The sequence below is a fragment of the Bacillus sp. RCC_6_1 genome, from assembly GCF_041360755.1.
Classification (GTDB): Bacteria; Bacillota; Bacilli; order Bacillales; family Bacillaceae_G; genus Bacillus_A; species Bacillus_A cereus.
Genome location: NZ_JBFUPV010000001.1, coordinates 499135 through 556805, shown reverse-complemented (window position 1 = coordinate 556805; position 57671 = coordinate 499135). Strand labels below are relative to the sequence as shown.

Sequence of the window (57671 nt, the reverse complement as noted above, 5' to 3'; positions counted from 1 at the left end):
GCTTATTTACATCTTCCTATATTTTTATGGGTCTTAGTAGGGCTTGCATTTACAGGAAATGAATATTCAAAAGGCAGTACAAGATTAGCCTATATTAAATTTAATTTAGAATATTGTCTTCTCTACGGGAGCATGGCAGTGAGCGGAATGATACTAGCAATATTCACCATGCGTTTATTTAGCTTTGTTGACTTAGATATAGGAGAATTCTATTTTAGTAATGTTGTTTTATTTGGAGCAGCGGCTCTCGCTATTGTGGCTGCATACTTAGTATCAATGAATCTTAAGCTTGCTAAAAATATTACACCATACATATCTAAAATTTTTAGTCCTCTCGTCCTGATCACGTTGCTTATCTATCTTATAACGATAATTTTGGTCGGGAAAAATCCGTTCTTGGATCGCAATTTCCTAATGGCTTTCAACGGAATACTCCTTGGTGTATTGGCTGTTACTATATTTTCTATCGTTGAAAGTGACTCGGACGAGAAAAAGAACATTTCAGATTATATAAATTTTTCCTTAATTTTTCTGGCACTTATTATTGACACTGTCGCATTGTCAGCCATAGTATTCAGACTTTCTTCTTACGGGATTACGCCTAATAGACTTGCTGTTTTAGGAGTAAATGTACTGATTTGGGCAAATCTCATTTGGATTATGTTTTCCTATATGCGTTTCTTGCAAAACAAATCAGGACCAAAAGCTATCCAAGATGCCGTTACGAAGTATTTGCCAATATACGGACTTTGGGCAGCTTTCGTTATATTTACGTTTCCTATCATTTTTAATTAGAAAGGATCTGTTAATGTAACGAAAGGTTAATTCTCTATAACATATAAAATTTTTAGAGCCCATCGATTTATAATTGGTAGTATTATGTTTGTAGTTTCGGTAATTTCATTTGTAATGATAAATAAGAAATAAGTGTTGTATGTAATCTTTCCATAATAAAAAACGTCCCAAAATGGGACGTTTTTTATTATGCGTATTGCCGTTTTTTCTTAATAAGCAACAAAACTTGTGACACACAAGCTAGTACTGGTAACTCAATCAATGGTCCAATAACGAGTGCAAGTGCGATAAGAGGCTCATCTGGAAAAGCGGTCACAGCGATAGCGAGTGCAACAGGTGAGTTTCTTGCTAACGTTGTTAAGCTTAGACTTACTGTATCTTTGTAAGATAAATGCATCATGCGCCCGATAAATTGTCCTAGTAAAAAATTAATGATGAAGAACAATAGAACAGGAACGAGTAATAATAAAACAACATTCATATTTTGTAGTAAATATTTACCTTGTGATGCAAACATCGCTACTATTGCTAAACTTAAAAATACAATTTGAGCAGAGCTAAAAAACGGAATGAGTTTATTCTCGAGAGTTTCAGCTTTTTTTATTTTATTCATAATGAATTTTGTAGCGTGTGCAAGTATAAATGGTAAGACGATTACGATAACAATACTTTCTACTAAAACAGAAACCGCTACAGTTTTCATGACACCAGCAAATAAAAATAAATAAATGGGAAGGAGTAGAACTTGCAAAATTAAATTTACAGGTAAAATTGCAGTAGAAAGTGCTACATTACCTTTCGCTATTTCAGTAAAGATTAAGTACCAATCTGTACATGGAGTAACCATTAACATTATAAATCCAATCCAAAGTGCTGGATGATCGGAAAGAAATAGTGCCCCTAACCCCCAAGCGAGTAAAGGTGTCCATAAGAAGTTAATAGTAAGACTTGTTCCAGCAAATTTTAAATTGCGAAATCCTTTTTTTATTTCTTTTAATGGGATGCTGAGGAATAATCCATATAGCATGAAAAATAAGAAGGGGACAATAAATTTGTCTGAATACGTATGTATCATATTAAATTGTCCGAGTACGATGCCGCATGTAACAGCAAAAAGAATAATAAAAGTTTGAATCTTTTCTATAGTGCTCATGAATAAATCCTTTCTATATATGAATTTTCCTCTCTAAGTTTATTATACAAGTAATAAAGATGTATTTGGTGTTCAATTGTATCTCGCTTAATATTTTTAAGTCGAGATTTTATTTTTTATTAAAAGTTACTTGACTAAAGTAAGTGACTATATTACAATCACTTACATAAGGTAATTAAATAACAAAAAGTTGCAACGGCGTAACTTAAGGTATCTATTGGAACTTTTTCTTAGAATAAGAATTTTTATGATGATGAATAATGAATATGAAAAGAAAGATTAGGTGAAGAAAATGGGACTATTTAGCTCATTATTTGGTAAAAAAGAAGAAAATACGAATGTAGAGGGGAATAAAAAAATGTCAAAAGTATTATTTGTAAAAGCAAACGATCGTCCAGCGGAGCAAGCAGTTAGTTCAAAAATGTATGAAACATTTGTAAGTACTTATAAAGAAGCAAATCCAAATACAGAAATTACGGAATTAGATTTATTTGCATTAGATCTTCCTTATTACGGAAATATCGCGATTTCAGGTGGATATAAACGTAGCCAAGGCATGGAGTTAACAGCTGAAGAAGAGAAGGCAGTTGCTACAGTAGATCAATATTTAAATCAGTTTTTAGAAGCTGATAAGGTTGTATTTGCATTCCCATTATGGAACTTTACAGTACCAGCACCATTAATCACATATATTTCATACTTATCTCAAGCTGGAAAAACGTTTAAATATACAGAAAATGGCCCAGAAGGTTTAGTTGGTGGTAAAAAAGTAGTTGTGTTAGGTGCTCGTGGTTCAGATTACTCTTCAGAGCAAATGGCTCCTATGGAAATGGCAGTTAATTACGTAACAACTGTACTTGGATTCTGGGGAATTACAAATCCAGAGACAGTTGTAATTGAAGGGCACAATCAATATCCAGATCGTTCACAACAAATTGTTGAAGAAGGTCTAGAAAACGTTAAAAAAGTAGCAGCGAAATTTTAATTTATGATAGTAAATGGAAAAACCAACATGGATGACCGTGTTGGTTTTTTAGTCTATTTTTCATGTTAAAAAATGTATATTTATAAAATAAAAGAAAAGTTCGAAAATAGTATTGCAAAATATTATATAGCAAACTATAATGAGTTCAAGAATAGTTGATACTTAAATTAAATATTCAGAAAATTCAATTAGTTAAAATTGGAAAATGAGATAAGGAAATTTGAATGGGGGTTATATTATGGCGAATAAAGTACCGTTTTCGTTCATAGTAGTTATTGGATTAATGTTATTTGCACTATTTTTTGGAGCAGGAAATTTAATTTTCCCAGCGATGCTTGGTCAATCAGCAGGAGAGAATGTATGGATTGCTAACGCTGGATTTTTAGTAACTGGTGTTGGATTACCATTACTAGGTGTACTAGCATTTGGTTTTTCAGGTAAAGATGATTTACAGTCATTAGCAAGTCGTGCTCACCCAGTGTTTGGGATTGTGTTTACAACAGTTTTATACTTAGCGATTGGTCCGTTATTTGCAATACCAAGAACAGGAAATGTTTCTTATGAAATTGGTCTTAAGCCGTTTATGCCAGAAGGAGTAGGTTCTACACCTTTAATTCTTTTCACAATTATATTCTTTAGTATCACTTGTTTTTTTTCGCTAAATCCCGCGAAAATTGTCGATATTGTTGGAAAAATCTTAACGCCAATTAAGTTGACTTTCATCGGTATTTTAGTAATCGTTGCTTTTATACATCCGATTGGAGATATGCAAGCACCAGTGGAAGCTTATACATCACATGCATTCTTTAAAGGATTCCAAGAAGGATACTTAACGATGGATACGCTAGCATCATTTGTATTCGGGATTATCATTATCAATGCTATTAAAGAAAAAGGTGCGAAAACGAAAACACAAATTATGGTCGTTTGTGCAAAAGCGACAATAATTGCAGCATCTATTTTAGCAATTATCTATACAGCTCTTTCTTATATGGGTGCTTCAAGTGTTGCAAAGCTTGGACATTTAGAAAACGGCGGAGAAGTATTAGCGAAAGTTTCTAACTACTATTTCGGATCATATGGCGGAGTATTATTAGGATTAATGATTACAGTAGCTTGTTTAACAACTAGTGTGGGACTTGTATCAGCATGTTCTTCATTCTTCCATAAGTTATTCCCAAATGTTCCTTACAAAGCAATTGCAATCACGCTATGTGTATTTAGTGCAATTGTTGCAAACGTAGGATTAACACAGTTAATCGCAGTTTCTGTTCCAGTATTAACAGCAATTTATCCACTAGCAATCGTATTGATTTTCTTAACATTCTTCCATTCATTATTCAAAGGAAGAGCTGAAGTTTATCAAGTGAGCTTAATCGTAACATTTATCATCAGCTTATTCGATGGATTAAGTGCAGCTGGAGTTAACATTGAAGTAGTAAGCCAAGTGTTCACTAAATTCCTTCCGATGCAGGAAGTAGGATTAGGCTGGATCTTCCCAGCGATTATCGGTGGATTTATCGGATATGGCATTAGCGTTGTAAAAGCAAAAAATCAAGTTCAACCAGCAACTAGAGCGGATAAGAAAATAGGTTAAATAAAAAAGTTATAGAACTTGTTTCTATAACTTTTTTTGTTACTATTAATAATGAGAAAAAATAAAGTAGTAGGGGAAATAAAATGAAAAAAACAATTGATCATATCGGAATCGCAGTTCGTGATATAGATAGTACCATACGTTTTTATGAACAGGTTCTATCAGGAGAATTAATAGATCGTTACGTAAGTGAGGCACCAGGTGTAGAAAGCGAAGTAGCCATTCTTGAAGTGGATGGAGATAGAATTGAATTACTTGCGCCGACAAATAACACCACTTCACCAATTGCCCGATTTATAAAACAAAAAGGTAAAGGTGTACATCATGTTGCGTATCGAGTAGATGATTTAGATGTAGCTTTAGAGGAATTGAAAGAACAAGGAATTCGAACGTTAGAGCATACACTTCGGATTAATAAGCACGGTAGAAGATTAATATATCTTAACCCAGCGGATACAGAAGGAACGATTATTGAGTATTGTGATTATCCCGAAGAGAAATAGAAGAGGGATATTTTTTTAAAGGTGTTACGTAATAACGTAATACCTTTTTATTTATGTATTTCACATTTTCTTCACAAATGATTCACGATAACTTTTCTTCTTTGATAACTTACATAAATATATTTTATGATATAATAACAATCAGCTTTAAAAATGTAAGTTGTATCTATCGTGATAGTTACTATTATATTAGAAGTTTAGAGGTGGAAGAGAAATAAGAGTTATACTTTATAGAAGTTTATATTTAATCAGGTTAATATTTCGCCCGAGAATCAAACTTCGGAAGTTAAAGTAATGAAAATAGAGCAATGAGGAAGAAAGAAGTGAAATGAGTGTGAAAGTAATGAGAAGATTAGGGACATGGCTATTACTTGTGTGTGTGCTTATCATATTGATACCGCAAAGTGCATCTGCTCATGCGTACGTTGTGAAATCAAACCCTACTGAAAATGAAACATTGAAGAAAGCACCATCTGTTGTAAAAATCGAATTCGATGAGGACATACAAGTTTCAAGTTTTAATACATTGTACGTGAGAGATACATCAGGTAAAAGGGTCGATTTAAAAGATGCTCATATTGATAAAAAAAATAAAAAGCTATTAGAAGCTGGATTAAAAGACAATCTCAAAAATGGTCTTTACTCTATTCAGTGGAAAGCTATTTCAGCTGATGGACATCCAATTCAAGGGGTTATTCCATTCCGTATTGGATTAGCAGAAGCGGGAACAGACGATGTACAAGTGGAAGAGATGGGGTATGTCCCGCAAATCGATATGATTATGGAACGTGGAATTTTATATGCGAGTTTCTCGCTATTTTTAGGAGTTCTCTTCTTTAATCTTATTATGTATAAAGGGAATGCAACCTCGGTTCGATCAAGGAGTAAGAACATAATATGGATCTCCTTATTTGGGATATTTATTAGCTTGTTATTCAACCTACCATTGCAAGCGAAAATAAATGCTGATGTTTCATGGCTAGAAGCATTCAATCCTTTACTATTAAAAGAAACATTACAGCTTTCTGTTTTTGGTTATGTATGGATTACTCAAATGGTTCTCATTAGTACGCTTATAATTGTTACGTATTTTGCGGTGAAGCATGAGAAGTTTTCGTCGTTTAAAGTATGGAGTATTCCAATACTATTGTTTATAGGGTTACTTGTTATGAAAGCCTTTAATAGTCACGCATACGGTTTAAAGTTTAAAGACATTGCTGTCGTTATGGATTTTCTACATTTATTCGCAGCTTCATTATGGGTTGGTGGTTTATCATCTATTATTCTTCTTTTACGTAAAGAGGATAACAAGTGGCATATGTATTGGGATATGATTAAGCGTTTTTCACCGTGGGCAACAGGTGCTGTCATCGTGATTTTAATAACAGGCCTTTTTAATAGTACATTTCTTATTCCAACAATCCACTCGTTATTTGATACGAAGTATGGATTGGCTTTATTAGCAAAGATACTATTATTTATTTTCATGGGGATATTGGGAATTATTCATTATGTGAAAGGGAGAATAAGAGCGCAGCAAGGATTAGGAGCTACGGTGAAAGTAGAGTTTGTCATTGGAATTATCATTTTCGTAATCGTAGCTTTTATGACAAACGTACAAACACCACCGATGCCTCCTACTGGACCATTTACAGAGAGTAAGCAATTAGATAATGGATATGAACTTACGCTAAATGTAAGTCCGAATAAGGTAGGACAAAATAAATTCCATATTACACTAAAGGACGAAAAGGGACAGCCTGTTACTGATATGGAACAAATGATATTGACGACTCAATCATTAGATATGAACATGGGAAAAGGTTCATTTAAAGTTTCAGTAGTTTCACCAGGAGAATATGAAGCAGAAGGTATGTATATTAATATGACAGGAAACTGGAATATACATGTTCATGGATTAACAAAATCTCTTGATAGTTTCGATACAGATTTTAAATTTATTGTCGGTGGCAGATAAAAAGAAGCTATGTATGAAAAGGAGCTAATAGAAAATGAAACGTATAAAAAAATTAGGAACAACAATGATCGCAACAATTATTGCAATGGGAATGTTTTCGTTACCTGTTAGTGCGCACGTCACTGTAAAACCAGCAACTTCTGACGTTGGTTCTTGGGAGACATATACGATAAAAGTACCAGTTGAAAAAAATGTAGCAACAACAAAAGTTACACTGAAAATACCGTCTGGAGTAGAGTTCCAGCAGTATGAACCAGTGCCAGGATGGAAAGTTGAGGAGCAAAAAGATACAGCTGGAAAAGTTAAAACTGTAGTATGGGAAGCAACAGGAGAAGGGATTTTACCCGGTCAGTTCCAGCGATTTACTTTCGTCGCTAAAAATCCGGATAAAGAGCAAAAAATAGCTTGGGACGCATATCAACAATATAAAGATGAAGAAATTGTTGAATGGACAGGCGATGAAAAAGCTGAAAAACCGCATTCACTTACTACAATTGCAAAAGGTACGTCATTAACAGGAGAACATGGTGAAGTTTCTAGTGTAGAAAAGAATGAAGGTACTAGTAATATGCAATTGATAGCAATTGTCTTATCTATTTTTGCGATAGTATCGTCGGTAAGTGCGTGTGTTTTTGTAGTACGTCGTAAAAAGTAAGACGTAAGAAAGAGCCTACAAACAGTAGGCTCTTTCTTACGTTTATTTCAATTCAACTTGCTGCCTTACAGCAAGTGTTTTCGGTTTTATATTTACAAAACAAATACTCACAACAATAAATAATAGTCCGATGAATAAGCTAATGGTAATAGCCTCATGTAAGAAAATTGAACTTACAATAATAGCTATTAGTGGAATGAGGAATGTATAAGCCCCAACTTTACTTGCTTCACCAGCTCCAACAAGTGTGAAGTATGCAAGCCACCCCATTGCAATAACAAAGAATGAAATAAAGAGAAGTACGCTAACAAATGGCATACTCCAAGCGATACTAGACCAGCTTTCAAACTCTGTACCAAATCCAATTAAGCAAAGACCACCAATAATAAGCTGAAGTGTTACCATCCAAATGGCATTAACACGGTGACCAGTCTTCTTAATGAATACTGTGCCAAGTGCCCAGCCAATAGCGCATCCTAACGCGAGAAGGATTCCAATAACAGAAATATGTCCTGTTAAACTGCTTGAGCTAATAACGCCTACACCAATAAATCCGAGAACAAGCCCGAAAATTTTCAAGCCGTACATTGATTCTTCAAGCCATATCCACGAGAAAATACCGAGTAAAACTGGTTGTAGAAATACAATGGCGGAAAATAACCCAGCAGGCATATATTGAAGGCCGACAGTTTGTAATCCGTAAAATATAATGATGTTAAGTAAGGAAGAAATAACGTATAAATGCCACGTTTCTTTTAAATGTAACTCTTTGTATTTCGGTAATGCGAACAGAAGTAAAATGAATCCTCCAATTAAAGTTCGAACGCCTGCAAATAAAACAGGTGGTGTATAATGCAGGGCAAACTTTGATAAAGGCCAATTGATTCCCCACATGAAAACGAGAAAGGTAAGGATGATGGCCGTCTTAGTTCGAGAAAGCTGTGTCACTGAAAGACCTCCTTGTTGTTATTCATTTCACTATGATATGATATCGACTGTAATAAATAAAATGAATCTTTTTTATGAGGAGTATAAGTGATTAGTTATGACCATTACACAACTGCAAGTATTAATAAAAACTGTTGATTTAGGTAGTTTTACGAAGGCTGCCAGGGTGTTAAATATGACGCAGCCAGCTGTTAGTCATGCGATTTCAAGTATTGAGTCAGAGTTAGGAGTTACTATTCTTATACGTGATAAACGAAAAGGGCTACTCGTTACGGATGTAGGAAATAGGATTCTTGTACATATTAGAGAGATTTTGAACGGTGTAGCGAAGATTGAACAAGAAGTTGCGATGGAGAAAGGACACGAAGTTGGGACGATTCGAATTGGGAGTTTTCCGAGCGCTTCTGCACATTTCTTACCCAAAATGATAAACCTTTTTAAGGAAAAGTATCCGAACTTAGAAGTAGTTCTTTGTGAAGGGACGATTAAAGAAGTTGAAGATTGGTTAGTATCGAGGGTTATTGATATAGGGATTGTTATTTTGCCTAATAAAGATATGGAGATTGTTCCATTAACGAAGGGGAAAATGGTTGCTATCTTAAGAGAGGATCATCCTCTCTGTAAGAAGGACGCTCTTACAATTTGTGATTTAGAGAATGAACCGATCATATTATGTAAGGGTGGATACGAACCACCCATTATTGATATGTTTAAACAAGCAAACGTACCACTTCGGGCTGAATATGTAATTTCGACAGTTACTACAGCTTTAAATATGATTCAAGAAGGATTGGGCATTGCAATATTAGCTGAATTATCTTTAACGAATTTACCAAAAAATGTGCAAACGAGAGAATTGGAACCACAAGTATGGAGAGAAATTGCTTTAGCTGTTCCTTCATTAAAGGATTCTTCAATCGCTGTGCAGCTATTTATTGAAGAATTTCAATCGCTATTTGCAGAATAAAAAGAGGTGTCTCATATATCATAATGGGACACTTTTTAATTTACTTATAAAAAATCTATGAAAAGGATTGACTTATTTTTTAGTTGTAACTATAATGATTACATCGAGGTGGTGATTACGATGAAAATTAGTAGCCGCTTTTCCATAGCTGTTCATATTTTATCTATTTTGAAAAACAATCCATCTTCACATTGTACTTCAGACTATATGGCTGAGAGTGTTAATACAAATCCAGTAGTCATTCGTAAAATCATGTCGTACTTGAAACAAGCTGGCTTTGTTTACGTAAATCGTGGACCGGGTGGCGCGGGATTACTAAAGGATTTATATGAAATCACATTGTTAGATGTGTATCATGCAGTGAACGTAGTCGAAGAAGACAAGCTATTTCATATTCACGAGAAACCGAATCCAGATTGTCCAATTGGGGCGAATATTCAAGCGGTGTTAGAAATCATTTTAATTCAAGCACAATCCGCGATGGAAGAAGTTTTGAGAAATATTACAATGGGGCAGTTGTTTGAAACTTTGCAAGAAAAAATGAATGCTTAAATCATATTTATATTTTTTTGTCATTAATGTAACTGATTTGATTACAACGATAAAGGTAAGGTGTAAAAGTTATGACTGTAAAAATGAAAGTATACTCAGATTTTATATGTCCGTTTTGTTTTTTAGCAAAAGGTCCATTAGATGAGGTAGCGAAAGAGAAAGATGTAGAGATTGAATGGATGCCATTTGAATTACGTCCAAGTCCATATTCAAAAATAGATCCATGGAATGAACCAGAAAAATTAGGTTCATGGGATGCTTTCATTCTTCCGACAGCGAAGAAGTTAGGAATTGATATGCGCTTGCCACGTGTTTCACCACATCCATATACACATTTAGCTTTCGAAGGATGTCAATTTGCGAAAGAACGTGGACTAGGTAATGAGTATCATCACCGCGTATTCACAGCATTTTTCCAAGAAGAGCAAAACATTGAAGATATTGATGTGTTAACAAAATTAGCGGTAGAAGTAGGACTTCCTGAGGCGGAATTTAAAGATGCTTTAGTAACTCGTAAATATAAAGAAAAGCATCAAGAAGCAATTCAACACGCATATGATGAAGCGAATATTATGGCTGTTCCAACTGTCATGATTGGAGATGAAGTCATTCAAGGGCTTGCTAGTAAAGAAACACTAGAAAGGGTCATTGATAAAGAAATTGAAAAGGATAAAACAAATTCATTTGAAGGTATGCAATGTAATACGGATGGATATTGCTAATTCGCTTGTTATGAAATAACAAAATAAATTATAAAACAAACATTTGGAGGAATTAAAATGTCAGCAACTACAACAAACTTAAAAGAAGCAATCGTGAACCGCCGTTCAATTCGTAAAGTAGCAAAAAACGATGCAATTACGAAAGAAAGAATTGAAGAAGTGTTAAAAACAGCTTTACACGCACCAACATCTTTCAATATGCAAAGTGGTCGTATGGTTGTATTAATGGATGGAGAGCATGAAAAGTTTTGGGATATCGTTAAAGAAACACTAAGAGCCCGCGTACCAGCAGAAAACTTTGAAGCGACTGTAGAAAGACTAAAAGGCTTCCATGCAGGTGTAGGAACAGTTCTATTCTTTGAAGATCAAGCAACTGTAGAAAAAATGCAAGAAAATGCGCCATTATATAAAGATCAGTTCCCATTCTGGTCTCATCAAGGAAATGCGATGTTACAACATACTGTGTGGATGCTATTATCTGCTGAAGGAATTGGAGCGTCATTACAACATTACAACCCAATCGTAGATGCTGAAGTGAAAGAAACTTGGAACATTCCGGCAGAGTGGAGCTTAGTAGGTCAAATGCCATTTGGTGAACCAAACGAACAACCAGCAGAAAGAACGTTCTTACCTACTGAAGATGTAGTGAAATTTTATTAAGAAATACAATATGTAACGAGAAGGAAGCTGTGCTTAAAAACAGCTTCCTTTTTTGTAGTGGTGTTAATTTATGCGTATTTAGGGAAGAAATATAAGAAATAATACGGTGAGAAGGGAATTAGAAAAATGAATGATGAGAAAAAATATACAGTGGTAGGTACTGATGTTGAGGAAGTAAAGCGTTTAAATAAAAATTCAGGGTTAACGTATAATCAAGTGAAAGAAATGTTAGCAAAGCAAATGCAAAAAAAGAAGTAATTAGATTGAAATCTTTCATTTTTTCATTTAGCATTTTGATTGGAGAGAGTTAAGTAAAAGGTAACTCTCTTTTTTGTATAGCTAAGCATCTTATAGAGTGGAGGAAGCAACATGAAGAAATGGGTAAAGGTAACGCTGTCTATCACTGGAGGCATTGTCTTATTAGCGTGTGCTGGTGGATATTACGTGTATAAAAATTATTTTCCAAAGGAACCTGAGCGTATTGTATATGATAAAGAAAGAGTGCTACAACCGATACATAATCAGCTTAAAGGAATCAATATAGAAAATGTAAAGATAAAAGAAAAAGAAGTCGTAAATGCGACTGTAGATGAGCTTCAAAAAATGATTGATGATGGAAAGTTGTCATATGAAGAATTAACGAGTATTTATCTCTTTAGAATACAAGAACATGATCAAAATGGAATAACATTAAATTCTGTTACAGAGATAAATCCTAATGCGATGGAAGAAGCAAGAAAGTTAGATCAAGAGCGGGGTAGAAACAAAAATTCGAATTTATATGGTATTCCTGTCGTTGTAAAAGATAATGTACAGACGGAAAAAGTGATGCCGACTAGTGCAGGAACTTATGTATTAAAAGATTGGATTGCAGATCAAGACGCAACAATTGTGAAGCAGTTGAAAGAAGAAGGAGCATTTGTTTTAGGAAAAGCGAATATGTCTGAGTGGGCGAACTATTTATCTTTTACAATGCCAAGCGGGTATAGCGGGAAGAAAGGACAAAATTTAAACCCGTACGGTCCGATTACATTCGATACTTCAGGATCAAGTTCAGGATCTGCTACAGTAGTTGCAGCAGATTTTGCACCGCTTGCAATTGGAACAGAAACGACGGGATCGATTGTTGCACCCGCGGCGCAGCAATCAGTAGTTGGGTTACGTCCATCTTTAGGTATGGTAAGCAGAACAGGAATTATTCCGTTAGCTGAAACTCTTGATACAGCAGGACCTATGGCAAGAACGGTAAAAGATGCAGCAACATTATTTAATGCAATGATAGGTTATGACGAAAAAGATGTTATGACAGAAAAAATGAAAGATAAAGAAAGAATTGATTATACAAAGGATTTATCGATAGATGGATTAAAAGGGAAAAAGATAGGGCTTCTTTTTTCTGTAGACCAACAAGATGAAAATAGAAAAGCAGTAGCAGAAAAAATTAGAAAAGACCTTCAAGATGCAGGTGCGATATTAACTGATAATATCCAGTTAAGTGCTGAGGGTGTAGATAATTTGCAAACATTAGAATATGAGTTCAAGCATAATGTAAACGACTATCTTTCACAGCAAAAGAATGTACCGGTAAAATCGTTAGAAGAGATTATAGCGTTTAATAAAAAGGATAGTAAAAGACGAATAAAATACGGACAAACATTAATTGAAGGGTCTGAAAAATCTGTTATAACGAAAGAAGAGTTTGAAAACGTAGTGCAAACGAGTCAAGAAAATGCAAGAAAAGAGCTAGATAGGTATTTAGTAGAAAAAGGTTTGGATGCTCTAGTTATGATTAATAACGATGAAGTTCTTCTATCAGCTGTAGCTGGTTATCCGGAATTAGCGGTTCCTGCTGGATATGATAAAAATGGAGAACCAATCGGTGTAGTGTTTGTAGGGAAACAGTTTGGTGAAAAAGAGCTTTTCAATATTGGATATGCGTATGAACAGCAGTCTAAAAATAGAAAATTACCTAGTTTATAAAAGATTATATGAAAAATAACTGGAATCTAACAATATGAAAAGAAAAAAAGGATTCTTCTCAATTAGTAAGAAAGATTGTCTATAGGAGTTCATAAAATGTAATATATTCAATTTCCATCCATTGAAGGGGGAGGTTAATTCTTAATGAATGAAGTAAAGAGTTTTTTTCGAAGTAGAGGGTTTCAACGGTTTCTCGTTTTAATAATAGTAGCGCTTGTATTATACGCATTAAAAAGTATGATTAATTTAATATTAATTACGTTTATACTGACGTTTTTAATGGATCGATTTCAACGTTTTATTTCAAGAAAATTGAAAGTAAACCGGAAAATTGTTATTGCATGTTTATATATAATATTGGTTTCCTTTATAGGCACAACGTTATATAAATATTTACCTGTGCTGACGATACAAATTTCACAATTAATTTATCAGTTTAAACTATTTTTTCAAAATCCACCTGATAATGAAATCGTTAAATATGCACTTTCGACAATTAATGGGATGGAAGTATCAAAATATATAGAACAAGGTGTAGATGTCATCTATCAATCGATAGCAAATATAGGGAAGGTAAGTTTACAAATATTATTATCTCTAATTTTAAGCTTATTTTTCTTATTAGAAAAAGAGCGTATTATTACATTTACATCTAAGTTTAAAGATAGTAAGTTAAAAATCTTTTATGAGGAAATTGCATATTTTGGTGAAAGATTTGCAAGATCGTTCGGCAAAGTAATTGAGGCTCAGTTTTTAATTGCCGTTGTAAATTGTATTCTTACTGTCATTGCATTAATCGTTTTAGGATTTCCACAGCTACTTGTATTAGCTGTTATGATTTTCTTACTAGGGTTGATTCCTGTTGCAGGTGTGATTATTTCTTTGTTTCCACTTTGTATCATTGCTTACAACGTAGGCGGAGTTATGTACGTAGTATACATACTCGTATTCATAACAGTAATCCATGCTCTTGAAAGTTATTTTTTAAATCCGAAGTTTATGTCTGCAAAAACAAATTTACCAATATTCTACACATTTATGATTCTTATCTTCTCAGAGCATTTCCTCGGAATATGGGGGCTTATTATCGGGATACCAATCTTTATCTTTTTATTAGATGTACTTGATATAAATAATGAGGATGCGACTAAAAAATAAGAAATGATAGAAAATCACTAAAAAGTCATAGGAGATAATGAAAATAAAAAGCAATCCAAAATAAATTGGATTGCTTTTTATCTTAATTAAAGAACCGGAGCCATTGTTTCTTTCAATACTTGAACAGAGTGATCGAATTTTAATTCTTCATCTTCACTTAATTCAACCTCTAAAATTTCACGAACACCGCCGCGATTTAAAACAGCAGGTACCCCGATATAAACATCTTTTTGACCGTATTGACCTTCTAAGTAAGCTGATACAGTTAATACACTATTTTCGTCGTTTAAAATTGCTTTTGTAACACGTAGAAGTGACATACCGATACCATAATAAGTTGCGCCTTTACGCTCAATAATATGGTAAGCTGCATCACGGACGTTTATGAAAATTTTGTCTAAATCTTCTTGATTATACGTGTTGTCTTTTTCAAGCAGTGTTTGTAGTTTTTGGATACCAACGGAAACATGGCTCCAAACTGGAAGTTCAGTATCGCCGTGTTCTCCGATAATATAAGCGTGAATGTTGTGTGGACCAATATCGAAGTACTCACCTAACATATAGCGGAAACGAGCAGAATCAAGCGTTGTACCAGAACCGATTACACGTTCTTTCGGTAAACCAGATTCTTTCCAAGTTACATAAGTTAAAATATCTACAGGGTTTGTTGCGATTAAGAAGATGCCATCAAATCCGCTATCCATAATACTGCGAACGATTTGTTTAAAGATTTTGGCGTTTTTCTCAACTAAATCTAAACGTGTTTCGCCTGGCTTTTGTGGTAATCCAGCTGTAATAACTACAAGGTCAGCATCTTTACAATCTTCGTAGCTGCCTTTCCATACTCTAGTTGGAGCTGGGGCGAATGGAACAGCATGACTTAAATCCATTGCTTCCCCTTCAGCTTTTGCTTCATTTACATCGACTAAAACAAATTCTTCAGCTACGGCTTGGTTAATCATGCAGTAAGCATAACTACATCCAACTGCTCCTGTTCCTACTAATACAACACGGTTAATACCTTTTTTCATTTCAAAATTCCTCGCAATTTCATTGGTTTTGTTATGTAAGATAATACGTCTTACTTCTATAGAGTCATATCTAGTTTATTACATTTTATAAAAGATATTCAAGTATTTGAAAATGTATCCGTGCAAATCTGCGAACAAAACATAGGAATTCAGTGAACCGAATATAATTCAGTAAAATCCTTTGTAAAAGGGGAAATGGTATGGGGAACCCATTAACAATGGAAGAAATGCTTCATATTATTCATGCAGGGCTTGTTAAAAAGAATAACCCAAAACGGATTACGATTGCAGGTGCAGGGATTTCTGGATTAGTTGCAGGTTCTTTATTAAAAGAGGCTGGGCACGAAGTAACGATTATAGAAGCAAATAACAGAATAGGTGGCAGAGTGTATACGATTCGGGAACCATTTAGTGTGGGTTTATATTTTAATGCGGGACCGATGAGAATCCCTGACACCCATAAGTTAACCTTAGCGTATATTCATAAATTTAAACTACCTTTAAACCTTTTTATAAATAAAACTTTTGCAGATATCATTTATACGAATAACATTCAAACGAGATTGAATGTGTTTGAAAATGATCCAAGTGTACTTGAATATCCGGTTTTGGATAAAGAAAGAGGAAAAACGGCAGAAGAGCTAATGATTGAGGTATTAGAACCAATACTAAATTATATTAAGAAGGATCCTGATAAAAACTGGCTTATCGTTGAAAAAAAGTATAAAACGTATTCGCTTGGTTCATTTTTAATGGAGTATTATTCAGATGGTGCAATAGATATGATTGGGGTACTTCTTGATATGGAAGCTTATATGGGAATGTCCTTAATTGAAGTATTACGTGAAATGATTTTCTTTACTTCAACAACGAAATATTATGAAATAACTGGTGGAATGGATAAGTTATCGAATGCATTCTTACCACAATTAAGGGAACATATTTTAATGCAGTATAAGGTTGATAAAATTATACAAGAAGATAATAAAGTAATGTTACAAGGAAATCATGAACAAACGTTAGAGCAATTTACAATAACAAGTGATTTTGCTATTATTACAATTCCATTTTCAGCGTTAAGGTTTGTAGAAGTTCAGCCATACTATTTATTCTCTTATTTTAAAAAAAGAGCAATTCGTGAATTAAATTATATTGCTGCAACTAAAATTGCAATAGAGTTTAAAAGTAGATTTTGGGAGAAAGCGGGACAGTGTGGAGGTAAATCTATTACTGATTTACCGATACGTTTTACATACTATCCGAGTTATGGCATTCATACTCCAGGACCAGCTATCGTTATAGCAAGTTATACGTGGGCAGATGAGGCGTTAACATGGGATAGTCTCCCGCAAAGAGATCGTATTCGTTACGCATTAAAAAATTTAGCGGAAATATACGGTGACATCGTCTATAGTGAGTTTGTCACTGGAACATCTTTTAGCTGGAGTAAAAATCCGTATTCTTGCGGTGCATTTACAGCTTTCGAACCAGGCCAAGAGCTCGAGTTATTTCCGTATATTACACCACCATCTGGAAAAGTACACTTTGCAGGAGAGCATACGACATTAACACATGGATGGATGCAAGGGGCAATTGAGTCTGGAGTTAGAGTTGCATATGAAGTAAATGAACAGTGAATCTCTTATATTTACAAATGGTCATTCTTTTAATAAAATGATAAATATAAATCGTAATTATTACGCTTTGAATACATTTGAAGTAAAGAAATGGATGGTCGGTTGAATGAATAAAGTGGAGATTCATATATTAGGTGGTTTTTTAGGTAGTGGAAAATCAACATTATTACAAAATTTATTGTTAGCAGAGAAAAAGAAGAATAGAAAAGTTGCAGTATTAATGAATGAAATTGGTGAATACTCGGTAGATACAGATATTATTGGAAAAGAGAATGTTTTAAGAGAACTTCTTAAAGGATGTATTTGTTGTACATTAAAAGAAGAGCTTGAAATACAATTACATTCGTTATACCAACAAGAAAGACCAGATGTAATTTATATAGAAACGACAGGTGTTGCGCATCCAATTGAAGTGTTAGACGCGTGTGTCTCGCCAATTTTAGCTCCTTTTCTGGAAGTGAAATCAATTGTAGTCGTTTTAGATGCAGTAAGGTGGTTAAACCGAAGTATATTAAGTGCAAATGTACAACAGCTATTGCATGAGCAACTTAAATTTGGTAGTCACATTCTTGTTAATAAAGCAGATTTACTAACAGATGAAGATAAGAACACAGTATTTGAAGAAGTAAAGGCAATAAATGATCATGCGAAAATGTATGAGACAAAGTATTGTAATATATCTTTAAAAGATATAGAAGAAGCAGAATTTCCAAATGATGAGGAACATGAGACACTACATGTCAAACAGCATTTACATATACAAACGATGACATATCAATTTACGAAACCGATTGATCAAGACAAATTATATGAATGGCTTTCGAATTTACCAGATAGTATTTATCGAGTGAAAGGTTTTGTGAAATTCCGTGGAGATAAATACCCTCACCTATTCCAATATTCGTTCGGAGTACCAACTTTATTAGAACAAGACTTCGGTTTCCCGACAAACTTAGTAGTAATAGGAGAAGGACTAGATAAGAAACAATTGGCTGAAGGGTTAGAGAAAGTAGAACTTAACTCTAATTAAGGTGAAAAGACTAACTTAAAAAATAAGTTAGTCTTTTTGTATGATCATTACTGAAATGAAACAGTATTTTCAATTGGATTGCAGAATATATATTGATTGTATGTCCGTTTCCATTACATAGGAAGGTGATTATATATTTGTGCCGAATGTAGAGGGTACTACAAGAGTTTTCCATTATCTATCGAATTAGTTAGTCATGATTACGGACAGGGGATTTTGGCGTGTTTGATTCTATCAGAAAGTAAAGTATGGGGAGGATCACAATGTCGATGAAAAAACGTAAGTGGCTAAAGACAATGTTTACTGGTTGTGTTTTAGGTTCGTTATTAATAACGGCAGCTTGTTCAGGAAAGAAAACAAGTACAGAGGATGAAAAAACGATTAAGGTAGGAGTTCTTGCTTCTTTAACAGGACCGCTAGAATCGTATGGAAAACAAACAGTGAACGGATTTGAATTAGGGTTAGACTATGCAACTGGTGGAACTGGGAAAGTAGATGGGAAAAAGATTAAGTTTGTTGTAGAAGATACAGAAACGAAAGCTGATGTAGCAGTTAAAAAAGCTACGAAGTTATTAGAAGAAGAGAAAGTTGATTTTTTAGTTGGATCGTCTAGTTCAAGTGATACGTTAGCGGTTTTACCACTGGCCGGGGAATATGAAAAGATTATGGTTGTAGAACCGGCAGTTGCGGATAGTATTACCGGGAAGAACTGGAATAAATATATTTTTAGAACTGGAAGAAGTTCCTCACAAGATGCGATTGCAGGAGCAGCGGCAATTGCGAAAAAAGGTGTAAAGATTGCGACATTTGCCCCAGATAACGCTTTTGGTCGTGAAGGGATTGCTGCATTTAAAGCGGGTGCGAAAAAATTAGGTGCGAGCATTGTGAATGAGCAATACGCGGATACAAATTCAACAGATTTTACAGCGAATATTCAAAATATCATTAGTTCAAAACCAGATTATTTATTTATCGTTTGGGCAGGGGCAAATTCACCTTGGAAACAGTTGAAAGATATGAATGTGGAAGCGCAAGGTATTAAAATTTCTACAGGTGCGCCAGATATACCAGCATTAAAAACAATGGATGCATTAGTAGGTATGCAAGGTTTTTCTGTATATTATCACACACTTCCAAAAAATAAAGTGAATGATTGGCTAGTTGAAGAGCATAAAAAACGTTTTAATGGTGTAGTGCCAGATTTGTTTACAGCGGGAGGAATGTCAGCAGCAATTTCTATTGTAGAAGCCTTAAAGAAAACAAAAGGTGATACAGATGTAGATACCTTGATTAAGAAAATGGAAGGAATGGAATTTGATACACCGAAAGGAAAGATGAAGTTTAGAGAGAAGGACCACCAAGCGATGCAGACGCTGTATTCTATCACATTGAAAAAGCAAGATGGTGTTGATTATCCGGTGCCAGTGTTAGAGCGAGAATTAACGATGAAAGAAACAGAACCACCAGTTCAAAATAAATAGACTGAATTTTCTGTTGTTTTTGTATAAAGAGGGGGGACCCTCTTTATACATATTTCCTTCATACTCACGGCTTTAAAGGGAGGGATTTCGTGACACATTTGCTAGAGACGAAAAATCTTAGTGTATCTTTTGGTGAACATCAAGTTATTAAAGATGTAAATTTAACTGTCCAAAAAGGAAAGCTCATTTCTATTATCGGGCCAAATGGTGCGGGGAAGACAACATTATTTAATTTACTAAGTGGACAGATTTCACCTACAACAGGTGAAGTGTATTTTAAAGGGCAAGATATTACAAAACTATCGATTTCAGATCGAACACGCTTAGGAATCGGTCGCTCTTTTCAGCTTACAAACATATTCCCAGAATTAACGGTACTTGAAAATGTCCGTTTAAGTGTTCAATCATTCGTACAAGATTACTATAGTTTTTTCCCGAGTTCAGCAAAATTAAAGCAACAAGTTGGAGAGGCGAGACGTTTCTTAAAAACAGTATTACTTCACGAGAAAGAGAACATATTAGCGAAAGATTTGGCACATGGAGAGAAAAGAAAGCTAGAACTTGCGATGTTATTGGCTTTAAAAACGGATGTGTTATTACTTGATGAGCCGACGGCAGGTATTTCGGTTGAGGAAGTCCCTGCTATATTACAAGTGATTGAAAATATTAAGAAACATCCAGAGAGCACAATTGTACTTATCGAACACAAAATGGATATGATACTAGGTTTGTCAGATCATCTTATCGTTTTATTTCATGGAGAGTTATTAGCTGAAGGATTGCCAGAAGAAATTATGAAAGATGAGCGTGTACAAAGTGCTTATTTAGGGGGATTATATAGTGGCACTATTACAAGTGAATAATATAGAAACGTATTTAGATCAGTTTCATATTTTGCAAGGAGTATCTCTTGCTGTTGAGAAAGGGAAGATTACTGTACTGTTTGGTAGAAATGGGGCAGGGAAAACAACGACATTACGTTCAGTGATGGGATTTCACCGCATTGCAGATGGTGAAATTTATTATGATAGTGCAAAAGTAAGTGGATTACCTACACATTTAATTTCAAGGAAAGGAATAGGGTATGTACCAGAAAATCAAGGTATTTTTCATGATTTGACAGTAGAAGAAACATTCGCTCTTGCTAGGGGAAAAGGTGAGGAAGTAGAAGGGAAAATAGAGTGGATGCTGGAACTATTTCCGGATTTAAAGCAGTTTTGGAATAAGAAAAGTGGGCTCTTGAGCGGAGGGCAAAAGCAAATGTTGGCTATTTCAAGAGCGTTTATTAATAGTGATGGATTATTACTTATTGATGAACCGAGCAAAGGGCTATCCCCGATAATGGTGGAGAAATTAATGGTAGCTATTTTGAAGATGAAAGAGAAAACAACAGTTTTACTTGTTGAGCAAAATTTTATGATGGCCAGTCAAATTGGTGATTATTTTTACATTATGGATAACGGACGAATTGTTCATAACGGTTTTATGAATGAATTAAAAAAGGATAAGGAAATGTGTCATAAATATTTAGGAATCTCTTAACATGAATCCGAGGTGAAAAGGATGGATGTGTTAATCAATTTATTTGTAAATGGGATTTCAACAGGGATGCTCATTTTTTTGTTAGCATCAGGTCTTTCACTTATTTTCGGTCTAATGAGCGTTTTAAACTTTGCACACGGTGGTTTATTTGCATGGGGAGCATTTACAGGTGTTTGGTTATTTAATATGACAGGAAGTTATATATTAGCTTTAGTTGGAGCAGTAGCCATGGGAATGTTCCTAGGATTTATTTTAGAAAGGTTTCTTATTAGACCGGTATATGGAAATCATGTTCGACAGCTGCTCGTTACGCTTGGAGGAATGCTCGTTCTTAGTGAGTGTATTAAAATATTTTGGGGGCCAAACCCTATTAGTGCAAAATTACCGTTATGGTTACAAGGAAGTTTTACATTCGGAGGTATTATATTAATTAAATATCGTCTATTTGTTATTTTGATTGGGATAATTATTTACATCGCACTACTACTATTACTCAAAAAGACGAAGATAGGTCTTATGATCCGTGCAGGTGTAATGGATAAAGAAATGGTTCAAGCGCTTGGTATTAATGTAAAAGCGATATTTTCTTTCGTCTTTTTATTAGGAGCAGGGATGGCAGCTTTGGGAGGATTCTTATTAGCACCGTATTCGGGCGTTATTTTCGCCGAGATGGGCATGCAGTATGCAATTTTAGCTTTTATAGTAGTAATTATCGGTGGATTAGGAAGCGTACAAGGTTCAGCTATTGCTTCTTTAATTGTTGGATTAGCTGGTGCTTTTACAGCGTATTTTATACCGGATTTATCACTTGCAATTAATATGTTAATGTTACTATTTTTCTTAATAGTGAAGCCAACTGGACTTGTTGGTGAAAAGGGGTGAAATGGTGAACAACACATCGGACCGAATTAAAGTATACTTCGGAGTATGTATGCTCATTTGTTTAAGTGTATTTCCGTTCGTAAATGATTCACGGAGCCTGTTAATTTTGTTCACTCAAATCTTCATCTTTGCTATTTTTGCAATGAGTTTTGATGTATTGCTTGGGTATACAGGAATTGTATCGTTCGGTCATTGTATGTTCTTTGGGATAGGAGCATATGGGGTAGCGCTTTTATTTGATCGACAAGGCGTATCAATAACGAACTTTTTAATTGGAATAGTAGCTGCAATTATCGTTTCAGCAATCGTTAGTTATATAATTGGTTTGCTTTCTTTACGATTGAAAAGTCATTTTTATGCAATGTTAACACTTGCTATTTCACAGTTGTTTTTCGTCCTTGCTGAAAAATGGCGTGGGCTCACTCACGGAGGAGATGGTTTTACATTTAGTGTACCAGAAATATTCCGTGATCGTTTTACTTTTTATTATGTATCATTTGTATGTTTATGCTTCATTTTTATTCTATTACGTCTTTTTACAAAGTCTTCTATTGGGAAAGTATTAAAGGCAATTTCACAAAATGAACAACGTGTTGAAGCACTAGGATATAAAGTGCTTCATTATAAAATTATTGCTAGCATTGTTGCAGGAGTAGTAGCTGCGATTAGCGGTGGTTTATTTGTTATTACATTACGTTTTGTTAATACGACTGTATTTTCAATTGAAATGACATTAAATGCATTATTGATGACGATGATTGGTGGGGTTGGAACGTTAATTGGAGCAATTGCAGGGGCTGGAATTATTGAATCACTAAAATATTATTTATCAGAACTAGCGACGGAATATCCGATTTTTGAAAGATGGACGATTATTCTAGGTTTATTGTATATTATCGTGTTACTCGTTTTTCCGAAAGGATTGGTTGGGACGGTTAAGGGACTGAAGAATATGAAACGGAATAAGAAGGAGAAAAGTGCAGAAGTGGAGCAAAATGTGTGAAAAATCAATTGTATAGAATATGAAAATCCCTCTTTTAGATTCATAAAGGAGGGATTTTTTATTAACCAAATAGTTCATCAGGGATTTGTTTGAAAGAGTTTTGATTTGTAAAAAAATGAACAGCTAATTTCTCAACTGGAACATCTTCAATTGGTACCAATTTATCATTTTTAATCGGCAAAAAGGCTATCCCTTTTCCGTCCTGAATAAACTCTTCCATAAGCGAATAAGAATCTAATTGTTGAAGTTGACGCTGAGATAAATTATTTTCTTTTAGAAATTGTATCGTCTTATTTCTAAAAGGACACTTTTTGTCATTACTAACGAAGAAGAGTTCCTTTGAATAGTCAATGATACATTTTTCTTGATCTTTTAGTAAGCCTATAGAAATTGAAGTAGTAAATACTTTTTTAAAACCTGCACCAGAATCATCCTCATAAGTGATGACCATATCAACTTTTTGTTGCTGCAGTAATTTTGGCAAATGACTACTATTTTCTACATATATTTGATAATTCATGAAATTTTCTTTAATACGCTTACTTAAATAATTAGTCAAAATCGATTGTGACGTCGCGATTATATAAGAAGACCCACTTGTTTTAATTTTATCTTTCGCTTCTTCTAATAGAGTTAATATTTGATTCGTGTAATCTAATAAAATGTCACCAGAAGGTAACAAGGAAACACCTTTGTTATCTCTATGTAGTAAAGGCGTTTCTAATTCTTGTTCTAATTTTTTGATTCGCTCAGTTACGTTAGGTTGAACATATCCTAACTCTTTAGCAGCTTTACTAATAGAACCCTCACTGGCCACAGTTTTGAATATAATAAGATCATTTATTTCCATGTATCTCAGCCCCTTATGCACTATCATTATAAATGATACCAAACATAATTTATACCTATTTTACGTTAGCTACTTATCGATTTATCATAATGTATATAAGATTGAAAGCGAGTGATAAACATGATTGGAATGCAATATAAGGTCATTTTGCCAAAGGATTATGACATGGAAATTATTAAGAAAAGGGTAAAGGATAATGGTTATAAAACTGATGGTTTCCAAGCACTAAATTTTAAAGCTTATTTAATTACGGAAACGGAGAAAGACGGGGATTTTTATAACTGCTATGCACCTTTATATATTTGGAATGGTCATGAAGGGATGAATAAATTTATCTTTGAAGGGTATTACGATAACATTTTACAATCTTTTGGATGGCAACAAATAAATATAGGTGTTCCATTAGTGGTTAATCTAAGTGATGATTTTAAGAAATGTAAGTATGTTGTTGAATACGTGGGGAGTATTTCTCAAAAGAATTCATTGATTGAAACTCAATTTAACTTTTTTAATAAGAATGTCCAGAATACAGAAAATTGTAAAGGGAATGTAATAGTGTATAACCCAGATAAGTGGGGATATAGTCAGTTTGAATTTTATGAAGTAAAGCCTGAAATTGAAGAGATAGGGGATATTACATTATATGAGGTTTTACACATTTCACAGTAGATGCGGAATTGAAATAGAAATAAATTATTTATAAAAAATCCATTTTGATTCAAGTAATAATGTTCAAAATGGACTTTTCTTAATTATCTTATGTATATTCAAAACAAATTACTGCTTTTCTTAATTCTTTATTAAAGAATAAGTAAATACGATCGGCACCATAAGCTTGAAAATAATATCCTGTAACAAATCCAACATATGTAAAGGGATGTCCATATTCATCTTTTGGTACATATAGAAGATTCGTAAAGTCAAAAATTTCGTCTTCGTTATCGCAGTCTTCTAATAATTCTTCACCTTCTTCTGTCATAAAACGAACATCATCTAGGATACCATTTACCACAGGATAATTTAATCCCCAGCCATTTGTTTGTTTTTCAGCAAACTCTTGTTCTAATAATTCTACAGATGTTATTTCTTTTCCTAAGCTAGAATAAGGATAAATTTTTTGATTACGTTGAAAATACTCTTTACGAATTTGATAATCTCTTTTATTACTCTCATAGGCTTGTTCTATTATGTCAGAATTATTTTGTTCGATTTCGAAATAATTCCAATCCGCTTCAAATTTATATTTTCCATTAATGACATCGAATCCTAATGTATCTGCTTTCGTAAAATTTGTGTGAAATGGTTTGGTGAAATCACCCACGCAACCATCATGGATTTCTTTTGCTGACACAATATGTACCCATTCGTCCAATTCCGGTTCAATACATTGTAAGTTTATAGAACAAATGGGTAAAAAGTGCTTTTTATGTTGTTCCAAATCATCATAAAATATGTCTTCATATTCAGGGAATGGTTTTATAAATTGTTTAGAAATATGCATGTTCTGCCCACCTTTATATTAGTGATTTGTTTAATTTTATCATTTTATTTTAATTTTTTCTTATTTAAAAATTTATGATACACATAGTTATGGGAATAAAGAGTTCGTAAGTAAGGTGGATGTCTTATTGTTAAAATTTTATTATATGTCGAACAGTTGAGAGATGAAGCAAAGTAAGACTTCATACTTATACATAGCCTTATTACATTCGACACATAACGACAATATGCTGTTCATTTATCTGTTAGTATAATATATAGTTTTTGGGGATTTTTATCATTTTTACATTGGGGGAAGGGAATTTATGTTTAAAAAAATCGCGACAGTCACTTTAGCAGGGACGTTAGCTTTCAGTTTATCGGCATGTGATGAGAAGAAAGAAGTAGCTAAAACTGTATCAAATAATACGAAGGAAGAGCAAAGTAGTGCCAAAAAAGAAAATACGAAGAATGAAGATACAAGAGAATATAATGTTGAAAAAACTACTCAAATTAGAAATCAAAAATTAACAGTCCATAAAGTACAAATAGCACAAGTGGCAGAATATGATAAGCTGGAAAAAGGTAATGAGTTTGTTATTGTTCATGTTACAGTAGAGAATATTGGTAATCAAAAAGTTAGAATTAATCCATTAGATTTTTACCTTGAAAGAGGAGATGGAAGTATCGTGGACCATACATTTTCAACTAGTAATAAAAATATTTTTAAAATTAAAGATGTAGATCCAAACGGTAAGTTAACAGGAGCCATAACATTTGAAGCGAAAAAAGGTGATTCTAATCTTGAATTAATTTATAGACCTGATGTTATGTCTAAAGAGGAAGTAAAAGTAGAACTTAAATGATTTATCCCGTAAGAGCCCCATTGGTGTAAACAAGAGCCTTTTATGCAAACTTATACAAGTTTTACATGAAGACGGTATGCTCAAATGAATTTACGGTACGATAAAAGAAAATAATAGATTAGAAGACGATGTGAATTTCAAACATATTGTTTTGGAAACAAAAAATAAATGCATGATAAGGATTGGCGTTGGAGCTTAATCCTTTTTTTATGGAGATGTAGAGAATGGCAAGTAGACCTAATACTACACGAGTGATGCCTTTAGTTAAGTAAAAGTAAGTTGAGGTATATAAAAAATGTGATTTTCTCTTGCATTACTATCACTTGAGTGGTAAAGTGATAGTAAGATTCACGATAGGAAGTGATCAAGCATGCGTGATAATACGATAGGATCATTAATATGGTTACGTTTAATACGATTTACGAACCAAAGTAATCAAATGTCAAATGAGTTTTTAAAACGTTTTGATTTAACGACAGCTCAATTTGATGTGCTTTTGCAAATACGTACGTATCAACCACTAACACAAATGGAGTTAGCTGAAAAGGTAACTGTTACACAAGGTGGCATTTCTCGAATGTTAACTCGTCTTGAAAAAGAAGGATATATTGTACGAAAACAAGATTGGAAAACGAAAACAATTAGTCTTACAGAGCAAGGAGAAGCAGCTTTAGAGAGAGCATTGCCAGAGCAACTTGCATTTCAATCTTCGTTTTTTGATGATGTATTAAATGAAGAAGAGCAGAAAATATTATACGAGCTAATGACGAAAGTTCATAAGCATAGTGAAAAAAAAGAATTACCGCAAGAGTAATTTTTTTTACACTATCAATTGACTAATCAAGTGAAGGCGTAGGTAATACGGAGATATACCTGACTTACCAACGTTTTTAGAAAAAAACGAATACTACTTTATTAAAGGGGAGAGTAACTATGGAAAAATACCGTATAGATATAAGAAAAGGAATTGAGTTTGGATTATATTCAATTGGTGATCATGTTTTAAATCCACATAATGGGGAGAAAATTACGCCAGAGAAAAGAATTCACGAACTAATTGAAACAGCTAAGTTAGCAGATGAGGCAGGGCTTGATGTGTTTGCTGTCGGTGAAAGTCATCAAACGCATTTTACAACACAAGCTCATACAGTTATTTTAGGAGCTATTGCACAAGCTACGAAAAATATAAAAATTGCAAGTTCAGCAACGATATTAAGTACATCTGACCCAGTTCGAGTATATGAGGATTTCGCTACAATTGACTTGATTTCTAATGGACGTGCAGAAATTGTGGCTGGTCGTGGATCTCGTATTGGGGGATATAGTTTACTTGGTTATGACGTGAATGATTATGAAGAATTATTCGAAGAGAAGATGGATCTTTTATTAAAAATTAATAACGAGGAACATGTAACATGGAATGGACAGTTCAGAGCACCGCTCGCACATGCATCGGTTATTCCGAGAGCGAAAAATAATAACTTACCAATTTGGCGTGCGGTTGGAGGTCCACCAGCTAGTGCAATTAAAGCGGGACGCGCGGGTGTACCAATGATGATAACAACACTTGGTGGTCCAGCAATTAACTTTAAAGTGTCAGTAGATGCTTACCGCGAGGCGGCTGTACAAAGTGGATTTGATTCAGCTAGTTTACCAGTTGCGACAACGAGTTTATTTTATACGGCAAAAAATTCACAAGATGCACTTAGTGAATATTACCCTCACATTAATGCTGGTATGCTTACACTGCGCGGTGGTGGGTATCCGAAACAGCAATTTACAAATGCAATAGATTACCGTGATGCTTTAATGGTTGGTAGCCCACAACAAATCATTGAGAAAATGCTGTACCAATATGAATTATTTGGCCAACAACGCTTTATGGCACAAATTGATTTTGGCGGTGTACCATTTGATAAAATTGAGAAAAATATTGAATTAATTGCTACTGAAATTTTACCAGCCGTTAGAAAACATACAGCAAAATAAATAAAAAAACTGAGAGTCTAATCGACTTTCAGTTTTTTTATTTGTTCTGGAAAAATGACAAAAAAATGAACTTTTAGTCGAGGAAGAGGGAAGTTATTTTCTATTTTTGAATAACATTATTTCGAGTTTGAATTTTAAAAATACATTTTTCTCTTGACAAAAAACAAGCGTTTATCGAGGGTGGTTTCGAGGACATTTTTTCGGGTGAAAGTCAAGTGTATGAAGAGAAAAACGATTGTTTTATAGATATAAAAGTAAGAAGTATATTGAAAAAACACATTTTGCTAATGAGAAAAATCTGATTCAAAAAAATGACAAAAGACATATTTCAGACAAAATGATGTCAATAATACGTCAAAAATAACCTGAATTTACTATGCAGGTATATTATACAATTCGATTAACGAATAAAACACTACAGAAATAGTGAAAAGGTAAAAAATAGCATTACAATAGTTTGAAAAACTGAAACTTCATATTTTTCGACAATACATACAAAATGTTTTTGTCTTTTCGTATTTCTTAATAATTGAGTTTGATAAGATTGCTCAATTAACTTTTATTATAAAAACTATGAAGGAAGTGATTTTAGTATGGAAACGCTCGAATTGGCACGAATACAGTTCGCATCAACAACGATTTTCCATTACTTTTTTGTTCCGCTGTCAATTGGTTTAGCTTTTATTATTGCGATCATGCAAACGTTGTATGTGGTAAAAGGGCAAGAAGTATATAAGAAGATGGCAAAGTTTTGGACGCAATTATTCCTTATTAACTTTGCAGTAGGTGTAGTAACAGGTATTTTACAAGAATTCCAGTTTGGTATGAACTGGTCAACGTATTCACGTTTTGTAGGTGATGTATTTGGTCCATCACTTGCGATTGAAGGATTACTGGCATTTTTCATTGAGTCTACATTCCTGGGTTTATGGGTATTCGGTGAGGATAAATTACCGAAGCGAATTCACTTAATGTGTATTTGGCTCCTTTCAATTGGAACGATGTTATCAGCATTCTGGATTTTAACTGCAAGTGCATTTATGCAGTCACCTGTCGGGTATGAAATGGCAGCTGATGGTCGTGCGCAAATGAATGATTTCTTAGCCATTATTCAAAACCCACAACTATGGGTACAATTCCCGCATACAATTACAGCGGCAATTGCAACAGGTGCATTCTTTATTGCTGGTGTAAGTGCATGGAAAATTACAAAAGGACAAGAAACTGTAGTATTTAAAAAATCTTTCCGAATTTCTATCATTGTTGGAACAATTACAACGGCGCTTGTATTATTCTTCGGTCATGCACAAGCGCAACAATTAATTAAGACACATCCAATGAAGATGGCGGCAGCTGAAGCGCTATGGAATACAAGTGAGGATCCAGCACCATTTACAGTATTTTCGAAAATTGATACAGAGAAGAAAGAAAATTCGTTTGAAATTCAAATCCCTTATATGCTAAGTCTATTATCGTATGATAAGTTTAGCGGTCAAGTTGAAGGGATGAATCAAATTCAAAAACAATATGAGGAAAAATATGGACCTGGAGATTATATTCCTCCAGTGCATACAATGTTTTGGAGTTTTAGAGCGATGGTAATGAGTGGAACATTCATGCTTCTTCTAGGAGCTTACGGATGGTTCTTATCAAGAAAAGATCGTTTAGCGGAAAAAACGTGGTATTTAAAATTAATGGTGTATGCAATTTCTCTTCCATTCATCGGTAATACAGTAGGGTGGATTATGACTGAAATGGGTCGTCAACCTTGGGTTGTATTTGGTGTAATGAAAACAGAAGATGCTGTATCACCAAATGTAACATTCGGTGAAGTATTATTCTCACTTATTTCATTCACATCAATGTATTTAATTATGGGTGGAATTTGTGTGTACTTATTTGTTCGTACTATTAAGGGCCATACGAATAAGAAAACGAAAAAGGATTATCAAAGCCATGATCCATTTGATAAGGAGGAAGAGTATGTTATCTCTTAATGAGTTATGGTTTTTAGTTATTGCAATCTTATTTGTTGGATTCTTCGTACTGGAAGGTTTCGACTTTGGGGTAGGAATGGTTTCGAGGTTTTTAGGAAAGAATGATTTTGAAAAACGAGTTTACTTAAATACAATAGGACCGTTCTGGCACGCGAATGAAGTATGGCTTGTTTGTGCTGGTGGAGCCATGTTTGCGGCATTTCCGCACTGGTATGCAACTTTATTTAGTGGTTTTTATATTCCGTTTGTATTTATGCTTCTTGCTTTAATTTTACGAGGTGTTTCCTTTAAATTTCGTGCGAAAATAGATAATCATAAGTGGAAGAGTGCATGGGATTGGGGGATGTTTATTGGAAGTATGTTACCTCCTATCCTTTGGGGAGTTGCGATTGCAAACTTTATGGTAGGTGTACCTATTGATGAGAGTAAAAATGTTGTAGGTGGATTCTTGCAATTACTTCATCCATTTGCGTTACTTGGAGGAGTAATGTTTCTCCTACTATGTATTGTTCACGGATTACAATTTCTTACGATACGTACAACTGGTAAATTGAGAGAACGTGCACGAATTGCTGCAATAAAAATTGCACCATTTTCATTAATTACACTTCTTGTTTTTGCTGGTGTGGGGTTATGGAAAACCGACATTTTCACTGCTCATGGAACAGAATGGATTATGGTGCCAATCGGAGCTTTTGTAGCACTATTAGTGTCCACTTTATTAAATAAAAGAAGAAGAGATGGTTGGGCTTTCTTTATGACGAGTTTAACAATCATTTTACTAAGTGCGAGTGTATTTATCGGTATGTTCCCACGTGTTATGATTAGCTCTTTAGGAGCAATGAATGATTTGACAATTTACAACGCAGCATCAGGAGCTTATGCATTAAAACTTATGACTTACTTTGCGATTGCTATTTTGCCTTTCGTTATCGGAAGTCAAATATGGAGTTATTATGTATTTAGACAACCTGTTAAGTCAGACAACGATTTGGAGTACTAATGAAAAGAAAAAGAGGACTTCCGTCTTATCCCGGTAGCCGTATTTTATATGTAGCGTTAACGATTATTAGTATTTTAGAAGCTTTTAGTATTATTGCGCAAACAATCTTTTTAGCACGAGCTATTACGTTTTTATTTCATGGAGAGACAGTACAAACAATATTAAGTGAAATTGTTTATTTTGGTATCGCGTTTGCAGCGCGTCATATAGTAGTTCGAACATCACAAATATTAGTGGAACGTTTTGCTGAAAAAACAGGGTCGTTACTGAGAAAACAACTAGTAGAGGCATATTTCACATTAGGTCCAAGGTATGTTCAAACTGTTGGGACTGGTCATCTGGTTACCTTATCAATTGAAGGGATTGAGAAATTTAAAACATATATTGAATTAACGATTCCTAAAATGATTAGAAGTAGCATCGTTCCAGGTCTAATTGTACTATATGTTTTTACGCTAGATATTGAGTCTGGAATCATTTTAGTTGTAACGATTCCTATCGTGATCATATTTATGATTCTTCTCGGATTAGCAGCGCAAAAAATGGCAGATAGTCAGTACGAGATATATCGTGTACTTTCGAACCATTTTGTAGATACGTTAAAAGGTTTAGAAACATTAAAGTATTTAGGGAAAAGTGAACAGCACGAAGGAAAGATTGAAAAAGTAAGTAAAAGGTATAGAAAAGCAACGATGCGTACTTTGCGAGTTGCTTTTCTTTCTTCTTTTGCATTAGATTTCTTTATGAGTTTATCAATTGCGTTTGTGGCAGTTGGATTAGGGATACGTTTAATAGATGGAACGATTATACTATTACCAGCCCTTACAATTTTGATTTTAGCTCCGGAATATTTTCTGCCGATTAAACAAGTGGGAGCAAATTATCATGCGACATTAGATGGACAAATTGTGATGGAGCAAATAGAAGAGATTTTGCAACAACAAAAAGGAATACAAAAGAAAGATTTAAATGAAGATATAGTATGGAATGCCTCTAGTAGCTTGAAATTACAAGACATCAAAGTTAATAATACTGAATCTGAAAAGGCTATATTAGAAGGAATTAATTTTACTTGGGAAGGTAACGGTGCTATTGGTGTTATTGGTGAAAGTGGTGCAGGCAAATCGACGTTAATCGACGTATTAGCAGGTTTTTTATCTCCTTCGAGTGGAAAGATGTTAGTAAATGGTGTAGAAGTTGATGGATCTACTCGTGAAGATTGGCAAAAAAATATCGCTTATATTCCGCAGCAACCTTATATTTTTCCGCTTTCATTAAAGGATAACATTCGTTTTTATGAAACAAATGCAACAGATGAAGAAGTTGAAAGAGTTATTAATGAAGTCGGCCTTCGTTCACTCGTTACATCACTTCCAAATGGGATGCACGAAAGAATTGGAGAAGGTGGACGTATGCTAAGTGGCGGACAAGAACAGCGTGTTGCTATGGCGCGTGCGCTTTTAAGTAAAAAACCAATCATTTTATTAGATGAGCCTACGGCACATCTTGATATTGAAACCGAATTTGAAATAAAGCAAGCGATGTTACGTCTATTTAATGGAAAGTTAGTATTTTTAGCAACCCACCGTCTACATTGGATGAAACAAATGGACCATATTCTTATTTTAAATAAAGGGGAAATGAAAGAAAGTGGGACGTATGAAGAACTTTTAGAGAATGAGACATTACATTTTCATAGGGAAGAGAGGGGAGAGAAATGAGTAACTGGGTTAAACCTTATATAAAACAAAATAAAGGTAGAATGACTTTAACTATTTTCCTTGGTCTTCTTGGAGTTAGTTCAGGAGCGATGTTACTTTTTATTTCAGGTTATTTGATCTCAAAATCTGCCCTTAGACCAGAAAATGTAATGGCTGTATATGTTCCTATTGTTGCAACAAGAGCGTTTAGTATAGGGCAAGCTGTATTTCATTATATAGAGCGCTTAGTCGGACATGATGTCGTACTACGTATATTAGAAAAAATGAGAACGAGGCTATATAGAATAGTAGAACCACAGGCGTTATTTTTCCGTTCTCGATTTCAAACGGGTGATATGTTAGGAGTGTTATCCGAAGATATAGAGCATTTGCAAAACCTATATTTACGTACAATATTTCCTAGCATATTAGCGCTAGTTGTTTATAGTATCTTCGTACTTGTTATCGGTGCATTTGATTTTGTTTTTGCACTTATTGTAGGTTGTATGTTAGCTATTATCGTTTTTCTTCTTCCGATTGTATCATTACTTTTGATGAAGAAACATCATGTTACTTTAAAGCAAGGAAGAAACCGTTTGTATCAACAACTGACAGATGCTGTTTTTGGATTATCTGATTGGCAAGCAAGTGGTCGTAAAGATGAATTTATTAATGAGTATGTAAAACAAAATGATCAGTTGTTAAAAATCGAAAAGAGAGTGAAACGCTGGTATCATATTCGGGACAGTATCATTCAATTAGTAGTAGGTATTGTAGTTATTTCGATGATCATATGGACTGGGAATGAAGCGGCAAGTGAACAAATTGCTCCTACAGTTATCGCAGCTTTCGTATTAATGACTTTATCTGTAACGAACGCGCTTATTCCTATTGCAGATGCCATCGATCGAATACCGTCGTATGTAGAATCTACCCATCGTCTTAATGGCGTAGAAAGTGATAGTGTTTTACATGATGAAACGGATTTGCATGGAGAGAAAGATTATATTGAACCAAAACATGTAGATATTGAACTGAATCACGTATCGTATAGTTATCCAGATAGTAATGAGATTGTATTAAAAGATGTATCATTACAAATAAAAGCAGGGAAGAAAATTGCTATTTTAGGGAGAAGTGGGACAGGGAAATCTACTTTACTAAAATTGTTAACAGGGGCGTTAAGCCCAGTAAATGGCCAAGTTGTACTAAATGGTGAACGAGCTCATACGAATCTTTTATCTAAATATATTTCTGTATTAAATCAAAAGCCGCATTTGTTTGATACGACAATTGGAAATAATGTACGAATTGGCAAACCAGAGGCGACGGATGAAGAGATATGGAAAGCTTTAGAGAAAGCACAATTAGCTTCACATGTTACTTCTCTTCCAGCCGGATTACAAACAAAAATGCATGAAATGGGAAAGCGGTTTTCTGGTGGGGAAAGACAAAGGGTTGCTTTTGCTAGAACTCTTATGCAAGAAACACCAATTATTGTACTTGATGAACCGACTATCGGTTTAGATCCAAAAACAGAATTGTCTTTAATTGAAACAATGTTTTCTGCAACGGAAGAAAAGACGGTTATTTGGATTACGCACCATCTTGTAGGAATAGAACATGTAGACGAAGTTATATTCCTTGATCGTGGCCAAATTGTCATGCAAGGTAGTCATAAACAACTTCTGAAAGAAAATGAAAAGTATCGTAAACTTTATGAGTTAGATAAAGGAATATAATTTGAATAAGCAATAATTGTAAAAATAGCTACGCCTAATGGTGGAGCTATTTTTTTTGTTAGATTGCAGGTGTATATGATTGTTACGAATTAAAAATGAATTTCATATTATACATATAATGGAGGGGATGTACATGAAGGAGCAATATAAAATCATTGTTTTAAGTGATGAATTATCAGGGGATAGGATTCGAAATACGTTAGACAAAAATAAATGTAAAACAATAGTTCATGTTGTGGACGTTTCAGATGTTGTTCGTATAGAAAGTTCTTTTCAATATATAGTCATTTGGAGAGGGGACGCAGAAAAACTTACAAATGACTTGATAAATAGGGGCGTGCAAAGTTCAAAAATTATTAATTTAACAAAATACATGTATGAATGGAAGGATAAATTAATTTCTATCTATCAAATAAATCCGGATCTTATGTCTTTATACATTTCTATGAAAAAAGCAAAGAGTGATCCGACGTATGAATTGTTTGCTACCGGTTTGTCTTATCCGCATTGTGGCATAAGTACGGAGCTTCTCTCAAAAAAATCAATAAAATTAACACTTCCATCGCAAGATCTATACTATGATTATTTAATAGCGTCACAACTTTTATCAAACAATCATTCATTTCAATATTGTTTAATAGGAATAGCCTATTTCTCGTTTTACTTTGATATGTCGTTATCATCTGAATCATATAGAATTCACAAAGTATATTATCCATTGTTTCAAGATGGTCATCATACTGTAGTTCACTCTCCTCTACCCACTGATGGATTCTCCCATCTAAATACTCCGAAACCACTTCTTTCTATTTTTAATTTGCATTTTGAATATATTTTATTAGACGAACTAAAAGATGAATCATTGACGCTGCCTTGGATAAATGCTGAGTGGAATACCACTCCTCTTCACATTCCTTTTGAAGAACACGGGAAAATAAGAGCAACTTCACATGCTAAACTGTCGTACCCTCATACTTTAGTTGAAAATAAAATGATTTTTAAAAAATATTTAGATTTACTGTTAAAAAATGATATAAAGCCACTAATTGTTGTGTTCCCTGTTACTTCACATTATTTCAATTGTAGTAGTAAGAAATTAAAAGAAGATTTTTATAAAGTTATAAATGATTTTCAAACTCAATATTCTTTTCAAATCATAGATCTATTTGATTCGCCATTATTTTGTGACGATGATTTTTATGATAGTGATCATATGAATAAAAAAGGTGCAAATAAAATGTCCGCATTATTAAATATGTTTATTCAGGAACGAAAAGTATGATAATTTGTTTCATGTTTGCATAAAAGTATATAGGCTCCATACAGTTAAAGTAATGTGATTTTTGTGTCGCGTATATAAATAATATGCGAAGAGGTGAGAGAGTTAAAATGAGAACTCGTATTGAAAGAACTGAAGAGGTGGTAGAGCAACTTCCGTTGGTAAGTGTATTAATTCCTACGTATAATCGTCCTCGTTACTTTGAAAAGGCGCTATGTAGTGTGTTAGAACAAACGTACCCTAATATAGAAATTATAGTTGGAGATGACAGCACGAATGATGAAACAGAAAAAGTGTTACAAAAATACTTATGTGATCATTCAAATATTATTTATATAAAAAATAGATCAACTCTCGGACAATTTGAAAATGCGCTAATGTTATTTAATGAAGCGAACGGTGAATATATAAATTTTTTAATGGATGATGATGTATTTCATGTGAATAAAATTGAAAAAATGATGAAGTATTTTTTCGAGGATTTAGATAATGAAATTAAGCTTGTAACATCTCATCGTCAAGTCATTGATGATAAAGGGAAAGAGCTACGACATATTTATTCGACTGTCCGTTTATTTGAAGAGGATACCACTATAGCGGGAACAGAATTAGGAAATAAGGTAATTGTGGATCAAAAAAATTATATTGGAGAACCGACAACAGTTTTATTTCGTAAAAATGATTTACAAGAACCGTTTGGGATTTTTGATAAGAGGCGGTATTTATGTAACGTAGATATAGCTTCATGGTTATCTTTATTAAGTAAAGGAAAAGCTGTATATATAGCAGAGACACTTAGTTACTTTCGATTACATCCAGATCAACAGTTAAATGAATCTAATAAAATGATGGATGGGTTAGAAGATTTTTCACACAGTATTATAGCAGGAGAACAATATGGTTTCTTATCCACTGAAAAAGAGTTAGACAAAGCGATAACTAATTTTCTAGATTATGCAAGAAGGATAGTTCCATCATCAATATTATATACATTAGACTATTACCAAAAAATTAGAGCGAAGAAAATAAACATAGAAAAGAAAAAACAACATATAAATAATAATTCTTCTTTACCGAAAGTAAGTATACTTATTCCTGCATACAATAGACCTTATTACTTGGAATTAGCACTCAACAGCGCTTTGAATCAAACATATGAAAATATTGAAATTATTATTTCTGACGACAGTACAAATAATGAAGTCAATGCTATGATTCAACCGTACTTACGTGAATATGAGTGTATTACATATGTAAAAAATGAAACGCCGTTAGTTGCCGAAAACTTTAATAAGTGTGTAGAACTTGCGAATGGGGACTATATAAACTTTTTATTAGATGATGATTTATTTCATCATGAAAAGATCGAGAGAATGATGAAATACTTTTTGGCGTTAGAAAATATTTCATTTGTGACGTCATATCGTGAACTGATTGATGAGAATGGAGAGATATTACCACCTTCAACATTAAATATGAAAATCGCGAAAGAAACTACACTTTTTGAAGGAAAAGAATTAGGGAATTATATGTTAAAAAACTTGAAAAATGTAGTTGGTGAGCCGACAACTGTTTTGTTTAATCGGAATTTGTTTGACGGGAAGTTTGGATATTTTAAAGGAAAGGCTTATTCTGCTATTAATGACATTGCAACTTGGCTAGATATGATGAGGAAAGGAAAAGTAGTTTATATACATGAACCTCTTAGTTATTTTAGACAGCATAGTGGACAAAATCAAAAACAAATGCATTTTATTTTAATGACAATTGAAGAGTGGATTGAATTAATTATAGATGCATATAATAGTGGGTTTTTAAGCTCCGAAAGTGAGTATAAAGAGAGTTTATCTTATTGTTTAGAAAATGCGGGATTTATAGTTAAGGATGCAGTAAGAAATGGCGAACTAGATCAAATTTATAATGAAAAGATAAAAAAAGGCTTAAACAAGTTAGTTGCTCATATGTTCGAGAAAGAATGTTGTTATTGTCAATATTGCAATCAACAATTTGAAAAATTTTCACCTTGGCCAGCACATTATGATTTTCCGAAATATAAATTTGAAATGTGGAATAAAGATACAGGGATATGTCCAGTTTGTAATTCGATGGATCGTGAAAGATTGTACCGTGCGTACATTGAAACGGAAACGGACTTGTTAAATAGAAACTATACAATGCTTCATATTGCACCTGAAGCAAAGTTAAGAGATTGGTTTAACGAGTATAAAAATATTACGTATGTATGTGGTGACTTAGAACCAAAGGATCCATTAATGAAGGAAATTGATGTTACAAGAATTACATATGATAGTAATACTTTTGATGTAATATTATGTAGCCATGTGTTAGAACACGTTCCTGATGATGACAAAGCAATGCGAGAGTTATATAGAGCGTTAAAGCCAAATGGATGGGGAATTATTCAAGTACCAATCGTAATGAATGTAGATTTTATTATAGAGAATGAATTAATTGTAACACCACAATTGAGGAAATTAGCTTTTGGTCAAGAAGATCATGTGAGAATTTACAATCAATCGGGATTTATTCAACGATTAATGAATGCAGGATTTAAGGTAGAATTATATAACATAGCGGAAAAACAAGGAATGAAAAGTGCTAGGAAATTTGGATTATCTGAAACAGATATGCTCTATATTGTCCGAAAATGATAGGAAGGAATAGATAGATATGGAGAATATTCCTTTTTTACGTGCTTCAACTGTACCTGTAAGTGAGTATTTGGACGAATTGAAGGAAATTGATACATCTCACATATATACGAATTATGGACCTATAAATCAACGTTTTGAGGAAACAATTATGTCGTCATTTTTTCAAAACAGGGGAGCTGTTACAACAGTAGCAAACGCAACGTTAGGGTTAATGGCGGCTATTCAACTAAAGAAAAGAAGAAAGGGAAAGTATGCTCTCATGCCTAGCTTTACATTCCCTGCGACTGCCTTAGCCGCTATTTGGTGTGGATTGGAACCTTACTTTATTGATATTTCAATAGATGATTGGTATATGGATAAAACCGTACTTTTGGATAAGATAGAAGAATTAAAAGAAGAGGTTGCGATTGTTGTCCCGTACGCCACTTTTGGATCATGGATGAACTTAGAAGAATATGAAGAATTAGAGAAGAAGGGGATTCCGGTTGTCGTAGATGCGGCGCCGGGATTTGGATTAATGAATGGAGGGATGCATTACGGTCAAGATTTTAGTGGAATGATCGTATATAGCTTTCATGCAACAAAGCCATTCGGAATTGGTGAAGGAGGGCTCATATATAGTAAAAACGAAGAAGATATACAACGTATTAAAAGAATGGGGAATTTCGGATTTGATAAAAATCGTGAATGTACGATGATGGGGTTTAATTGTAAAATGTCTGAATACGCAGCAGCTATTGGGATTGCGACTATAAAAAAGTGGGATCAAAAATTAAAAGAACGTACCCGTATTTCTGAATGGTATAAACAGTTGTTACAAAATACTGGGTTAATGAAAAAAGGGTGGAAAGTCCAAAAGACAGAAGCAGTTATTCACCAATTTATGCCTATCATTTGTCCAGAAGAAGTTCGCAACATACAAGTAATTGAAGAACTGAAAAAACAGAAAATAGAAGCTAGATTATACTTTTCACCATCTTGCCACCAACAAGTTCTTTTTAAAAACTATAAGTCGACAGATTTAACAAAAACGAATAAAATAGCAAAACGAATCGTAAGTTTACCTTTATGGGAAGGAATGACGAAAGAACTAGTAGAGCAAATTGTAATCTGTTTAGAGCAGAAGGTGGTGTCGGTAGATGAATAGTTTTTATAGTCAAGAAGAACTAAAGGAAATTGGATTTTTATCTGTTGGGAAAAATGTATTGGTTAGTAAAAAAGCAAGTATATATAATCCGAGTGCTATATCAGTTGGCAATCATGTAAGAATTGATGATTTTTGCATTTTAAGTGGTAAAATCACAATTGGAAGTTATTCGCACATATCAGCGTATACAGCGTTATATGGAGGGGAAGTTGGGATTGAAATGCATGATTTTGCAAACATCTCAGCTAAAACAATCGTATATGCAGTACTTGATGATTTCAGTGGAAATACATTAATGGGGCCAACCGTCCCGAATCAATATAGGAATGTGAAAGCAGAAAAAGTTATTTTAAAAAAACATGTGATTATTGGTGCTAATTCTATTATTTTTCCAAATGTAATTGTAGGAGAAGGTACGGCAGTCGGCGCGATGAGTATGGTAAAAGAGAGTTTAGATGATTGGTATATTTACGCTGGAGTTCCCGTAAGGAAAGTAAAACCTCGTCAAAAAAAGATGCTAGAGTTAGAAATTGATTTTTTAAAAAGCATTTATTCTTAACAAAAAAGAATGAATGCTTTTTATTTTTATCCCGCTATTTGCCGATAAAGAGTCGACTTGTGAGGGCTAATTAAAGTTTCACTTTATGATAGAGCAGAGTGTATCTTAACTTATTATGTTTTAAATTTTGCTGACCAAGGCAATACTGAGCCATAGTGAATGTAAAGTTGGAGGGCGAGCGTATATGTTTGATGAGGATGGGATTGTTTTAATTATGGAACCAGCTGATGAAAGAAACTTGAGGAGATTTATTTTTTCAGTGCCAAAGTCAGTGTATGAAAAGAAGGGGCTTACATTACACTATGGAACAGCTATAGGACAAGGGTATATGGATATAATTGAAGATATTATAAGCGTACATATAGAAATAGATGTTGTAACGATAATAGGGCATGTAAGAGGGTAAATAGCTATTTGAAAAAGGTTATAAACAATTTAGCTAGAAGTTATGTATAGAGAAAATTACAGACAATTATAAGGACGAAGGGGGTCTAAAATGAAAATAAAATCAATTGTATTAGTATTCATAGTTTCAATTGGTTTAATGGGATGTTCAATAGTGGAAGAAGGAAAGAACTCCATAGATTATGCTCAAAAGGCGACAGACTATGTAAATGAAATAAGTGCATTTGCAAATGATGCACCAGCATTAGCAGAAAAGGCCGTTAATGATAGCGAGGCTCGAAAAGAATTAGAAACGAAGCTTAGTGAAATTAAACAAGATATACCCGCATTCAATGAATTAACGCCACCTGATGTAGCAAAGGATCTTCATCAACAAATCGTCGGATATAACGAAAAGTTAAATACGTTAATTGATACGGCGAAGACAAAGATAGAAGAAGGCAAAGTGGATGTAGAGCAATTTAAAAACTCTGAGCTTATGCAGACGGTAGATCAAGTTCGAGATTTGAAAGATAAAGTGCAAAATTTAGGTCAATAGTAAAAAGCTCCGTTTGTGATAAACGGAGCTTTTTGTATAAGTGATTACTTAATAAAATACACCACAACACCCATTAAAATGATAGTATTCCCAATTACTTTTCTTTTCGTTACTTTTTCACCTAAAAAATACCAACCGAAAATTAATATGATGATATAACTTAATGATTCTAATGCAGAGACTTGATTTATTGTCAGTCCCTTTAAGGCGATAATATTGAATCCTGCGTTAAGTACAAATAAAGAGTAACCGATGATTACATATGGATTTACATATTCTTTTAATTTAGAATCATATTGCTGTAAAGTAGCCTTTTTTAATAAAATTTGTGAGTAATTGGCCAATACGATTCCAAAGATCAATAACAACATATAACTATTCATCTTTTGTCACCACCACAATTCCGACGATAATAATAGCCGCACCAAGTAAATGATTCCACTGTATCGTATCTCCAAATAGAACTACTGACCAAAGCATTGACCACAGTATAATAATTCCGCGATGTGAATATGCTTTCGATATTTCGAAATGCTTAATTACTTGTTGCCATAAAATTGCATATCCGAATAAAAGTACAACTAGTCCGAAATAAGCAATAAAAAATGAGATGGAAGCAATGGGAAACTTAGCTGCCCATTTCATGTAAACCACAATGATAGAATATATCAAAAAAGCTACATGTAAAAATACGTAATTTTTAATAGTTGGTTTCATTTATTCACTCTCTTTTACATATAAATATATATTTATATCTATCTTTTCCTAATAATAGATATTGGAACGTATTTTGTTTAATCTTTCACATTCCAAATTATATAGTATCATGGCTTTTATTGTAAAACAATAGAAGCTATGCATTCATTTTTTCCAAGGTTCTACAACATGTATCGTTTTATTTGTTGCATCCAACTTTACTTGAATACCGATAGGCATGGTAATCATGGGATGTGTATGACAACAATCGAAGTCAGCTAGAAAAGGAATTCTTTGATTTTGAAGTACTTCTAATAGTATTTCAAAAGGTTTTCGATTTGTACCACAATCATCAAATTGCTCATGTTTTCCAAGAATGATACCTGAAATTTTATCGAATACACCGTTAATTTTAAGTAATGAAAAGCTTCTTTCAATAGTAGCTGCATCTTTTGAACTGTCCTCAATGAAGAGAATGTCGCCTTCTTGAATATGTGGCATATAGGGGCTACCCAAAATTCCTTGTATCGTGTTTAAATTCCCGCCAATAATACGCCCAGTAGCTTTTCCATCAATTACTGAAATCCAATCGTTTGGTCGAAGTTCTTTCTCCTTCGTCTTTTCTTCCCAATTAATAAATTCATCTGACCAAAATAATGGTTGTTTTATATGATAAGGAAGAGAATGATCATGTAGTAAAGTTTCAGCAAAATATTTGTATGTGCAATCAACAAAAGGTTCAAATTCGCCAAAGGAAGGGACGAGAGCTGGTCCATAAAATGTAGGGATTCCTGTTTTGGCGTAAATTGCTAGTAATAAAGCAGTTGCATCTGAATACCCAATCATTATTTTAGGGTTCTTTAGAAAAGCATCATAATCAATATAAGGTAATATTGAATTTGAATTCATCCCACCAATTGTTGACATAATACAAGAAATATTAGGATTTCTTATTAAGACATTTAGCTCCTCAGCACGCTCTTGTATACTACCAGAACGATAAAAATCATATCGACCTGTTAATGAACCTTCTAATATATGAAACCCTTTCTGTTGTAAGTAAGATTTTGCTCGTTCAAATCTTTTTGGAGAAGTGTAGGTTACTGGTGAAGAAGGGGAGTAGATCCCAATTGTGTCTCCGTATTTTAATGATTTTGGAAGTAGCATTTGTATGAATCCCTTCTATTAAATAGTTTATCTCGCTATTTGACGGGTAGCCCGATTGGTGGGGCTGATTAAAGTTTCGCTTTATTTACGAGATTTTATTATTGAATATTCTTACGTTTCAATATTGTAAGTTTAACATAAATAAATTAAAATAATCATTGCTGTATATGAATAAATATACCTTTTACCTTGACTATATAAAGGAATTGTTGTTAAGGTTAAATGTGAGTGTATAAAAGGTTTGCTAAAGGAGTTTTGAAATGAATCGGTTAAAATGGGGAAGGATGACAGTCCTATTAGTTATTATTTTAGGGATATGTTGGTTCTTATTCCAAGGAAATCAAAAGAGCATAGCGAATGTAGAGGGACAACCTTTGCAAGTGGCAGAACTACCTAAAGCAGGATTTACTGAAAAAGTAGTCCCGCCAAAGTACATCCCACCAGAAATTAACGCAAAAGCAGCTATGATTATCGATGCGAGTGATGGAGATATTATTTATCAATATAATGAAAATGAAGCTTTTGCACCGGCTAGTATGTCTAAGATGATGACAGCGTATCTCTTACTAGAGAGTATACATAACGGGAAAGTTCGCTGGGAAGATCCAGTAAAAATGAGTGCGAAGGCGGCACAAACAGAAGGAGCGAGAATCCCAGTACAAGTTAATGACACATTAACTGTTAAAGATTTATATCATGCATTAATGATTGAGTCAGCTAATAATTCGGCTGTGGCTTTAGCAGAACATATGGCAAAATCGGAGAAAGATTTCGTTCAGCTTATGGATGCAAAAGCGAAACAGTTAAAAATGTCGGAACATGCTAAATTTGCAAATGCTTCTGGATTACAAGAGCCAGATGGAAGTGAAACAAAAATGACGGCTGGTGATGTAGCACAATTGGCGTATCATCTTATAAAAGATTATCCGGAAATATTAGAAGTGACTCACTTACGCCAAAGTCAGCTAGCATTTAATAATATTAATGTTATAAGCACAAACGACATGTTAAACAAAAATAATAAAAGTTTATATATAGAAGGAATGGACGGACTAAAGACTGGATTTACAGATAGTGCAGGATACTGTTTTACTGGGACTGCAAAGCAAGGTGATAATCGAATTATTACAGTGGTCATGGGGACATCCAGTAAAACAAAACGTTTTACAGAGACAAATAAGTTAATGTCGTATGCATTTGGATTAGTTAATTAAGTAAGTAAAATACGAATCTAGATCGCTACATAAGTAAGACTGTTTGTTGTTACTAATTTTAGATAACAACAAACAGTCTTTTTATTTTAAAAAGGAAAAAGCTTCTAAATATAAGTGTTATTATTTGAGTTTGTTTGTTGCTGTGATATTATAAAGTTATAAGCTTATTAATAATAAGTTTGAGGGGCGTAATATGATATATACATATAAAATAGCCTCAATTGAAAATTGGAGGGAATTATGATGGCAAAAGATTTTTACTCAGCAATTGAAGACAGAAGATCTATTTATGCAATTAGTAAAGAGCAAGTAGTTTCTGATGAGAAAATTCAAGAAGTGATTTATCATGCTGTAAAACATACACCTTCAGCTTTTAATTCTCAAAGTGCTCGCGTTGTTGTTTTATTAGGAGAACAACATGATAAATTATGGGATATTACGAAAGAAACGTTACGAAAAATTGTACCTGAAAATAACTTTGCACCTACTGAAGAAAAAATGAATGCATTTAAAAGTGGTTATGGAACGGTTTTATATTTTGAAGACAGTGAAGTAGTGGAAAGCCTTCAAGCTAACTTTGCATTATATAAAGATAATTTCCCAACTTGGTCTCAGCAATCATCAGGAATGTTACAATTTGCAATTTGGACAGCTTTAGAAATTGAAGGGTTTGGTGCTACGTTACAGCATTACAATCCGCTAATTGATGAAGAAGTGAGAAAAGAGTGGGATGTTCCAGAGAATTGGAAACTTATTGCGCAAATGCCATTTGGTAAACCGGTAGTACATGCTGGTGAAAAAGAATTCCAACCGCTAGAGGACCGTGTGAAAATTTATAAATAATTTAAAAAGGTGAACAGGAATATAACCTGTTCACCTTTTTTTATACGTAATAAGGGTTTTTTTGTCCGGCATTTTTCATCTGATTTTTTAATTCGTTTTTACGTGTTTCAATAGCTGATACTTTTTGTAATGTTATCATTGAAACGAATTGAATAAAAGCATAGTATAGCTCTATGTTTTTTTGTATTGGATCATCTATTATATTTCTCACAAATATGCCTCCTCTTTTTATTCCAATAAAACTCCGCATTAATGGGCAGCCCGAGTGGTGAGGGTTAATAATTAGCGGAGGATGTATAAAACCCTTCCTGATTAAAGTTTCATTTTATAAGGGAATGAAACTTTAATTAATTCGCTAAAATTCTTGTTTATTAAGATATGTATATAATACTATAAATATCCTATAAATTCCATTATAAGAAAAAGAGAACAGTTGATATAGTGTGTGTTTTCTTTAAAGGAGAAATGGCTTTTGTGAAATAAATCTTACAATTCGTCAAATTATTTCAAAATTGTAGATAGTATAGAAATTTAGTTTTCTAAAAATATTATACTATTGATAAATAGAGTGATTTTTGTCATGATGAAAGTATACTTCATGTAAGGAGCTTTATAAGGAAATACATACTTGAGTTTGTATTAGGTTAATAGAATTTTTTATAATAGATAGAAAAGGGATATTTTATATTAAAATATTAAATAGAATGTCGAATTTTCATGCGATATATAAGAAATTTGAAAAAAACATTGCAAAAACACTGTGTTTAATGATAAAGTTCACATGAAGTTCACACGGATTTCACTTTGTTCATTTAAAATGAACTCTGTGTGAAAAATAAAACTCTTGCTAAAAAATGGAACTGGATGAATATTTTACTTTGATAATATTGTAAAGTATTAAAGTTTTAGTTTTTTTTAAGAGGATAGTAGGGAAAGGAAGTAAAGACAACTTATGAAAAAAGTAATTGCAGGTTTAGCAGCAGCTTCTGTAGCTGGCGTTGCAGTTCCAGGAATGGATTCTGCTCATGCACAAGTTTCAAATGAAGCGCTAAAAGAAATTAATGGACAAACTCAAACTCAAACTCAAACGACTGTAACTGAAACAAAAACTGTAGAAACAACTTCTGAATTAAAATACACAGTAACTGCTGATGTATTAAATGTTCGTTCAGGTGCTGGTACAGGACATAACGTTATTTCTAAAGTAAAATCAGGCCAAGTGCTACAAGTAGTTGGACAAGAAAATGGTTGGTTCAAAGTAAACGTAAATGGTCAAACAGGTTATGTAAGTGGTGACTTCGTAACGACTGGTGGCAAAACAGGAACGACTGTTCAACAAGGAACAGGTACTTACACAGTAAACGTTTCTTCACTTAACGTACGTACAGGCCCAAGTACATCTCATACAGTATTAGGTTCTGTAAACAAAGGTAAAACAGTACAAGTTGTAGGTGAAGTACAAGATTGGTTTAAAATCAACTTCAATGGTGGAACTGGATACGTAAGCAAAGACTTCGTAACAAAAGGTGGTTCTGCTGTATCTAACGAAACACAACAACCAACTACAAACAACAATACTACAACAGTTCAAACTGGTGGTTCTTATGTTGTTAACACTGGTGCCTTAAAAGTACGTACAGGCCCAGCTACATACAACGCTGTAATCGGTGGAGTAACAAATGGTAAAGTATTAAACGTTACTGGTGCTGAAAATGGTTGGTACAAAATTAACCATAACGGCCGCACAGGTTACGTAAGTGCAGACTTCGTTAAGTTTGTAAAAGGCGGAGTAAACAACGTTACAAATAACAATAATGTTACAAATAACGTTCAACAACCAGGTAAAGACGTACAAAAACCAACAACAGGTGGAGATACATCTTCAATCGCTGGATTCGCTAGATCTTTAAATGGTTCACCATACAGAACTGCTGGTACAACACCTGCTGGTTTTGACTGCAGTGGATTCATTCACTACGTATTAAATCAAACTGGTCATAAAGGCGCTCGTCAAACAGTTGCTGGATACTGGAGCTCTAAAACAAAAACTAGCAATCCACAACCAGGTGATTTAGTATACTTCCAAAATACTTATAAATCAGGTCCTTCTCACATGGGTGTTTACTTAGGAAACGGTCAGTTCATTAGTGCAGAAACAGATGCAACTGGTGTACGTATTAGTTCTGTAAGTAACTCTTACTGGAGCAAGCACCTATTAGGTTACACAAAAGCATACTAAGAAAAAGTAGTTTTATATACTTTTCGTATAGAGAAAAGGCTTTCCAAGGAAACTTGGGAAGCCTTTTTATAGTTGAATAAATTGGAAGTTTAATAGTTTTTATTTTAACTTTCCATTTAAAAATCGATCATATAAGTCATGGAAATAGTTAGGACGAAATAAGTTCGCTGCATGTCCCGCTAACGGTATTTCCTTATATAGAACGTTAGGCAAAATAGATTTCAAATCAAATAGACAAGATTTATAGAGATGATCATGCTCTCCCATTACCCATAGTATAGGGTGAGGAAGTGATTTTAATTTAGATTTTAAATCGAATTCTAACCGATGTCGTAATGACTGGGCAATTATGGATGAATGTAATTGTAATCCGAAACGGTAGTAAATATTTCTTGAAATGACTGCGAACGGATTTGCTTTTAATATACCGCTTGGAAAAATAGTATTTGCGTATTGAGAGAGCCATTTAGAGTATTCATCTCCTCGCTTCTCCCAAAAATTTTGAAATACATTATATAAACGAGAAGGGTTATTGTAATGTCCTCCAATATGACAAATACTTAATACTTTTTCTGGATGCATTTGTGCAAAAATTGTAGAGATGTAACAGCCGTAACTTAGCGCACAAATATGTGCTTTTTTAATACCTTCTTGTTCATATAAGTTTAATAATTGATCTACGAGGCGCTGTAATGAAAAGTCGATTGCTTCTCCTTTATCATCACCGTGACCTAATAAGTCATAAGTTATAATGTTGTAGGAGGCAGAAAATCGTTTTTGCTCTTTTTTGAAGGCGCGACGATTACCAACTAATCCATGAATAAAAATAATTGTTTCCTTTTCAGAATGTATATTTGTTTGCAAAAAGGATACTCCTTTCACTAACTGGAGATTTATATCGTGTTTTAAATTATTTATCTATAATTTACATAGAATAATATTAAGTACCAGGTAATAATATCAGATGTTTATATCTGTTGTAAAGATGAGTTTTTATGTATATTTTGTAAAAATAGAAAAAGTGTGTTTACATTCAGTTTACATTTGTATCGTATTCTAATTTTAGAAAGAACAGTTTTGTTTAACGTGAGGAGATGAACAGGAATGGAAGTTAGAAATGAAATAAAGAAAAAAGGGAGTTGGAGGCAGTTTTTACGCCTTATTCAAGATACAAATCCTCCGAAAGGAATTTTAGTTTTTGCGTTGTTAATGAGTTTGCTTTCTACGGGAGCGAGTTTATTTATTCCTATGCTGACAAAAGGATTAGTAGATAATTTTTCGCTTTCTTCAATTAGTGCAGGACAAATTGTTGGGTTAATTGCTTTCTTTGTAATGCAAACTATTGCGGCAGGGTTGTCTATATATTTACTAAATTATATTGGGCAGAAGATTGTAGCGGGACTAAGAGAACGTTTGTGGAAAAAGGTACTTATCTTGCCGGTATCTTATTACGATCAAAATAGAACAGGTGATACGATTAGCCGTATGACGAATGATACAGGTGTTGTGAAAACGTTAATTTCTGAGCATTTGTCAAACTTATTAACAGGTGGTATTTCAATTGTTGGATCGTTAATTGTATTATTTGTTTTAGATTGGAAAATGACTGCGTTACTTTTAACGGTTATTCCGTTGTCTGTGTTAATTTTAGTTCCACTTGGACGAAAAATGTATAAGATTTCAAAAGCGCTTCAAGATGAAACTGCATCTTTTACAAGTGTGTTAACGCAAGTGTTATCAGAAATTCGTTTAGTGAAATCTTCAAATACAGAAAAGAGAGAATATGAAACGGGTAATACAGGTATACAAAAGTTATTACAATTTGGTTTGAAAGAAGGAAAAGTGCAAGCATTAATTTCGCCAGTTATGTCGTTTGTTTTAATGGCACTACTTGTTATTATCGTAGGGTATGGCGGGATGCGAGTTTCTAGCGGTGCATTAACAACCGGTGAACTTGTAGCGTTTATTTTGTATTTAGTTCAAATTGTAATGCCAATGAGTCAATTATCTATGTTCTTTACACAATTCCAAAAGGCAATTGGTGCAACGGAAAGAATTAGTACGATTTTAGAATATGAAGTAGAAGATCATGAAACTGGTGTGAAAGTGACAAATGCTAAGCAACCGATCGTTCTTGAAAATGTACATTTTGAGTATAACGAAGAAGAGCAAGTTTTGAAAAATATTGATTTCACAATTGAATCTGGAAAAGTGACAGCGATTGTAGGACCAAGTGGTAGTGGGAAAACAACGTTATTCTCATTACTGGAACGTTTTTATGAGCCAACTAGTGGCGCCATTAAATTAGGGGAAGAATCAATTACGAGTTATTCATTACAGTCATGGCGACGTCAAATCGGTTACGTATCACAAGATAGTCCGTTAATTGATGGAACAATTCGTGATAATATTTGTTATGGCGTCGAGGGCGAAGTAACGGATGAAGAAATTGAAAAAGTAGCAGCAATGGCATATGTTGATGCATTTATTCATGACTTACCAAACGGTTATGCAACAGAAGTTGGAGAACGCGGTGTGAAGCTTTCTGGGGGACAAAGACAGCGAATTGCCATTGCCCGAGCGTTACTTCGAAATCCGCAAATTCTTATGCTAGATGAGGCGACTTCAAGCTTAGATAGTAAATCTGAGTCTGTCGTTCAAAAAGCGTTAAATAACTTAATGAAAGGCAGAACAACGTTAGTGATTGCGCATAGACTTTCTACTGTTGTAGATGCAGATAAAATTGTCTTTATTGAAAAAGGGAATCTTACAGGTAGTGGTACGCATGATGAATTATTACAGACGCATGATATGTATCGTGAGTTTGCAACGCAACAATTGAAAATTAAAGAGGGTGCATTATAAAATATATTAGATGCTAAGTAGAAAGGAAATGGTTCCTTTGATACCTAAAATTTTAATAGTAGATGACGATCCACACATTAGAGAACTCGTTTCGGTATTTTTAGAACGAGAAGGTTTTCAAACATATGAGGCAATTGATGGAGTAGATGCACTTCAGAAAATGGATGACGTAAAAGTTGATATGGTTATTCTTGATATCATGATGCCAAATATGGATGGATTTGATGTATGTTTTGAATTAAGAAAATACTATGATATCCCGGTTCTGATGCTAACTGCCAAAGGGGAAACATCACAAAAAGTAAAAGGATTTCACCTTGGGACAGATGATTATCTTGTAAAACCATTTGACCCTATAGAATTAGTAGTGAGAGTAAAGGCATTATTGAAACGTTACCAAATTACAGTTTCCCAATCGATTCAAGTTGGAAATGTATTATTAAATCGTAAAACATTCGAAGTTACATCTGGAGAACAAACGGTTACATTACCGTTAAAAGAATTTGAGCTGCTCTTTACTTTAGGGTCTAAATCGGGAAGAACTTGTTCGAGAGAGCAATTAATTGAAGAAATATGGGGATATGATTTTGAAGGGAATGAACGTACACTAGACGTTCATATTAATCGGTTACGTGAGAAGTTTCAAGAAGAGCAGTCGAAATTTAGTATTAAAACAATAAGAGGATTAGGGTATCGCTTAGAGGTAAGTAAATGAGAAAAAGAAAACGAATGAGTAAGTTGAAGATGCTGAAAGTATTTGGAGCGGTATTAGCGCTCTTTTCTTTTCTTACTATAATTTGGTCTATCGCATTTTATGTAGCAACTAGTATATTGAATGCTTTTGACGTAAACGTATCGCCGTTTGTTGCTTTTCTAATTAGTGATACGGTCGGTTTTGTCTTTATTATTCTTATTTGGACATTGATTGGAATATTAATGAGACCAAAACGAGAGGCGATGATTTGGACTATTATTGAACCGATACAAAAAATTGCAAAAGGAGACTTCTCCGTAAAAATAAGAAATGAAGAAAAGTATGATGGTGAAATTGGCGTGCTCGTAAAAAGTATAAATGATATGACAGATGAACTGAATACGATGGAGAAAATGAGACAAGAGTTTGTATCGAATGTTTCTCATGAAATACAGTCACCGTTAACTTCTATAAAAGGATTTGCTAGAGCACTACAAGACGATAATCTTTCTGAGGAAAAAAGAAAGCATTATCTTACCATTATTGAAACTGAAACAACGAGATTATCTAAACTAAGTCAAAATTTACTAAAGCTAACTCTTTTAGAATCAGAAGAGTATACACCAGAAAGAGTGAGCTATCGATTAGATCAACAATTAAAGCAAATTGTGTTAAATAGTGAACCACTCTGGGCTGAAAAAGAAATTGAGTTAGAACTAGATTTAGAAAAAGTATATGTTATTGCTGACCAAGAAAGTATGAGTCAAGTGTGGATTAATTTAATTCATAATAGTATTAAATTTACTCCAAGCGGTGGTACGATTACTATTCAGTTAAAGGAACATGAGACAGTAGTGGAAGTGCGTATCCGTGATTCAGGAATTGGTATATCAGAAGAACAGAAACAACATATTTTTGAGCGTTTTTATAAAGCGGATTCTTCACGAAATCGTGCCTATGGAGGAAGTGGCTTAGGTTTAGCTATTGTAAAGAAAGTACTCGACCTTCATCAAGGAGAGATAAAAGTGGAGAGTGAGGAAGGAAAAGGTACTGAATTTATTGTGCGTATGCCGAATCATGAAGAGAAATAGTGTTAGAAGGAGAACCTTCTAACACTATTTCTCTTTAAAAATGCATTTACCGTTACTGCAATTATATTGAAAAGCTTTTCCTTCGCTTTTCATACTCATACACTCCCCTATGCTGGATTTGTTTTTATTTTACATGAATAATGGTAAAAAAATGAAACTTATAAATAAAAACTTTCTATAGTTACCTACAAGTAACCTACGCACATGAAAGTGCATCATTGCCTTTTTACATAAACATAGATACAATTTTAATATAATACATAACTGAGATGATTAAGGAGTGTTATACTTGGCAGAATTATTACAAGGTAAAAATGCTTTAATTACAGGAGCAGGTAGAGGGATTGGTCGCGCTGTAGCAATCGCATTAGCGAAAGAAGGCGTAAATGTAGGCTTATTAGCTCGTTCAGAAGAAAACTTAAAAGCTGTAGCAAAAGAAGTAGAAGCAGAAGGTGTAAAAGCTGTTATTGCAACTGCTGATGTTTCTTCATGCGAAGAAGTAACAACTGCGATTGAAACGTTAAAAAATGGTTTAGGATCTATCGATATTTTAATTAATAACGCTGGTATTTCTAAATTCGGTAAGTTTTTAGAACTAGACGTTGCTGATTGGGAAAAAATCATTCAAGTAAACTTAATGGGTGTATACTATGCAACTCGTGCAGCTTTACCGAGCATGATTGAACAACAATCTGGTGATATCATTAACATTTCATCTACAGCAGGACAAAAAGGTGCACCTGTAACAAGTGCATATAGTGCTTCTAAATTTGGTGTCCTTGGCTTAACAGAATCGTTAGCGATGGAAGTTCGCAAACATAACATTCGTGTAACAGCTTTAACTCCAAGTACAGTAGCAACTGATATGGCTGTAGATTTAGGATTAACTGATGGAAACCCTGATAAAGTAATGCAAGCAGAAGATATTGCAGAATTTATCGTAGCGCAGCTGAAATTAAATAAACGTACATTTATTAAATCTGCTGGGCTTTGGTCTACTAATCCATAGGAATTAAATTTAACTTTAAAAGAAGGGATATCTATTCTGTAAGGGGTAGATGTCCTTTCTTTATTTTTTGTATTCGAGACAGAATTTTCGGTATAATTAAAAGTGAATGGTAGAAAGCATTGGGAAATTGAAAGGGATGGCAGTTGTAAAAGAGTGATGTAAGGAGGAAAAAGGGATGAAAAAGAAGTTTCAAAAATTATAACATGTATCGTGTATAACGAGATTAGCTCGTGGACCTCCAATATACATAACACTATATTATATATTAAAAAATTGGAGGATATAAGTAGATGAGAACTGAAAAAGAAATGTTAGACGTAATTATAAATATAGCAAAAGAGGATGAAAGAATTCGAGCAGTTATCATGAATGGATCGCGTGTAAATCCAAATGTGAAAAGAGATTGTTTTCAAGACTATGATATTATGTATGTTGTAAATGATATACAATCTTTTACGTCTAATCATAATTGGGTTCATAGATTTGGAGAAATAATGATAGTACAAATGCCAGAAGAAATGTCGTTAGTTCAACCAGATGAAGATGGGAAGTTTCCATATTTAATGCAGTTCATGGATGGGAATCGGATTGATTTAACGCTAGTTCCAGTTGAGTTAATAAAAAAGTTCGTTGGACAAGATAGTTTAAGTAAACTGCTTCTTGATAAAGATAATTGTATGGAAGGATTCCCGCCAGCAAGCGATAAGGATTACTTAATAAAAAAGCCTACAGAAAAAGAGTTTTTGGATTGCTGTAATGAATTTTGGTGGTGTAGTACAAATGTGGCAAAAGGGTTATGGAGAGAGGAACTTTCTTATGCAAAAGGAATGCTTGAAGGACCAGTGCGAGATATGTTCATCGTAATGCTAGAATGGCATATTGGTATGAAAACAGACTTTACAGTTAATACAGGGAAGTTTGGAAAGCATTTCGAGCAATATATTGAAGAAGATATGTGGGAGCAATTTAAAAGGACATTTTCTAATGCTGAATATGAAAACATATGGGAGTCATTCTTTGTCATGAGTGATTTATTTAGGGAAGTGGCGAACGAAATCGCTAACACGTATGAATATCAATATCCGCAAGAAGATGATGATAAAGTGACGAACTATTTAAAACATGTGAAAACTTTGCCAAAAGATAGTACATCAATTTATTAATAATATAAAGCAGTAAGACTGTCCTAATTAAGGACAGTCTTATTTTTGTTTATGAATAACAATTTCTCTAACAAAGTGCAGATGAATCACATATGAAAATTTAGGGAGGTTTTTTATCATGTATTATTTTTATTCGCCACAAATGTTTACTCCATATCAATGGGGACTAGAACGAGATGTTTCGTATGCTTATATGCCATATAACTCACTTTATTATGGAGAATATATAAGCGCATTGCCATACGCATATATCCCTCAAAGCTATGAAGTACAAATGAAAGCAGATGATCGTGGATCGTGGACACCATTTTCATGGGTTGAAAAATATGCGTACGCATTTTCCGGACCGTATAATAAAGCGGAAGTAGCTCTTACATTTGATGATGGACCAGATTTAGAATTTACGCCAAAAATTTTAGATAAGTTAAAACAACATAATGTAAAAGCGACTTTCTTCTTACTTGGTGAAAACGCAGAAAAATTTCCGAACGTAGTAAAGCGTATTGCGAATGAAGGGCATGTAATTGGTAATCATACGTATAGTCATCCGAACTTAGCGAAAGTAAATGAGGATGAGTACCGTAATCAAATTATAAAAACGGAAGAAATATTAAATCGTTTAGCTGGTTATGCACCGAAGTTTATACGTCCGCCATACGGTGAAATACTTGAAAATCAATTAAAATGGGCCACAGAGCAAAATTTTATGATTGTACAGTGGAGTGTTGATACGGTTGATTGGAAAGGTGTGAGTGCTGATACGATTACAAATAATGTGTTAGGGAATTCATTTCCTGGAAGTGTCATCCTCCAACATTCAACACCAGGTGGGCATTTACAAGGATCTGTAGATGCACTAGACAAAATCATTCCGCAGTTAAAAACGAAAGGGGCACGTTTTGTAACACTTCCAAGTATGTTCCAGACATCAAAAGAAAGAAAGTAAATGTGTTATAAATTGGAAAAATAAGGTTTGTGTCGTATAATGAAAGTGTAAGTTAGGGGGGATATAATTGATTTATGCACTAGTAAACATAGGAATAAGCATATTGATTAGTATTATTTTTATACTTGCGGCAATTATTCTTCAAAAGAATCCACCGACCGATATTAATGCGGCATATGGTTATCGTACGAAACGATCTATGAAAAATAAGGAATTATGGGGTGCGGGTAACAGGTATAGTGCAGAAGTGATGAAGCAAAATGGATTCATCATGATGTTAATTGGAAGTGTTATTAGTATACTGTTTAGATACTCCCATACAACGTTAGCTATAATGATCTTTATGCTAGTACTAATCATTCGCTTATTCATACGAGTAGAGAAAAGATTGAAGGCACTTGAGCAATAATGAAAAATAGGACTCCACGCAATATAATGCTAAGAGTCCTATTTTATTTATAAACTATTATTTTTTAATAATTCTTTTCCTTTCTCTATAACAAATTCATAGTATGCAAGATCATACGGATAAATATCTTCAAATGTTATTGTAATTGGTTTATTGTTTAAAACAGAAATAGCTGTAAAAGATGAAATTTCACCATTTAATAGTTGTAGAAAAGAAGTTGCATGTACTTTCATCACATCGTCTACTTCTTCACCTGGTGCGAATGGAAGTGGATTGATGACATTGTGAAAATACATATGACAAAATTCACGATCAGTAAGATTTGAAATTTCATAATCTATTTTAAAGATTCCTTTGTATACTAAATCAGTAGTTTGAAAGGAAAGCCCCAATTCTTCTTCGATTTCACGAAGACCACCAATTTGTACATCTTCATCATGCATAATATGTCCAGCTGAAGTAATATCCCATATAAGTGGAGCTTCTTTTTTATTTTTAGAGCGTAATTGGAAATATAAGAATATATCTTTAGCATCTTTTTCTACAAACCAACAATGAAATGTTTCGTGCCAATCACCGTCACGATGCACTTCATCGCGTAATTTCTTCCCAAGTGTATTTCTTTCAGAATCAAATATTGTTAACCACTCTGTCATTTTAATTCCCCTTTCTGCAAATTTTATTATACAATATTCGTATTGAATTTTGGGAAAATAAAGAAAAAGGGGCGATTATAAGTGGAGATAGAGCGTATGGAAATAAAATCGATTATTTCAACAGAGGAAGAGTTACGGAAAATATTGGGGAAACCAAGTGAGCGAGCATTGAAAAAAGTTATTTCATCATTAGACCACCATTGTGTAGATTTCCTTTCTAAATCTCCTTTTCTAGTATTATCTACTGCAAATAAGTTGGGGGAGTGTGACGCCTCGCCGAGAGGAGACGCACCTGGATTTGTATACGTGCTCAATAATAATAAAATTATCATTCCAGAAAGGCCAGGAAATCGTCGTATAGACTCCATTTTGAATATTATTTCAAATCCACGTGTAGGACTAATCTTTTTTATTCCAGGTCTTGGGGAGACACTTAGAATAAATGGCCGAGCGTATATTACAAACGATGAAGAAATTTTGAAAGAAATGCAGGCGAATGGACGTAATCCGTTGCTTGGAATTGTTGTTGAAATAGAAGAGTGTTACATTCATTGTGCAAAAGCGTTTATTCGTTCGAAGATATGGGATCCAGAATCTTGGTTAAATAAAAAAGAGTTACCTTCAGCAGCAAAAATGTTGTTAGAGCATGCGAAAGTGAATGCTTCAGAAGAAGATGTTGCACGTTCTTTAGAAGAAAGTTATACAAAAAGATTGTATTAAAAATTTTATTGATATAATTTTGTAAGGTGAGTATGTACGGGTTTTAGAATGGGGATTTATCCCGCATTAACGGGCAGTAACACCCCTACCTCAAAATTCAGCGAAAGCAAAGAAGTTAGGTGGGGATCAACTGCCCGTAAAAGCCCGATTGGTGAAGGCTAATAATCAGTGGGGATGAACAAAATCCCCACTGATTAAAGTTTCACTTTATATATGAACCGTTGATTTATAAACTGGAGAAATGACAAAATAGGTAAATTGAGTGGCAGTTGCATAATGCTATTGTGAAATATAATAAAAAATTATTTTGAAAATAGTTAGTAAAAATAGGCTTGCTTTTTAAAAATTTGATAACTATAATAAGTTAACAAATAGACATGAACGAAAAAGTAATGATAAGGACACGAAATCATTTTTACGGTTTACAGAGAGGGAAGCCAAGGGTGTGAGCTTCCTAACACGAGAAATGAT

Annotated in this window: 56 protein-coding genes and 1 pseudogene (1 of these 57 running past the window's edge); 45 read left to right on the top strand and 12 right to left on the bottom strand. The window is 33.8% G+C overall.

Features of this window, described 5'->3' with window-relative positions; genetic code table 11:
- Positions 1-795, top strand: the 3' portion of a protein-coding gene (locus AB6801_RS02770) for a DUF4153 domain-containing protein (RefSeq protein WP_097999020.1). 453 nt of this gene lie to the left of the window's left edge; 795 of the gene's 1248 nt are visible here — the last part of the coding sequence; its start codon lies off the left edge, out of view; the stop codon is at positions 793-795.
- A 187-nt stretch (positions 796-982) separates the two neighbouring features.
- On the opposite strand, the gene AB6801_RS02765 is transcribed toward AB6801_RS02770, so the two are convergent.
- Positions 983-1948 (bottom strand): arsenic resistance protein, encoded by a 966-nt coding sequence (locus AB6801_RS02765; RefSeq protein WP_097862667.1) that lies wholly within the window; start codon positions 1946-1948, stop codon positions 983-985.
- 292 nt (positions 1949-2240) lie between these two features.
- On the opposite strand from AB6801_RS02765, the gene AB6801_RS02760 reads away from it, so the two are divergent.
- The 5 genes from AB6801_RS02760 (at position 2241) to AB6801_RS02740 (ending at position 7666) form a co-directional block, all read left to right on the top strand.
- Complete coding sequence (locus AB6801_RS02760) at positions 2241-2933, top strand: FMN-dependent NADH-azoreductase (protein ID WP_097999021.1); 693 nt, start codon at positions 2241-2243, stop codon at positions 2931-2933.
- Between the two features lie 238 nt (positions 2934-3171).
- Entirely contained in the window at positions 3172-4530 is a 1359-nt protein-coding gene (gene brnQ / locus AB6801_RS02755; protein WP_001284785.1) for a branched-chain amino acid transport system II carrier protein, read from the top strand.
- Positions 4531-4613: 83 nt separating this feature from the next.
- Entirely contained in the window at positions 4614-5033 is a 420-nt protein-coding gene (locus tag AB6801_RS02750) for a VOC family protein (protein ID WP_000750855.1), read from the top strand.
- Positions 5034-5361: 328 nt separating this feature from the next.
- Positions 5362-7011, top strand: coding sequence for a copper resistance CopC/CopD family protein (locus AB6801_RS02745; RefSeq protein WP_141530616.1), 1650 nt, complete (start codon positions 5362-5364; stop codon positions 7009-7011).
- A gap of 34 nt (positions 7012-7045) precedes the next feature.
- Positions 7046-7666, top strand: a complete 621-nt coding sequence (locus tag AB6801_RS02740) for a YcnI family copper-binding membrane protein (protein WP_000821400.1) — start codon at positions 7046-7048, stop codon at positions 7664-7666.
- Positions 7667-7708: 42 nt separating this feature from the next.
- Here the strand turns inward: AB6801_RS02740 and AB6801_RS02735 are convergent, their stop codons facing one another.
- Positions 7709-8614, bottom strand: a complete 906-nt coding sequence (locus AB6801_RS02735; RefSeq protein WP_000192815.1) for a DMT family transporter — start codon at positions 8612-8614, stop codon at positions 7709-7711.
- Between the two features lie 97 nt (positions 8615-8711).
- Here AB6801_RS02735 and AB6801_RS02730 point away from each other — a divergent pair, with 97 nt between their 5' ends.
- The 7 genes from AB6801_RS02730 to AB6801_RS02700 all read left to right on the top strand — a co-directional run bounded on the left by AB6801_RS02730 (position 8712) and on the right by AB6801_RS02700 (position 14653).
- Entirely contained in the window at positions 8712-9581 is an 870-nt protein-coding gene (locus tag AB6801_RS02730) for a LysR family transcriptional regulator (protein WP_000156749.1), read from the top strand.
- Positions 9582-9701: 120 nt separating this feature from the next.
- A complete protein-coding gene (locus AB6801_RS02725) occupies positions 9702-10133 on the top strand; it encodes an Rrf2 family transcriptional regulator (protein ID WP_000704063.1) in 432 nt (143 codons plus the stop codon).
- 71 nt (positions 10134-10204) lie between these two features.
- Entirely contained in the window at positions 10205-10855 is a 651-nt protein-coding gene (locus AB6801_RS02720) for a DsbA family oxidoreductase (protein ID WP_000216673.1), read from the top strand.
- A gap of 57 nt (positions 10856-10912) precedes the next feature.
- Positions 10913-11515: a nitroreductase family protein gene (locus AB6801_RS02715; protein WP_001277011.1), complete on the top strand. Its 603-nt coding sequence runs from the start codon at positions 10913-10915 to the stop codon at positions 11513-11515.
- A gap of 126 nt (positions 11516-11641) precedes the next feature.
- Entirely contained in the window at positions 11642-11773 is a 132-nt protein-coding gene (locus AB6801_RS02710; RefSeq protein ID WP_000997344.1) for a hypothetical protein, read from the top strand.
- A gap of 111 nt (positions 11774-11884) precedes the next feature.
- Complete coding sequence (locus AB6801_RS02705) at positions 11885-13495, top strand: amidase family protein (RefSeq protein ID WP_000759469.1); 1611 nt, start codon at positions 11885-11887, stop codon at positions 13493-13495.
- Positions 13496-13639: 144 nt separating this feature from the next.
- Positions 13640-14653 (top strand): AI-2E family transporter, encoded by a 1014-nt coding sequence (locus AB6801_RS02700; protein ID WP_001006597.1) that lies wholly within the window; start codon positions 13640-13642, stop codon positions 14651-14653.
- An 86-nt stretch (positions 14654-14739) separates the two neighbouring features.
- Here AB6801_RS02700 and AB6801_RS02695 read toward each other — a convergent pair whose 3' ends face one another.
- A complete protein-coding gene (locus AB6801_RS02695) occupies positions 14740-15684 on the bottom strand; it encodes an L-lactate dehydrogenase (protein WP_000715321.1) in 945 nt (314 codons plus the stop codon).
- A 200-nt stretch (positions 15685-15884) separates the two neighbouring features.
- On the opposite strand from AB6801_RS02695, the gene AB6801_RS02690 reads away from it, so the two are divergent.
- From AB6801_RS02690 to AB6801_RS02660, 7 genes are all read left to right on the top strand, one after another.
- On the top strand, positions 15885-17321 hold the full coding sequence (locus AB6801_RS02690) for a flavin monoamine oxidase family protein (RefSeq protein WP_000528025.1): 1437 nt from the start codon (positions 15885-15887) through the stop codon (positions 17319-17321).
- A gap of 106 nt (positions 17322-17427) precedes the next feature.
- On the top strand, positions 17428-18351 hold the full coding sequence (locus AB6801_RS02685) for a CobW family GTP-binding protein (RefSeq protein ID WP_001044941.1): 924 nt from the start codon (positions 17428-17430) through the stop codon (positions 18349-18351).
- 263 nt (positions 18352-18614) lie between these two features.
- Positions 18615-19832 (top strand): substrate-binding domain-containing protein, encoded by a 1218-nt coding sequence (locus AB6801_RS02680; protein ID WP_000062005.1) that lies wholly within the window; start codon positions 18615-18617, stop codon positions 19830-19832.
- An 89-nt stretch (positions 19833-19921) separates the two neighbouring features.
- Positions 19922-20695, top strand: a complete 774-nt coding sequence (locus AB6801_RS02675; protein WP_000149337.1) for an ABC transporter ATP-binding protein — start codon at positions 19922-19924, stop codon at positions 20693-20695.
- Entirely contained in the window at positions 20673-21374 is a 702-nt protein-coding gene (locus AB6801_RS02670) for an ABC transporter ATP-binding protein (RefSeq protein WP_097862663.1), read from the top strand. The genes AB6801_RS02675 and AB6801_RS02670 overlap by 23 nt, the downstream gene beginning before the upstream one ends.
- A 21-nt stretch (positions 21375-21395) precedes the next feature.
- Entirely contained in the window at positions 21396-22256 is an 861-nt protein-coding gene (locus tag AB6801_RS02665) for a branched-chain amino acid ABC transporter permease (RefSeq protein ID WP_000382787.1), read from the top strand.
- Between the two features lie 49 nt (positions 22257-22305).
- Positions 22306-23259: a branched-chain amino acid ABC transporter permease gene (locus AB6801_RS02660; RefSeq protein ID WP_141530620.1), complete on the top strand. Its 954-nt coding sequence runs from the start codon at positions 22306-22308 to the stop codon at positions 23257-23259.
- Between the two features lie 61 nt (positions 23260-23320).
- On the opposite strand, the gene AB6801_RS02655 is transcribed toward AB6801_RS02660, so the two are convergent.
- Positions 23321-24109, bottom strand: coding sequence for a LysR family transcriptional regulator (locus tag AB6801_RS02655; protein ID WP_000405005.1), 789 nt, complete (start codon positions 24107-24109; stop codon positions 23321-23323).
- Positions 24110-24229: 120 nt separating this feature from the next.
- Here AB6801_RS02655 and AB6801_RS02650 point away from each other — a divergent pair, with 120 nt between their 5' ends.
- Positions 24230-24778, top strand: a complete 549-nt coding sequence (locus tag AB6801_RS02650) for a DUF4865 family protein (RefSeq protein WP_097999025.1) — start codon at positions 24230-24232, stop codon at positions 24776-24778.
- Between the two features lie 88 nt (positions 24779-24866).
- On the opposite strand, the gene AB6801_RS02645 is transcribed toward AB6801_RS02650, so the two are convergent.
- A complete protein-coding gene (locus tag AB6801_RS02645) occupies positions 24867-25610 on the bottom strand; it encodes a siderophore biosynthesis protein (RefSeq protein ID WP_097999026.1) in 744 nt (247 codons plus the stop codon).
- Positions 25611-25914: 304 nt separating this feature from the next.
- Between AB6801_RS02645 and AB6801_RS02640 the strand changes: the two genes are divergently transcribed.
- The 13 genes from AB6801_RS02640 (at position 25915) to AB6801_RS02580 (ending at position 41488) form a co-directional block, all read left to right on the top strand.
- On the top strand, positions 25915-26454 hold the full coding sequence (locus AB6801_RS02640; protein WP_000473158.1) for a DUF4352 domain-containing protein: 540 nt from the start codon (positions 25915-25917) through the stop codon (positions 26452-26454).
- A 370-nt stretch (positions 26455-26824) separates the two neighbouring features.
- Positions 26825-27268, top strand: a complete 444-nt coding sequence (locus tag AB6801_RS02635) for a MarR family winged helix-turn-helix transcriptional regulator (RefSeq protein WP_001205523.1) — start codon at positions 26825-26827, stop codon at positions 27266-27268.
- 119 nt (positions 27269-27387) lie between these two features.
- Positions 27388-28443 (top strand): LLM class flavin-dependent oxidoreductase, encoded by a 1056-nt coding sequence (locus AB6801_RS02630; protein ID WP_000417538.1) that lies wholly within the window; start codon positions 27388-27390, stop codon positions 28441-28443.
- A 593-nt stretch (positions 28444-29036) separates the two neighbouring features.
- On the top strand, positions 29037-30440 hold the full coding sequence (gene cydA / locus AB6801_RS02625; RefSeq protein WP_000448870.1) for a cytochrome ubiquinol oxidase subunit I: 1404 nt from the start codon (positions 29037-29039) through the stop codon (positions 30438-30440).
- Positions 30427-31443 (top strand): cytochrome d ubiquinol oxidase subunit II, encoded by a 1017-nt coding sequence (gene cydB / locus AB6801_RS02620; RefSeq protein ID WP_000950083.1) that lies wholly within the window; start codon positions 30427-30429, stop codon positions 31441-31443. The genes cydA and cydB overlap by 14 nt, the downstream gene beginning before the upstream one ends.
- Positions 31443-33164 carry a thiol reductant ABC exporter subunit CydD gene (cydD, locus tag AB6801_RS02615; protein ID WP_097999027.1) on the top strand — a complete coding sequence of 574 codons (1722 nt, stop codon included), beginning with the start codon at positions 31443-31445 and terminating at the stop codon, positions 33162-33164. The genes cydB and cydD overlap by 1 nt, the downstream gene beginning before the upstream one ends.
- The gene (cydC, locus tag AB6801_RS02610) at positions 33161-34885 is read left to right on the top strand and encodes a thiol reductant ABC exporter subunit CydC (protein WP_097999028.1); all 1725 of its coding nucleotides are present in this window, start codon (positions 33161-33163) and stop codon (positions 34883-34885) included. The genes cydD and cydC overlap by 4 nt, the downstream gene beginning before the upstream one ends.
- Positions 34886-35018: 133 nt before the next feature.
- Positions 35019-36167 (top strand): hypothetical protein, encoded by a 1149-nt coding sequence (locus AB6801_RS02605; protein ID WP_000664252.1) that lies wholly within the window; start codon positions 35019-35021, stop codon positions 36165-36167.
- A 107-nt stretch (positions 36168-36274) separates the two neighbouring features.
- Positions 36275-38836 (top strand): glycosyltransferase, encoded by a 2562-nt coding sequence (locus AB6801_RS02600; protein ID WP_097999029.1) that lies wholly within the window; start codon positions 36275-36277, stop codon positions 38834-38836.
- 19 nt (positions 38837-38855) lie between these two features.
- Entirely contained in the window at positions 38856-39986 is a 1131-nt protein-coding gene (locus tag AB6801_RS02595) for a DegT/DnrJ/EryC1/StrS aminotransferase family protein (protein ID WP_000427968.1), read from the top strand.
- On the top strand, positions 39979-40545 hold the full coding sequence (locus AB6801_RS02590) for an acyltransferase (RefSeq protein ID WP_001084165.1): 567 nt from the start codon (positions 39979-39981) through the stop codon (positions 40543-40545). Before AB6801_RS02595 ends, AB6801_RS02590 begins: the two co-directional genes overlap by 8 nt.
- Before the next feature lie 184 nt (positions 40546-40729).
- On the top strand, positions 40730-40951 hold the full coding sequence (locus AB6801_RS02585) for a hypothetical protein (protein WP_000459099.1): 222 nt from the start codon (positions 40730-40732) through the stop codon (positions 40949-40951).
- 90 nt (positions 40952-41041) lie between these two features.
- Positions 41042-41488 (top strand): DUF6376 family protein, encoded by a 447-nt coding sequence (locus AB6801_RS02580; RefSeq protein ID WP_000695229.1) that lies wholly within the window; start codon positions 41042-41044, stop codon positions 41486-41488.
- A gap of 44 nt (positions 41489-41532) precedes the next feature.
- Here AB6801_RS02580 and AB6801_RS02575 read toward each other — a convergent pair whose 3' ends face one another.
- From AB6801_RS02575 to AB6801_RS02565, 3 genes are all read right to left on the bottom strand, one after another.
- Positions 41533-41871, bottom strand: a complete 339-nt coding sequence (locus tag AB6801_RS02575; RefSeq protein WP_001089876.1) for an EamA family transporter — start codon at positions 41869-41871, stop codon at positions 41533-41535.
- Positions 41864-42205: an EamA family transporter gene (locus tag AB6801_RS02570; protein ID WP_000805132.1), complete on the bottom strand. Its 342-nt coding sequence runs from the start codon at positions 42203-42205 to the stop codon at positions 41864-41866. The genes AB6801_RS02575 and AB6801_RS02570 overlap by 8 nt, the downstream gene beginning before the upstream one ends.
- Positions 42206-42349: 144 nt before the next feature.
- Positions 42350-43351: a S66 family peptidase gene (locus AB6801_RS02565; RefSeq protein WP_087968021.1), complete on the bottom strand. Its 1002-nt coding sequence runs from the start codon at positions 43349-43351 to the stop codon at positions 42350-42352.
- Positions 43352-43611: 260 nt separating this feature from the next.
- On the opposite strand from AB6801_RS02565, the gene AB6801_RS02560 reads away from it, so the two are divergent.
- Positions 43612-44565 (top strand): D-alanyl-D-alanine carboxypeptidase family protein, encoded by a 954-nt coding sequence (locus AB6801_RS02560; RefSeq protein ID WP_001080871.1) that lies wholly within the window; start codon positions 43612-43614, stop codon positions 44563-44565.
- 240 nt (positions 44566-44805) lie between these two features.
- Positions 44806-45408, top strand: coding sequence for a nitroreductase family protein (locus AB6801_RS02555; RefSeq protein WP_001987122.1), 603 nt, complete (start codon positions 44806-44808; stop codon positions 45406-45408).
- Positions 45409-45448: 40 nt separating this feature from the next.
- On the opposite strand, the gene AB6801_RS02550 is transcribed toward AB6801_RS02555, so the two are convergent.
- Complete coding sequence (locus AB6801_RS02550; protein WP_001244279.1) at positions 45449-45619, bottom strand: hypothetical protein; 171 nt, start codon at positions 45617-45619, stop codon at positions 45449-45451.
- Between the two features lie 741 nt (positions 45620-46360).
- Between AB6801_RS02550 and entFM the strand changes: the two genes are divergently transcribed.
- Positions 46361-47647, top strand: coding sequence for an enterotoxin EntFM (entFM, locus tag AB6801_RS02545; protein WP_000755513.1), 1287 nt, complete (start codon positions 46361-46363; stop codon positions 47645-47647).
- 99 nt (positions 47648-47746) lie between these two features.
- On the opposite strand, the gene AB6801_RS02540 is transcribed toward entFM, so the two are convergent.
- A complete protein-coding gene (locus tag AB6801_RS02540) occupies positions 47747-48511 on the bottom strand; it encodes an alpha/beta fold hydrolase (RefSeq protein WP_001194306.1) in 765 nt (254 codons plus the stop codon).
- A 240-nt stretch (positions 48512-48751) separates the two neighbouring features.
- Here AB6801_RS02540 and AB6801_RS02535 point away from each other — a divergent pair, with 240 nt between their 5' ends.
- From AB6801_RS02535 to hitS, 3 genes are read left to right on the top strand one after another with little or no spacing between them, the layout of a single operon-like run.
- A complete protein-coding gene (locus AB6801_RS02535; RefSeq protein ID WP_000453861.1) occupies positions 48752-50512 on the top strand; it encodes an ABC transporter ATP-binding protein in 1761 nt (586 codons plus the stop codon).
- Between the two features lie 37 nt (positions 50513-50549).
- Positions 50550-51227 carry an envelope stress response regulator transcription factor HitR gene (gene hitR, locus AB6801_RS02530; RefSeq protein ID WP_000612414.1) on the top strand — a complete coding sequence of 226 codons (678 nt, stop codon included), beginning with the start codon at positions 50550-50552 and terminating at the stop codon, positions 51225-51227.
- The gene (gene hitS / locus AB6801_RS02525) at positions 51224-52297 is read left to right on the top strand and encodes an envelope stress sensor histidine kinase HitS (protein WP_001231624.1); all 1074 of its coding nucleotides are present in this window, start codon (positions 51224-51226) and stop codon (positions 52295-52297) included. The genes hitR and hitS overlap by 4 nt, the downstream gene beginning before the upstream one ends.
- Before the next feature lie 24 nt (positions 52298-52321).
- Here the strand turns inward: hitS and AB6801_RS31235 are convergent.
- A pseudogene (locus AB6801_RS31235) lies at positions 52322-52390 on the bottom strand (DUF3139 domain-containing protein); the annotation flags it as partial.
- A gap of 196 nt (positions 52391-52586) precedes the next feature.
- Here AB6801_RS31235 and AB6801_RS02520 point away from each other — a divergent pair.
- From AB6801_RS02520 to AB6801_RS02505, 4 genes are all read left to right on the top strand, one after another.
- Positions 52587-53306, top strand: coding sequence for a 3-ketoacyl-ACP reductase (locus AB6801_RS02520; protein ID WP_000818979.1), 720 nt, complete (start codon positions 52587-52589; stop codon positions 53304-53306).
- A gap of 290 nt (positions 53307-53596) precedes the next feature.
- Positions 53597-54469: an aminoglycoside 6-adenylyltransferase gene (locus AB6801_RS02515; RefSeq protein ID WP_001258541.1), complete on the top strand. Its 873-nt coding sequence runs from the start codon at positions 53597-53599 to the stop codon at positions 54467-54469.
- A gap of 118 nt (positions 54470-54587) precedes the next feature.
- Positions 54588-55415, top strand: coding sequence for a peptidoglycan-N-acetylglucosamine deacetylase (locus tag AB6801_RS02510; protein WP_097999030.1), 828 nt, complete (start codon positions 54588-54590; stop codon positions 55413-55415).
- A 70-nt stretch (positions 55416-55485) separates the two neighbouring features.
- On the top strand, positions 55486-55824 hold the full coding sequence (locus AB6801_RS02505) for an SdpI family protein (RefSeq protein WP_058839918.1): 339 nt from the start codon (positions 55486-55488) through the stop codon (positions 55822-55824).
- Between the two features lie 47 nt (positions 55825-55871).
- Here the strand turns inward: AB6801_RS02505 and AB6801_RS02500 are convergent, their stop codons facing one another.
- Positions 55872-56480, bottom strand: a complete 609-nt coding sequence (locus tag AB6801_RS02500; RefSeq protein WP_097999031.1) for an NUDIX hydrolase — start codon at positions 56478-56480, stop codon at positions 55872-55874.
- Between the two features lie 81 nt (positions 56481-56561).
- Here AB6801_RS02500 and AB6801_RS02495 point away from each other — a divergent pair, with 81 nt between their 5' ends.
- Positions 56562-57200 carry a pyridoxamine 5'-phosphate oxidase family protein gene (locus tag AB6801_RS02495; protein ID WP_061457078.1) on the top strand — a complete coding sequence of 213 codons (639 nt, stop codon included), beginning with the start codon at positions 56562-56564 and terminating at the stop codon, positions 57198-57200.
- The last annotated feature ends 471 nt before the right edge of the window (positions 57201-57671 follow it).

What these genes read in the sequence shown, in the direction of transcription:
- AB6801_RS02765 (WP_097862667.1), bottom strand. Translation starts at nt 1,948, where the DNA reads ATGAGCACTATAGAAAAGATTCAAACTTTTATTATTCTTTTTGCTGTT.
- AB6801_RS02760 (WP_097999021.1), top strand. Translation starts at nt 2,241, where the DNA reads ATGGGACTATTTAGCTCATTATTTGGTAAAAAAGAAGAAAATACGAAT.
- brnQ (WP_001284785.1), top strand. Translation starts at nt 3,172, where the DNA reads ATGGCGAATAAAGTACCGTTTTCGTTCATAGTAGTTATTGGATTAATG.
- AB6801_RS02750 (WP_000750855.1), top strand. Translation starts at nt 4,614, where the DNA reads ATGAAAAAAACAATTGATCATATCGGAATCGCAGTTCGTGATATAGAT.
- AB6801_RS02745 (WP_141530616.1), top strand. Translation starts at nt 5,362, where the DNA reads ATGAGTGTGAAAGTAATGAGAAGATTAGGGACATGGCTATTACTTGTG.
- AB6801_RS02740 (WP_000821400.1), top strand. Translation starts at nt 7,046, where the DNA reads ATGAAACGTATAAAAAAATTAGGAACAACAATGATCGCAACAATTATT.
- AB6801_RS02730 (WP_000156749.1), top strand. Translation starts at nt 8,712, where the DNA reads ATGACCATTACACAACTGCAAGTATTAATAAAAACTGTTGATTTAGGT.
- AB6801_RS02725 (WP_000704063.1), top strand. Translation starts at nt 9,702, where the DNA reads ATGAAAATTAGTAGCCGCTTTTCCATAGCTGTTCATATTTTATCTATT.
- AB6801_RS02720 (WP_000216673.1), top strand. Translation starts at nt 10,205, where the DNA reads ATGACTGTAAAAATGAAAGTATACTCAGATTTTATATGTCCGTTTTGT.
- AB6801_RS02715 (WP_001277011.1), top strand. Translation starts at nt 10,913, where the DNA reads ATGTCAGCAACTACAACAAACTTAAAAGAAGCAATCGTGAACCGCCGT.
- AB6801_RS02710 (WP_000997344.1), top strand. Translation starts at nt 11,642, where the DNA reads ATGAATGATGAGAAAAAATATACAGTGGTAGGTACTGATGTTGAGGAA.
- AB6801_RS02705 (WP_000759469.1), top strand. Translation starts at nt 11,885, where the DNA reads ATGAAGAAATGGGTAAAGGTAACGCTGTCTATCACTGGAGGCATTGTC.
- AB6801_RS02700 (WP_001006597.1), top strand. Translation starts at nt 13,640, where the DNA reads ATGAATGAAGTAAAGAGTTTTTTTCGAAGTAGAGGGTTTCAACGGTTT.
- AB6801_RS02695 (WP_000715321.1), bottom strand. Translation starts at nt 15,684, where the DNA reads ATGAAAAAAGGTATTAACCGTGTTGTATTAGTAGGAACAGGAGCAGTT.
- AB6801_RS02690 (WP_000528025.1), top strand. Translation starts at nt 15,885, where the DNA reads ATGGGGAACCCATTAACAATGGAAGAAATGCTTCATATTATTCATGCA.
- AB6801_RS02685 (WP_001044941.1), top strand. Translation starts at nt 17,428, where the DNA reads ATGAATAAAGTGGAGATTCATATATTAGGTGGTTTTTTAGGTAGTGGA.
- AB6801_RS02680 (WP_000062005.1), top strand. Translation starts at nt 18,615, where the DNA reads ATGTCGATGAAAAAACGTAAGTGGCTAAAGACAATGTTTACTGGTTGT.
- AB6801_RS02665 (WP_000382787.1), top strand. Translation starts at nt 21,396, where the DNA reads ATGGATGTGTTAATCAATTTATTTGTAAATGGGATTTCAACAGGGATG.
- AB6801_RS02660 (WP_141530620.1), top strand. Translation starts at nt 22,306, where the DNA reads ATGCTCATTTGTTTAAGTGTATTTCCGTTCGTAAATGATTCACGGAGC.
- AB6801_RS02655 (WP_000405005.1), bottom strand. Translation starts at nt 24,109, where the DNA reads ATGGAAATAAATGATCTTATTATATTCAAAACTGTGGCCAGTGAGGGT.
- AB6801_RS02650 (WP_097999025.1), top strand. Translation starts at nt 24,230, where the DNA reads ATGATTGGAATGCAATATAAGGTCATTTTGCCAAAGGATTATGACATG.
- AB6801_RS02645 (WP_097999026.1), bottom strand. Translation starts at nt 25,610, where the DNA reads ATGCATATTTCTAAACAATTTATAAAACCATTCCCTGAATATGAAGAC.
- AB6801_RS02640 (WP_000473158.1), top strand. Translation starts at nt 25,915, where the DNA reads ATGTTTAAAAAAATCGCGACAGTCACTTTAGCAGGGACGTTAGCTTTC.
- AB6801_RS02635 (WP_001205523.1), top strand. Translation starts at nt 26,825, where the DNA reads ATGCGTGATAATACGATAGGATCATTAATATGGTTACGTTTAATACGA.
- AB6801_RS02630 (WP_000417538.1), top strand. Translation starts at nt 27,388, where the DNA reads ATGGAAAAATACCGTATAGATATAAGAAAAGGAATTGAGTTTGGATTA.
- cydA (WP_000448870.1), top strand. Translation starts at nt 29,037, where the DNA reads ATGGAAACGCTCGAATTGGCACGAATACAGTTCGCATCAACAACGATT.
- cydB (WP_000950083.1), top strand. Translation starts at nt 30,427, where the DNA reads ATGTTATCTCTTAATGAGTTATGGTTTTTAGTTATTGCAATCTTATTT.
- cydD (WP_097999027.1), top strand. Translation starts at nt 31,443, where the DNA reads ATGAAAAGAAAAAGAGGACTTCCGTCTTATCCCGGTAGCCGTATTTTA.
- cydC (WP_097999028.1), top strand. Translation starts at nt 33,161, where the DNA reads ATGAGTAACTGGGTTAAACCTTATATAAAACAAAATAAAGGTAGAATG.
- AB6801_RS02605 (WP_000664252.1), top strand. Translation starts at nt 35,019, where the DNA reads ATGAAGGAGCAATATAAAATCATTGTTTTAAGTGATGAATTATCAGGG.
- AB6801_RS02600 (WP_097999029.1), top strand. Translation starts at nt 36,275, where the DNA reads ATGAGAACTCGTATTGAAAGAACTGAAGAGGTGGTAGAGCAACTTCCG.
- AB6801_RS02595 (WP_000427968.1), top strand. Translation starts at nt 38,856, where the DNA reads ATGGAGAATATTCCTTTTTTACGTGCTTCAACTGTACCTGTAAGTGAG.
- AB6801_RS02590 (WP_001084165.1), top strand. Translation starts at nt 39,979, where the DNA reads ATGAATAGTTTTTATAGTCAAGAAGAACTAAAGGAAATTGGATTTTTA.
- AB6801_RS02585 (WP_000459099.1), top strand. Translation starts at nt 40,730, where the DNA reads ATGTTTGATGAGGATGGGATTGTTTTAATTATGGAACCAGCTGATGAA.
- AB6801_RS02580 (WP_000695229.1), top strand. Translation starts at nt 41,042, where the DNA reads ATGAAAATAAAATCAATTGTATTAGTATTCATAGTTTCAATTGGTTTA.
- AB6801_RS02575 (WP_001089876.1), bottom strand. Translation starts at nt 41,871, where the DNA reads ATGAATAGTTATATGTTGTTATTGATCTTTGGAATCGTATTGGCCAAT.
- AB6801_RS02570 (WP_000805132.1), bottom strand. Translation starts at nt 42,205, where the DNA reads ATGAAACCAACTATTAAAAATTACGTATTTTTACATGTAGCTTTTTTG.
- AB6801_RS02565 (WP_087968021.1), bottom strand. Translation starts at nt 43,351, where the DNA reads ATGCTACTTCCAAAATCATTAAAATACGGAGACACAATTGGGATCTAC.
- AB6801_RS02560 (WP_001080871.1), top strand. Translation starts at nt 43,612, where the DNA reads ATGAATCGGTTAAAATGGGGAAGGATGACAGTCCTATTAGTTATTATT.
- AB6801_RS02555 (WP_001987122.1), top strand. Translation starts at nt 44,806, where the DNA reads ATGATGGCAAAAGATTTTTACTCAGCAATTGAAGACAGAAGATCTATT.
- entFM (WP_000755513.1), top strand. Translation starts at nt 46,361, where the DNA reads ATGAAAAAAGTAATTGCAGGTTTAGCAGCAGCTTCTGTAGCTGGCGTT.
- AB6801_RS02535 (WP_000453861.1), top strand. Translation starts at nt 48,752, where the DNA reads ATGGAAGTTAGAAATGAAATAAAGAAAAAAGGGAGTTGGAGGCAGTTT.
- hitS (WP_001231624.1), top strand. Translation starts at nt 51,224, where the DNA reads ATGAGAAAAAGAAAACGAATGAGTAAGTTGAAGATGCTGAAAGTATTT.
- AB6801_RS02515 (WP_001258541.1), top strand. Translation starts at nt 53,597, where the DNA reads ATGAGAACTGAAAAAGAAATGTTAGACGTAATTATAAATATAGCAAAA.
- AB6801_RS02510 (WP_097999030.1), top strand. Translation starts at nt 54,588, where the DNA reads ATGTATTATTTTTATTCGCCACAAATGTTTACTCCATATCAATGGGGA.
- AB6801_RS02500 (WP_097999031.1), bottom strand. Translation starts at nt 56,480, where the DNA reads ATGACAGAGTGGTTAACAATATTTGATTCTGAAAGAAATACACTTGGG.